Annotated in this window: 51 protein-coding genes and 2 pseudogenes (1 of these 53 running past the window's edge); 26 read left to right on the top strand and 27 right to left on the bottom strand. The window is 65.1% G+C overall.

The genetic code is table 11. The features are described 5' to 3' along the window. From MJ602_RS09285 to MJ602_RS09260, 6 genes are all read right to left on the bottom strand, one after another. Positions 1 to 874, bottom strand: partial view of a beta-keto acid cleavage family enzyme gene (locus MJ602_RS09285; RefSeq protein WP_243020549.1) — the 5' portion only. Its footprint begins 2 nt before the window's first position; the window shows 874 of its 876 coding nt (coding positions 1-874); it begins with the start codon at positions 872 to 874; the stop codon is cut by the window's left edge — 1 of its three bases falls inside, at position 1. After that, positions 871 to 2,865 (bottom strand): acetyl/propionyl/methylcrotonyl-CoA carboxylase subunit alpha, encoded by a 1,995-nt coding sequence (locus MJ602_RS09280; protein ID WP_243020548.1) that lies wholly within the window; start codon positions 2,863 to 2,865, stop codon positions 871 to 873. The genes MJ602_RS09285 and MJ602_RS09280 overlap by 4 nt, the downstream gene beginning before the upstream one ends. Positions 2,866 to 2,985: 120 nt before the next feature. Continuing rightward, positions 2,986 to 3,801 carry an enoyl-CoA hydratase/isomerase family protein gene (locus MJ602_RS09275; RefSeq protein WP_243020547.1) on the bottom strand — a complete coding sequence of 272 codons (816 nt, stop codon included), beginning with the start codon at positions 3,799 to 3,801 and terminating at the stop codon, positions 2,986 to 2,988. Positions 3,802 to 3,815: 14 nt separating this feature from the next. Then, positions 3,816 to 4,970 carry an acyl-CoA dehydrogenase family protein gene (locus tag MJ602_RS09270; protein WP_243020545.1) on the bottom strand — a complete coding sequence of 385 codons (1,155 nt, stop codon included), beginning with the start codon at positions 4,968 to 4,970 and terminating at the stop codon, positions 3,816 to 3,818. A 28-nt stretch (positions 4,971 to 4,998) separates the two neighbouring features. Continuing rightward, a complete protein-coding gene (locus MJ602_RS09265) occupies positions 4,999 to 6,621 on the bottom strand; it encodes an acyl-CoA carboxylase subunit beta (RefSeq protein WP_243020544.1) in 1,623 nt (540 codons plus the stop codon). Next, positions 6,618 to 7,526 carry an SDR family oxidoreductase gene (locus MJ602_RS09260; RefSeq protein WP_243020542.1) on the bottom strand — a complete coding sequence of 303 codons (909 nt, stop codon included), beginning with the start codon at positions 7,524 to 7,526 and terminating at the stop codon, positions 6,618 to 6,620. Before MJ602_RS09260 ends, MJ602_RS09265 begins: the two co-directional genes overlap by 4 nt. A 148-nt stretch (positions 7,527 to 7,674) precedes the next feature. Between MJ602_RS09260 and MJ602_RS09255 the strand changes: the two genes are divergently transcribed. Beyond that, complete coding sequence (locus MJ602_RS09255) at positions 7,675 to 7,971, top strand: SCP2 sterol-binding domain-containing protein (RefSeq protein ID WP_162016691.1); 297 nt, start codon at positions 7,675 to 7,677, stop codon at positions 7,969 to 7,971. A 2-nt stretch (positions 7,972 to 7,973) separates the two neighbouring features. Beyond that, a complete protein-coding gene (locus MJ602_RS09250; protein WP_162016690.1) occupies positions 7,974 to 8,459 on the top strand; it encodes a MerR family transcriptional regulator in 486 nt (161 codons plus the stop codon). 69 nt (positions 8,460 to 8,528) lie between these two features. Here the strand turns inward: MJ602_RS09250 and MJ602_RS09245 are convergent, their stop codons facing one another. Both MJ602_RS09245 and MJ602_RS09240 read right to left on the bottom strand, forming a co-directional pair. After that, complete coding sequence (locus MJ602_RS09245; protein WP_243020540.1) at positions 8,529 to 9,158, bottom strand: TetR/AcrR family transcriptional regulator; 630 nt, start codon at positions 9,156 to 9,158, stop codon at positions 8,529 to 8,531. Positions 9,159 to 9,172: 14 nt separating this feature from the next. Next, positions 9,173 to 10,021 carry an SDR family oxidoreductase gene (locus MJ602_RS09240; RefSeq protein WP_243020538.1) on the bottom strand — a complete coding sequence of 283 codons (849 nt, stop codon included), beginning with the start codon at positions 10,019 to 10,021 and terminating at the stop codon, positions 9,173 to 9,175. Between the two features lie 170 nt (positions 10,022 to 10,191). Between MJ602_RS09240 and MJ602_RS09235 the strand changes: the two genes are divergently transcribed. Genes MJ602_RS09235 through MJ602_RS09225 form a run of 3 tightly spaced genes read left to right on the top strand, consistent with a single transcriptional unit; the run spans position 10,192 to position 14,079 of the window. Continuing rightward, on the top strand, positions 10,192 to 11,643 hold the full coding sequence (locus MJ602_RS09235; protein ID WP_243020536.1) for a malonyl-CoA decarboxylase: 1,452 nt from the start codon (positions 10,192 to 10,194) through the stop codon (positions 11,641 to 11,643). A gap of 37 nt (positions 11,644 to 11,680) precedes the next feature. Continuing rightward, a complete protein-coding gene (locus tag MJ602_RS09230) occupies positions 11,681 to 12,499 on the top strand; it encodes an enoyl-CoA hydratase/isomerase family protein (protein ID WP_243020534.1) in 819 nt (272 codons plus the stop codon). A gap of 17 nt (positions 12,500 to 12,516) precedes the next feature. Further along, positions 12,517 to 14,079: a malonate--CoA ligase gene (locus tag MJ602_RS09225; protein WP_243020532.1), complete on the top strand. Its 1,563-nt coding sequence runs from the start codon at positions 12,517 to 12,519 to the stop codon at positions 14,077 to 14,079. A 98-nt stretch (positions 14,080 to 14,177) separates the two neighbouring features. Here MJ602_RS09225 and MJ602_RS09220 read toward each other — a convergent pair whose 3' ends face one another. Beyond that, positions 14,178 to 14,621 carry a universal stress protein gene (locus MJ602_RS09220; protein WP_243020530.1) on the bottom strand — a complete coding sequence of 148 codons (444 nt, stop codon included), beginning with the start codon at positions 14,619 to 14,621 and terminating at the stop codon, positions 14,178 to 14,180. A 102-nt stretch (positions 14,622 to 14,723) separates the two neighbouring features. On the opposite strand from MJ602_RS09220, the gene MJ602_RS09215 reads away from it, so the two are divergent. The 10 genes from MJ602_RS09215 (at position 14,724) to rraA (ending at position 23,306) form a co-directional block, all read left to right on the top strand. Next, a complete protein-coding gene (locus tag MJ602_RS09215) occupies positions 14,724 to 17,156 on the top strand; it encodes a heavy metal translocating P-type ATPase (RefSeq protein WP_243020528.1) in 2,433 nt (810 codons plus the stop codon). A 27-nt stretch (positions 17,157 to 17,183) separates the two neighbouring features. Beyond that, positions 17,184 to 17,321, top strand: coding sequence for a cbb3-type cytochrome oxidase assembly protein CcoS (ccoS, locus tag MJ602_RS09210; protein ID WP_162016683.1), 138 nt, complete (start codon positions 17,184 to 17,186; stop codon positions 17,319 to 17,321). 62 nt (positions 17,322 to 17,383) lie between these two features. Continuing rightward, positions 17,384 to 18,826 (top strand): cytochrome-c oxidase, cbb3-type subunit I, encoded by a 1,443-nt coding sequence (gene ccoN, locus MJ602_RS09205; RefSeq protein ID WP_162016682.1) that lies wholly within the window; start codon positions 17,384 to 17,386, stop codon positions 18,824 to 18,826. Between the two features lie 19 nt (positions 18,827 to 18,845). Continuing rightward, entirely contained in the window at positions 18,846 to 19,475 is a 630-nt protein-coding gene (gene ccoO / locus MJ602_RS09200; protein WP_162016681.1) for a cytochrome-c oxidase, cbb3-type subunit II, read from the top strand. Between the two features lie 17 nt (positions 19,476 to 19,492). Continuing rightward, on the top strand, positions 19,493 to 19,630 hold the full coding sequence (locus MJ602_RS09195; protein ID WP_162016680.1) for a cbb3-type cytochrome oxidase subunit 3: 138 nt from the start codon (positions 19,493 to 19,495) through the stop codon (positions 19,628 to 19,630). A gap of 24 nt (positions 19,631 to 19,654) precedes the next feature. After that, positions 19,655 to 20,575 carry a cytochrome-c oxidase, cbb3-type subunit III gene (ccoP, locus tag MJ602_RS09190; RefSeq protein ID WP_162016679.1) on the top strand — a complete coding sequence of 307 codons (921 nt, stop codon included), beginning with the start codon at positions 19,655 to 19,657 and terminating at the stop codon, positions 20,573 to 20,575. A gap of 120 nt (positions 20,576 to 20,695) precedes the next feature. Then, complete coding sequence (gene ccoG, locus MJ602_RS09185) at positions 20,696 to 22,132, top strand: cytochrome c oxidase accessory protein CcoG (protein WP_243020527.1); 1,437 nt, start codon at positions 20,696 to 20,698, stop codon at positions 22,130 to 22,132. Between the two features lie 38 nt (positions 22,133 to 22,170). Then, complete coding sequence (locus MJ602_RS09180) at positions 22,171 to 22,446, top strand: FixH family protein (RefSeq protein WP_243020526.1); 276 nt, start codon at positions 22,171 to 22,173, stop codon at positions 22,444 to 22,446. A 47-nt stretch (positions 22,447 to 22,493) separates the two neighbouring features. Next, positions 22,494 to 22,793 carry a hypothetical protein gene (locus MJ602_RS09175; RefSeq protein WP_162016676.1) on the top strand — a complete coding sequence of 100 codons (300 nt, stop codon included), beginning with the start codon at positions 22,494 to 22,496 and terminating at the stop codon, positions 22,791 to 22,793. Between the two features lie 12 nt (positions 22,794 to 22,805). Then, entirely contained in the window at positions 22,806 to 23,306 is a 501-nt protein-coding gene (gene rraA, locus MJ602_RS09170; RefSeq protein WP_243020524.1) for a ribonuclease E activity regulator RraA, read from the top strand. Here rraA and MJ602_RS09165 read toward each other — a convergent pair. Then, positions 23,295 to 24,257, bottom strand: a complete 963-nt coding sequence (locus tag MJ602_RS09165; RefSeq protein WP_279236050.1) for a DMT family transporter — start codon at positions 24,255 to 24,257, stop codon at positions 23,295 to 23,297. The genes rraA and MJ602_RS09165 overlap by 12 nt on opposite strands. A 323-nt stretch (positions 24,258 to 24,580) precedes the next feature. Between MJ602_RS09165 and aceA the strand changes: the two genes are divergently transcribed. Further along, complete coding sequence (gene aceA, locus MJ602_RS09160) at positions 24,581 to 25,903, top strand: isocitrate lyase (protein ID WP_162016674.1); 1,323 nt, start codon at positions 24,581 to 24,583, stop codon at positions 25,901 to 25,903. A gap of 290 nt (positions 25,904 to 26,193) precedes the next feature. Here aceA and MJ602_RS09155 read toward each other — a convergent pair whose 3' ends face one another. After that, entirely contained in the window at positions 26,194 to 27,978 is a 1,785-nt protein-coding gene (locus tag MJ602_RS09155) for a TRAP transporter large permease (protein ID WP_243020522.1), read from the bottom strand. 14 nt (positions 27,979 to 27,992) lie between these two features. Then, positions 27,993 to 28,592, bottom strand: coding sequence for a TRAP transporter small permease subunit (locus tag MJ602_RS09150; protein ID WP_162016672.1), 600 nt, complete (start codon positions 28,590 to 28,592; stop codon positions 27,993 to 27,995). 404 nt (positions 28,593 to 28,996) lie between these two features. On the opposite strand from MJ602_RS09150, the gene MJ602_RS09145 reads away from it, so the two are divergent. Then, complete coding sequence (locus tag MJ602_RS09145) at positions 28,997 to 30,688, top strand: AMP-binding protein (protein ID WP_243020520.1); 1,692 nt, start codon at positions 28,997 to 28,999, stop codon at positions 30,686 to 30,688. An 89-nt stretch (positions 30,689 to 30,777) separates the two neighbouring features. On the opposite strand, the gene MJ602_RS09140 is transcribed toward MJ602_RS09145, so the two are convergent. The 7 genes from MJ602_RS09140 to MJ602_RS09110 form a co-directional block, all read right to left on the bottom strand. Then, entirely contained in the window at positions 30,778 to 31,956 is a 1,179-nt protein-coding gene (locus tag MJ602_RS09140; RefSeq protein ID WP_162016670.1) for an ABC transporter substrate-binding protein, read from the bottom strand. Positions 31,957 to 31,987: 31 nt separating this feature from the next. Further along, complete coding sequence (locus MJ602_RS09135; protein ID WP_243020518.1) at positions 31,988 to 33,841, bottom strand: AMP-dependent synthetase/ligase; 1,854 nt, start codon at positions 33,839 to 33,841, stop codon at positions 31,988 to 31,990. Positions 33,842 to 33,845: 4 nt separating this feature from the next. Further along, on the bottom strand, positions 33,846 to 34,649 hold the full coding sequence (locus MJ602_RS09130) for an ABC transporter ATP-binding protein (RefSeq protein ID WP_243020516.1): 804 nt from the start codon (positions 34,647 to 34,649) through the stop codon (positions 33,846 to 33,848). Continuing rightward, complete coding sequence (locus tag MJ602_RS09125; protein WP_243020515.1) at positions 34,646 to 35,443, bottom strand: ABC transporter ATP-binding protein; 798 nt, start codon at positions 35,441 to 35,443, stop codon at positions 34,646 to 34,648. Before MJ602_RS09125 ends, MJ602_RS09130 begins: the two co-directional genes overlap by 4 nt. Beyond that, positions 35,440 to 36,516, bottom strand: a complete 1,077-nt coding sequence (locus tag MJ602_RS09120; RefSeq protein WP_243020514.1) for a branched-chain amino acid ABC transporter permease — start codon at positions 36,514 to 36,516, stop codon at positions 35,440 to 35,442. The genes MJ602_RS09125 and MJ602_RS09120 overlap by 4 nt, the downstream gene beginning before the upstream one ends. A gap of 12 nt (positions 36,517 to 36,528) precedes the next feature. After that, entirely contained in the window at positions 36,529 to 37,404 is an 876-nt protein-coding gene (locus MJ602_RS09115) for an ABC transporter permease subunit (RefSeq protein WP_162016665.1), read from the bottom strand. Between the two features lie 127 nt (positions 37,405 to 37,531). Next, complete coding sequence (locus MJ602_RS09110; protein ID WP_162016664.1) at positions 37,532 to 37,900, bottom strand: hypothetical protein; 369 nt, start codon at positions 37,898 to 37,900, stop codon at positions 37,532 to 37,534. Between the two features lie 47 nt (positions 37,901 to 37,947). Between MJ602_RS09110 and MJ602_RS09105 the strand changes: the two genes are divergently transcribed. Further along, positions 37,948 to 38,583 (top strand): ABC transporter ATP-binding protein, encoded by a 636-nt coding sequence (locus tag MJ602_RS09105; protein ID WP_243020513.1) that lies wholly within the window; start codon positions 37,948 to 37,950, stop codon positions 38,581 to 38,583. A 113-nt stretch (positions 38,584 to 38,696) separates the two neighbouring features. Next, the gene (locus MJ602_RS09100; RefSeq protein WP_243020511.1) at positions 38,697 to 39,608 is read left to right on the top strand and encodes a bifunctional GNAT family N-acetyltransferase/nucleoside diphosphate kinase regulator; all 912 of its coding nucleotides are present in this window, start codon (positions 38,697 to 38,699) and stop codon (positions 39,606 to 39,608) included. A 64-nt stretch (positions 39,609 to 39,672) separates the two neighbouring features. Here MJ602_RS09100 and MJ602_RS09095 read toward each other — a convergent pair whose 3' ends face one another. From MJ602_RS09095 to MJ602_RS09080, 4 genes are all read right to left on the bottom strand, one after another. Continuing rightward, the gene (locus MJ602_RS09095) at positions 39,673 to 40,935 is read right to left on the bottom strand and encodes a putative Na+/H+ antiporter (RefSeq protein ID WP_243020509.1); all 1,263 of its coding nucleotides are present in this window, start codon (positions 40,933 to 40,935) and stop codon (positions 39,673 to 39,675) included. Between the two features lie 139 nt (positions 40,936 to 41,074). Further along, the gene (locus tag MJ602_RS09090) at positions 41,075 to 41,881 is read right to left on the bottom strand and encodes a LytR/AlgR family response regulator transcription factor (RefSeq protein WP_243020508.1); all 807 of its coding nucleotides are present in this window, start codon (positions 41,879 to 41,881) and stop codon (positions 41,075 to 41,077) included. Further along, positions 41,878 to 42,930 carry a sensor histidine kinase gene (locus tag MJ602_RS09085; protein WP_243020506.1) on the bottom strand — a complete coding sequence of 351 codons (1,053 nt, stop codon included), beginning with the start codon at positions 42,928 to 42,930 and terminating at the stop codon, positions 41,878 to 41,880. Before MJ602_RS09085 ends, MJ602_RS09090 begins: the two co-directional genes overlap by 4 nt. Positions 42,931 to 42,978: 48 nt before the next feature. After that, complete coding sequence (locus MJ602_RS09080) at positions 42,979 to 43,275, bottom strand: 2TM domain-containing protein (protein WP_243020505.1); 297 nt, start codon at positions 43,273 to 43,275, stop codon at positions 42,979 to 42,981. A gap of 156 nt (positions 43,276 to 43,431) precedes the next feature. Between MJ602_RS09080 and MJ602_RS09075 the strand changes: the two genes are divergently transcribed. From MJ602_RS09075 to MJ602_RS09050, 6 genes are all read left to right on the top strand, one after another. Continuing rightward, positions 43,432 to 44,796: an efflux RND transporter periplasmic adaptor subunit gene (locus MJ602_RS09075; protein ID WP_243020503.1), complete on the top strand. Its 1,365-nt coding sequence runs from the start codon at positions 43,432 to 43,434 to the stop codon at positions 44,794 to 44,796. Positions 44,797 to 44,809: 13 nt separating this feature from the next. Beyond that, a complete protein-coding gene (locus MJ602_RS09070) occupies positions 44,810 to 45,550 on the top strand; it encodes an ABC transporter ATP-binding protein (RefSeq protein ID WP_243020502.1) in 741 nt (246 codons plus the stop codon). Next, positions 45,547 to 46,776, top strand: coding sequence for an ABC transporter permease (locus MJ602_RS09065; protein ID WP_162016655.1), 1,230 nt, complete (start codon positions 45,547 to 45,549; stop codon positions 46,774 to 46,776). Before MJ602_RS09070 ends, MJ602_RS09065 begins: the two co-directional genes overlap by 4 nt. 88 nt (positions 46,777 to 46,864) lie before the next feature. Further along, positions 46,865 to 48,163 (top strand): hemolysin family protein, encoded by a 1,299-nt coding sequence (locus MJ602_RS09060; RefSeq protein WP_162016654.1) that lies wholly within the window; start codon positions 46,865 to 46,867, stop codon positions 48,161 to 48,163. 71 nt (positions 48,164 to 48,234) lie between these two features. Continuing rightward, on the top strand, positions 48,235 to 49,059 hold the full coding sequence (locus MJ602_RS09055; RefSeq protein ID WP_243020501.1) for an undecaprenyl-diphosphate phosphatase: 825 nt from the start codon (positions 48,235 to 48,237) through the stop codon (positions 49,057 to 49,059). 193 nt (positions 49,060 to 49,252) lie between these two features. Next, complete coding sequence (locus tag MJ602_RS09050; RefSeq protein WP_243020500.1) at positions 49,253 to 50,095, top strand: MipA/OmpV family protein; 843 nt, start codon at positions 49,253 to 49,255, stop codon at positions 50,093 to 50,095. Between the two features lie 24 nt (positions 50,096 to 50,119). On the opposite strand, the gene MJ602_RS09045 is transcribed toward MJ602_RS09050, so the two are convergent. From MJ602_RS09045 to MJ602_RS09030, 4 genes and pseudogenes are all read right to left on the bottom strand, one after another. Beyond that, positions 50,120 to 51,910 carry a diguanylate cyclase gene (locus tag MJ602_RS09045; protein ID WP_243020498.1) on the bottom strand — a complete coding sequence of 597 codons (1,791 nt, stop codon included), beginning with the start codon at positions 51,908 to 51,910 and terminating at the stop codon, positions 50,120 to 50,122. A gap of 146 nt (positions 51,911 to 52,056) precedes the next feature. Continuing rightward, positions 52,057 to 52,872 carry an alpha/beta fold hydrolase gene (locus MJ602_RS09040; protein ID WP_243020497.1) on the bottom strand — a complete coding sequence of 272 codons (816 nt, stop codon included), beginning with the start codon at positions 52,870 to 52,872 and terminating at the stop codon, positions 52,057 to 52,059. 13 nt (positions 52,873 to 52,885) lie between these two features. Continuing rightward, a complete protein-coding gene (locus MJ602_RS09035) occupies positions 52,886 to 53,713 on the bottom strand; it encodes a proteasome-type protease (RefSeq protein WP_243020495.1) in 828 nt (275 codons plus the stop codon). Positions 53,714 to 53,831: 118 nt separating this feature from the next. Beyond that, positions 53,832 to 54,361 (bottom strand): annotated as a pseudogene (locus tag MJ602_RS09030) (GGDEF domain-containing protein). Between the two features lie 525 nt (positions 54,362 to 54,886). Here MJ602_RS09030 and MJ602_RS09025 point away from each other — a divergent pair. Beyond that, positions 54,887 to 55,121: pseudogene (locus MJ602_RS09025) on the top strand (transposase); the annotation flags it as partial.

Genomic DNA, 55,121 nt, shown 5'->3' with positions numbered 1-55,121 from the left:
AGGCCAAGCCCAGCATTTGCCGTGCTTCGGCGGGCGAAGCGATGTCTCGGCCCGCGTTGCGGGCGCATTGGGCCAGGGCCTCGATGAGCACGCCGTTGCCGTTGGCGCGGCTGCCATCGGGCAGGTAGAAGGTGTCTTCCAGGCCGGTGCGCAGCATGCCGCCGAGGTCGGCCGTCTTCTGGTGCACGGGCCAGATCTCCTGGCGGCCGATCAGCGTGGCCTGCCAGACGGCGCCCGGTGCCATCCACTGGGGCAGCAGTTCCAGCAGTTGCGCATCGCAGGGCATGCCCGAGGCCACGCCCATCACCAGGTTGTACTCGGGGCGGCCCATGGAGGGCTTGAGCATGCCGTTTTTGATGAACATGGTGACCGAGCGCACGATGCCCACGTCGAAGCACTCGAACTCGGGGTGCGTGCCGCATTCCTCCATCACGTCGAGGAACTGCTGCACCTTGGCCACCGGGTTGTCGAACACCATGGGCGGCCAGGCCCAGTTGCCGTCTTCCTTGATCTTGAGGTAGTTCAGGCTGCCCGCGTTGCAGGCGGCGATCTCGGGCTTGACGCGCCGGATGCAGTCCACCGGGCCGCTGATGTCCTTGCCGATCACGCCGGTGGTCAGGTTGATGATGACGCCCGGGCAGGCCTGGCGGATGGCGTCCACCACCTCCTGGGCCACGTTCGGGTCCCAACTGGGCATGTGGCCCATGCCGGGTTCCTGCGCGCGGATGTGCACGTGCATGATGCTGGCGCCTGCATCGAACGCCTGGCGCGCTTGGGCCGCCATTTGCTCGGGCGTGACGGGCACCGGGTGTTGCTGGGGGTTGGTCAGCACGCCGGTGAGGGCGCAGGTGAGGATGGCTTTTTCTTGCGTCATGCGGGGACCTCTTCGGTGATGTCGATTTCTGCGAGCACGCTGCCGGCGGCAACGCTGTCTTTGATCTGGGCGTGCAGGGCCGATACGGTGCCGCTGGCGCGGGCGTGCAGCCACATTTCCATCTTCATGGCCTCCACGCACAGCAAGGGCTGCCCGGCGGTGACCTGTTCGCCCACGGCCACGGCCACGGCGCACACCGTGCCTGCCACCGGGGAGCGCAGCTTGCGCGGGTCCAGGGCCGGATCGTTCTGTGGGAAGGGCGACAGTTCGGCGAACTGGTACACCGTGGCGCCCAGTGCCAGCGTGACCTGGCCACCCTGCATCTGGCACACGGCGCTGCGCTGCACGCCGCCCTGGCGCCAGTACAGGCGTTCGTCCTGCCAGCGCACGGCGTCGAAGGAGAAGCCCTCGGCGCCCGCCAATTGCACCTGCACCTGCGCCCCGTGGGGGCGCACGCGCACGGCGCGCTGTTCGCTGCCGCCCGCGAGCACCAGCGTGGTGCCCCAGGTGGCCACGCTGTCGGGGCGGCGGGCGCCGCCTTCGCTGGCCGCCAGCGCGGTGGCCGCCAGGGCCCAGGCCAGCGCATCGGGCTGGGGGCGCTGCAGCAGGGGTTCGCCTGCCTGCTGCCACTGGTCGATCAGCGTGGTGTGCATGCGCGCTTCGCGGAAGGCCGGGTGGTCCAGCAGGTCGCGCAGAAAGCGCGCGTTGTGGCGCAGGCCCAGCAGCGGCGCATCGTCCAGCGCCGCCATCAGGCGACGGATGGCGTCGGTCCGGTCGCGGCCATGGGCGATGAGCTTGGCCACCATGGGGTCGTAGTAGGGGGTGACTTCGCCACCCTCGCGGATGCCGGCGTCGATGCGCACCTCGCCAAACGCAGCCTGGCCCCGGGCGCGGCCCGCCAGCGCCTGCTCGGGCCGCCAGTAGCGCACCGGGCCGGTTTGCGGCGCGAAGCCGTCGTAGGGGTCTTCGGCGTAAAGCCGCACCTCGATGGCATGGCCGGACAGCATGATGTCCTCCTGCGCCAGCGGCAGCGGTTCGCCCGCCGCCACGCGCAACTGCCACTCCACCAGGTCCTGACCGGTGATGCACTCGGTCACCGGGTGCTCGACCTGCAGGCGCGTGTTCATCTCCAGGAAGTAGTGGTGGTTCTGCGCATCGACGATGAACTCGACCGTGCCCGCGCCCCGGTAGCCCACGGCCAGCGCGGCGGCCACGGCGTCGGCGCCCATTTGCGCGCGCATCTGCGCCGAGACCACGGGGGAGGGCGCTTCCTCGATGACCTTCTGGCGGCGGCGCTGCGCCGTGCAGTCGCGCTCGCCCAGGTGCACGGCGTTGCCGTGCGCGTCGGCGAAAACCTGGATCTCGATGTGGCGGCCGTTGTCGATCAGGCGCTCCAGCATCAGCGTGCCGTCGCCAAAGGCACTGGTGGCCTCGCGGCGCGCGCCCTCGATGGCGGCTTGCAACTCGCTGTCGTGCCGTACCAGGCGCATGCCGCGCCCGCCGCCGCCCGCCACGGCCTTGACCAGCAGCGGGTAGCCGAGCTTTTTCGCCTCGGCCACCAGCGTGGCGTCGGCCTGGTCCGCGCCCAGGTAGCCGGGCGCGCAGGGCACGCCGGCGGCGATCATGCGCTGCTTGGCCAGGGCCTTGTCACCCATGGCTTCGATGGCGCTGGGCGGCGGGCCGATGAAGACCACGCCCGCGTCCTCGCAGGCCTGGGCAAAGGCGGCGTTCTCGCTGAGGAAGCCGTAGCCGGGGTGCAGCGCATCGGCACCCGAGGCGCGGCAGGCGCCCAGGATGGCGTCGAATTGCAGGTAGGACTCGGCCGCCGGTGCGGGGCCGATGTGCACGGCCTCGTCGGCCAGCGCCACATGGGGGGCATCGCGGTCTGCGTCGCTGTACACGGCCACCGTGCGGTAGCCCAGGGCGCGGGCGGTGCGGATCACGCGGCAGGCGATTTCTCCGCGATTGGCGATCAGTATCTTGTTAAACATGTGTTGCCCCTTTCGCGGAGAAACCGCCTGCGTGCGCTGCGCGCACCATGCGATGTGGCTTCGCCGCTGCGCCGCTGCGCGGCTGGTCGCCCCGGTTCGCAATCAGGATCTTGGAAAAGCTCATGCGGGAACCCAGTGTGGTTTGCGTTTCTGCAGGAATGCGCCGGTGCCTTCTTGCCCCTCGGGGCCCTGGGCGGCGCGCGAGAAGAGGGCGGCGGCCTCATCGACCAGCGCGGCGGGGGCGTTCCAGCGGGCCTTGGCCATCAGCGCCTTGGTGGCGGCCAGGGCGCCAGGGGCGCAGGCCAGGATGTCGGCCAGCACGGCCTGCAGCGCGGCGTCCACGTCGGCGGTGGCCACTTGCTGGTGCACCAGGCCGATGCGCAGCGCCTGCGCCGCATCCAGCTTGCCGCCGGTCACTGCCAGGCGCTTGGCCTGCGAGTAGCCCAGGCGCTCGACGAGGAAGGGTGCGATCTGCGCGGGCACCACGCCCAGCGAGGTTTCGGGCAGGCGGAAGCTGGCTGTTTCGGTGGCGATGGCCACATCGGCCACGCAGGCCAGGCCAAAGCCGCCGCCCATCACCGTACCTTCCAGCACCGCCACCACAGCCAGCGGCGTGTCGGCAAAGGCCGCGCACATGCGGCCGAAGGCGGCATTGACTTCAGCAATGGGGTCGGTGCCTGCCGGGGCCTCCATGGCGCGCATGCGGGCCATGGCCATGTCCTTGAGGTCGCCCCCGGCGCAGAAATGCCCGCCCGCGCCGCGCAGCACCACCACGCGGGTCGGCTGGGCGCTGCCCACGCTGGCTTCGGCCTGCGCCAGGGCCTGGCGCAGCTCCTCCACCATGGCCAGCGACATGGCGTTGCGCACGTCGGGTCGGTTCAAGGTGATTTCGAGCACGGGGCCCGTAGATACTGCGCTAATAGCTATAAAAGTCATAGCATCAATCCGCTTCAGCGCTTCTTGCCGGGGAGGGTGCCTTCGAGCTTGCAGATGATGCCGAGCATGATTTCGTCGGCCCCACCACCGATGGAGATCAAGCGGCTGTCGCGGTAGGCTTGGCTGATGGGGTTGTCCGCCGTGAAGCCCATGCCACCCCAGTACTGCAGGCAACTGTCCGCCACCTCACGCGACAGGCGCCCCGCCTTGAGCTTGGCCATGGAGGCGAGCTTGGTCACGTCCTGGCCCGCCACATACGACTCCACGGCGCGGTAGGTGAGGGCGCGCAGGGCTTCGACTTCGGTGCGCAGCTCGGCCAGGCGGAAGTGCACCACCTGGTTGTTCAGGAGGGGCTGGCCGAAGGTGTGGCGCTGGCGCGTGTATTCGATGGTCTGGTCGATCAGGTTGTCCAGCGACTGGAGGCTGCTGGCCGCGCCATACAGGCGCTCTTCCTGGAACTGCAGCATCTGGAACATGAAGCCCGCGCCCTCCTGGCCGATGAGGTTGCGCTGGGGCACGCGCACGTTGTCGAAGAAGAGCTGCGCCGTGTCGCTCGAATGCATGCCGATCTTCTCGATCTTCTGGCGCGTCACGCCGGGGGCATCGAGCGGCACCATGATGAGCGACTTGTTCGAGTGCACCGGCCCCTCGCTGGTGTTGGCCAGCAGGCAGCACCAGTCGGCCTGCATGCCGTTGGTGATCCACATCTTGGAGCCGTTCAGAAGATAGTCGCCGCCATCCTTCTTGGCCGTGGTCTTGAGCGCGGCCACGTCCGAGCCGCCGGTGACTTCGCTCACGCCGATGCAGCCCACCAGGTCGCCCGCGATGGAAGGTGCGAGGAATTCACGGCGCAGCTCGTCGCTGCCAAAGCGCGCCAGCGCCGGGGTGCACATGTCCGTCTGCACGCCAATCGCCATGGGCACGCCGCCCACGTTGCACGTGCCCAGCGCCTCGGCCATGACCATGGAGTAACTGAAGTCCAGCCCCATGCCGCCGTACTCGGTGGGGTACTTGATGCCCAGCAGGCCCAGGTTGCCCATCTTCTTGAAGAGCTGGTGCGCGGGGAAGATGCCGGCCTTCTCCCATTCGCGGGTGTGGGGGTTGATCTCGTTGGCGACGAATTTGCGCACCGTGTCGCGGATCTGCTCGTGCTCGGGGGTGAATTGCATGGTGTGTGCTCCAGATTCAAGAAAGGGGTTACATGCGGGCGATGCCGAAGGTGTTGGGGTGCAGCACGCGCTGGCGTGCGTCGCGGGCCATGGCCAGGCATTGGGCGAGCACGTTGCGGGTTTCGCGCGGGTCGATGATTCCGTCGTCCCACAGGCGCGCGGTGCCGAACAGCACGTCGGATTCGGCATCCAGGCGGCGCTTGAGCTGCTCGCTCATGGCCTTGATGCCTGCCTCGGCCTGCTCGCCCAGGGGCACGCCAGCGCGCTCCAGCTTGCCTCGGCTGATCATCTCCATGACCATGGCGGCCTGGGCGCCGCCCATGACGGCGGTGCGTGCGCTGGGCCAACTGAAGATGAAATCCGGGTCGAAGCCGCGCCCGCACATGCCGTAGTTGCCTGCGCCGAACGAACCGCCCACCACGATGGTGAACTTGGGTACGCGCGCATTGGCCACGGCCTGGATCATCTTGCTGCCGTGCTTGATGGCACCGGCGCGCTCGGCCGCCGTGCCCACCATGTAGCCCGTGGTGTTCTGCAGAAAGACCAGCGGCGTGCCGCTCTGGTCGCACAGCTGGATGAACTGCGCCGCCTTGACCGAGCCCGTGGGCTGGATGGGGCCGTTGTTGGCGATGAGGCCGACCCGGTGGCCATTGATGCGCGCATGGCCGCACACCGTGTCGCTGTCGAAGGCCGCCTTGAATTCGAGGAAGTGCGAGCCATCGACGATGCGCGCGATGATCTCGCGCGCGTCGTAGGGCTCGCGCTCGTCGGCCGGGACGATGCCCAGCAGTTCTTCCGCGTCGTAGAGCGGCGCACGCACACTGCCGTCGGGCCCGCCGGCCTCGTCCCAGGGCAGGTGGTCCATCAGGTCGCGGGCGATGGCGATGGCGTGCGCGTCGTTCTCGGCCAGGTACTCGCCCAGGCCGGTCACGCGGGCGTGCAGGTCGCTGCCGCCCAGTTCGTCGTCGGTGGTGTCCTCGCCAATGGCGGCCTTCACCAGCGGCGGGCCGGCCAGGTAGATGCTGGAGCGGTCCTTGACCAATACCACATAGTCCGACAGGCCGGGCAGGTAGGCGCCACCGGCCGTGGACGACCCGTGCACCACGGCGATCTGCGGAATCCCCGCCGCCGACAGGCGCGCCTGGTTGGCGAAGCTGCGTCCGCCGTCCACAAAAATGTCGGCCTGGTACATCAGGTTGGCGCCACCCGATTCGACCAGCGCCACCAGCGGCAGCTTGTTCTGCAGCGCGATGGCTTGTGCGCGCAGGCCTTTCTTCAGACCCATGGGCGCCACGGTGCCGCCCTTGACGGCGCTGTCGCTGGCCGAAATCAGCACGCGCTTGCCTGCCACCTGGCCGATGCCCACGATGGAGCCGCCGCCGAGCACGGACTTCTTGCCGTCGTCATCGTGCATCCCCAGGCCCGCCAGGGCGCTGAGTTCCAGGAAGCTGCTGCCCCGGTCGAGCAGGCGCGCCACGCGCTCGCGCGGCAGCAACTGGCCCTTCTTCTCGAACTTGTCCTGCTTGGAGGCGGATTCCGCCACCACCTGGCCCTGCAGGGCCTGCACCTGCGCCAGCCGTTCGGCCATGCGCTCGTGGTTGCGGCGAAAACCCTCGCTGCGGGGATCGATCTGGGAGCGGATCTGCGTCATGGTTTGAGCACCTCCGGCGGCTGGGCGCGGTGGAAGCCCTCGAAAGGTTGGGAGCGTTGATGGTCCAGGCTGGGGAACACGGCACTGCCCAGTGAGGCCGCGCCATCGATCTGCACCGTGATGCCGGTGATGAAGGCCGCGCCGGGGCTGAGCAGGAAGACGATGGCCGCGCTGATCTCGGCCTCGGTCGCCAGGCGGCGCAGCGGCACATGCTGGCGCAGTTGCGGGATCAGCGCCTTGACGGCGCCGCCATAGCTGTCCATGCCCGAGGAGGCCACCCAGCCCGGCGCCACGGCGTTCACGCGCACGCCGCTGCTGGCCCATTCAAAGGCGGCGCTCATGGTCAGGTTGCTCATGCCCGCGCGCGCCGCGCCCGAGTGGCCCATGCCGGGCATGCCGTTGCGGAAGTCCGCCGTCATGTTGACGATCGCGCCGCCGTGCTCCTGCATGCTCTGCAGGAACACCTCGCGCATCATCAGAAAGCCGCCCGTGAGGTTGTTGCTCACCACGGCCTCGAAGCCGCGCTTGCTGATGGCCTGCAGCGGCGCGGGAAACTGCCCGCCCGCGTTGTTCACCAGGCCGGCGATGGGGCCCACCTTTTTCACCATGGTGGCCACGGCGGCCTTGACGGCTTCCTCGTCGCGGATGTCGAAGGCGATGGTCTCGCACAGGCCGCCGTCGTCGCGGATTTCCTGCGCCACGCGGTCGAGCTTCTCCTGGGTGCGGCCGCTGATGACGACGCGCGCGCCCAGCGACGCCAGTTCGTGGGCCACGCAGCGGCCGATGCCACTGCCGCCGCCCGTCACCCAGAGGGTGCGACCGGCAAACAGGCCTGGACGGAAGACGCTGTCATAGCGCGCGGCCTGGGAGGCTGTGTTCTGAAGTGGAGGAGTGGGCTGGTTCATGGAGGGTTGAAACTGCTTGGGTGACGAATTAGATGTCAACATGACGTTAACGTCAACCATATGTCTTATAGGTATTTTCCCTTGTCTATGCGTGATGAAATGGCTTTATGATGCACACCCTGATTTCTCAACACCTGCAAGGAACACCATGAACATCCAGGAATGCACCGAAGCCATCCGCGCCAAAGTGGGCGACAACAGCGGCCTGAACGCCGTGCTGAAGTTCGATTGCGGCGACGATGGCAAGATCGTCATCGATGGCGCATCCACCCCCAACACCGTGGACAACAACGACCGCGAAACCGACTGCACTGTGGCCATCTCGCTGGAGAACCTGAACGCACTGCTCACCGGCCAGCTGAACCCTGTCACCGGCTTCATGAGCGGCAAGTTCAAGGTCAGCGGCGACATGAGCGTCGCCATGAAGCTGCAACGGGTGGTCTGAACATGGCTGCAGGCCGCACTTCCGCGCAGGGCGACGCGCAGGCTGCAGCCACGGCGGCGGCCGCGCGCCAGCTGCTGGATGACCACAACAGCGACGACAAGCATTCGGAGCTGTTCGGGGTCACAGAGCTGTGCAACGCCTTTGACGTGACGCCGCGGACCCTGCGCTTCTACGAAGACAAAGGTCTGCTGAGCCCGCGCCGCATCAATGGCACCCGCGTGTACAGCCGCCGCGACCGTGCGCGGCTGGCGCTGATCCTGCGTGCCAAGGCCATCGGCTCCTCGCTGGCCGAGATCAAGCAGTACCTCGACATGTACGGCCAGGCTGGCGAGGGCCGCGAGCAGCAGCTGCGCTATGTGCTACAGCGCACCGACAAGGTCATTGCCGAGCTGGAGCAAAAGCGCGCACACATCGAGAGCAGCCTGGCCGAGCTGCGCATCATCAACAGCAATGTGCGCCAGAACCTGGGGCTGCCTCCGCTGGACTGATGTCGCTGGACTCGTTCTGTTGTGGCGTCGTTGGCTTTTGGGCCTCGGCGCTTTTTTCTTTTCACGGCATCAGCCGCCGACCGACGCGAGCGCACTCCAGATCGTGTGCGTAAGCATGTCCGCCAGCGCCTCGCGCTCCTTGGGCGTGCTCTGTTCGTTCAGCATCTTGCAGAAGCTGCGCTCGATGGTCCAAGCCAGCATGCGCGCGAGACCAGCTTGCGCGGCCGGGTGGGCGGCGCCTTCCTTTGCGAGCTGGTCGAGCGTGCGCTGGATCTCGCGGGTGCGCTGGTCCATGAATTCGGCGAACACCGCCTGCACCTGCGGATCGTAGGCGGACACCTCGTTCATGGCCCAGATGGCGTGCCGGTGCTGGAACAGGATCTCTACCACCTCGCGCATGAAGGCCTGGAACTCGGTGCGCCCGTAGCTGCCGGACTTCTTCAGCCGCGCCCGGGCGGCGGTCTTGAGCTGCAGTTGCACCGCCTGCATGGCGTGGCTGACGAGCTGCCCCTTGTTGCGACAGTGCAGGTAGAAGGTGGCGCGCGCCATGCCCGCTTCCCGCGCCAGCTCTTCCACGCTGATGGTCGTGAAGCTCTCGCCGCGCGCGAGCAGGCGCTCGAAAGCCTCGACCAACCGGTCCATGGCGGCGGGCGGAGAGGTGTCGGTGGTGGCGCGGTTGCGCCGTGTGATGGAGGCCATGCGAAGCCGCGTAATTACACGACGGCCTGCGGATGGTGCCCCGGCTGCACGAACAGGTCGAACGCCAGCGGCGTGCTGCCCGGCTCGCAGCGGTAGGGTCGCATGTCGCGCACCCCGGCCTCCACCAGCACGTCTTCGTCCACGCAGTGCCGGCCCGTGAAGGCGGTGCTCGGCTGGGTGAGGATGTGCCAGGCAGCGTCCGCCATGATCTCGGGTGTGCGGCTCACGGCCCGTGCCTGCGTGCCCGCGATGTGGCGCACGGCGGCGGTGTCGATGTAGGTCTTGGGCCAGAGCGTGTTGAAGGCGATGCGCTCGCGCCGGAACTCCTCTGCCATGGCCATGGCGTAGAGGCTCATCGAATACTTGGCCAGCGCGTAGGCCGGGTAGGGGGCGAACCATTCGGGCTTGAATTCGAGCGGTGGTGCCAGGTTGAGCACATGCGGGTTGGCCGCCTTCATCAGGTGCGGGATGCAGGCGCGGCTGACCAGGAAGGTGCCCCGGGCGTTGATGTTCTGCATCAGGTCCAGCCGTTTGGGCTCGGTCTGCAGCGTGCCCGTGAGGTGGATGGCCGAGGCGTTGTTGATGCAGATGTCGATGCCGCCAAAGCGCTCCACGGTGCGGGCCACGGCGGCGTCGATCTGGTCCGCGTCGCGGATGTCGCACAGCAGCGGCAAGGCCTGGCCGCCCGCGGCCTCGATCTCGCGCGCTGCGGTGTGGATGGTGCCCGGCAGCGTGGGGTGCGGTTCCGAGGTCTTGGCCGCGATGGCCACGTTGGCGCCGTCACGCGCCGCGCGCAGCGCGATCGCGAGGCCGATGCCGCGCGAGCCGCCGCTGATGAACAGGGTCTTGCCGTGGAGGGACATGATTTTCCTTTCGGGGCTGCCCCGGGTTGGAGCGTTGCTGGGCGACTGTACCGAAACAAAAACAGTTCGTCTAGACAGTGTGTCTATTTTGTTCTGGTGGCCTGTGCTCGCACACAATGGCCAATAATTTCTGCCGTGACCGGCCTCTCAACGTCTTCTCGATCAAGCCCATGACCACCGCTCCCGAATGGATCGCCCGCAGCGTTTCGCGCCTGCGCGGCTCCCGTGCCGCTGAAGGCGCCCCGACGGCTGCACAGGCCGCCAAAGTGGAGGTGGAGCGCAGCACCCACGAGCGCCTGCAGGCCACACTCAGGCGCGGCAACGAGGCGCTGTCGCCGCGCGCCCTGCGCCGCCTGCTGGCCGACCTGCAGGAAGTGGTGGCGCCGCGCGTGAGCGAGGTCGAGGGCGGTGCCCGGGCCCAGGCCGTGGCGCAGTGGTATGCGCAGGCCGAGCCCGAGGAGCGGCGCGACATGTGGCTGCTCATGAGCGAGCAGTTCGCGCCCGACGCCACGCGCTTCAAGTCGGCGCGCCTGCGCTACGAGGCGGCGGCGGGCACGGAAGAGGAGGGCCAGGCCGAGATCCACCTGCGCCGTGCGCTGGTGTCGCCGCGCACGCGGCTGCTGCAGCGCTTCGCGGTGTTTCCGCAGGGCATGCGCTTCCTGGTGGATTTGCGCGCCGAGCTGCTGCCGGCCCTGAAGCAAGACAAGCGCCTGCTGGCACTGGATGCCGAGCTGGAGCAGCTGTTCTCCACCTGGTTCGATGTGGCCTTTCTGGAGCTGCGCCGCCTGTCCTGGGATTCGCCCGCCTCGCTGCTGGAAAAGCTCATCCAGTACGAGGCCGTGCACGACATCCGCAGCTGGGCCGACCTGAAGAACCGCCTCGACAGCGACCGCCGCTGCTACGGCTTCTTCCACCCGCGCCTGCCCAATGAGCCGCTGATCTTCGTCGAGGTGGCGCTGGTGGATCGCATCTCCGACAGCATCACGCCGCTGCTCGACGAGGCCGCAGCGCCGTGCGATATCAGCAAAGCCACCACGGCCATCTTTTATTCCATCAGCAACACCCAGACGGGCCTGCGCGGCGTGAGCTTTGGCGACTCGCTCATCAAGCATGTGGTGGAGACGCTCAAGCAGGAATTCCCGCGCCTGCGCACCTTCGCCACGCTCTCGCCGATTCCGGGCCTGCGCTCCTGGCTGGGCAAGAACGCAGGCGCCATGCTCGAGCGCCTGGACGAGCGCCGCCGTGCGGAACTGGGACGGGCCGTGGGCTTCGAGCCGCCGCAGGCCTCGCACCTGCTCGCGGCGTTCGACAGGGCGCAGGCGCTGGACGAGCGCTCGCCCGTGCGCCAGATGCTGCTGCAGTGCGCCGCGCACTACCTGGCGCGCGAACTGCAGGACGGCAAGCCCGTGGATCCGGTGGCACGCTTCCACCTGGGCAATGGGGCGCGCGTGGAGCGGCTCAACTGGGCGGGCGACCCGTCGCCCAAGGGGCTCAAGCAGTCCTACGGGCTGATGGTGAACTACTTGTACGATCTCAAGCGCATCGACAAACACCGCGCCCAGCTGGCCGAAGGCCAGGTGGCGGCGTCGCGCGAGATCGAAGGCCTGTGTGCCTTCCGCTGAAAGCGCGACAGGACCGGTTCAGAAGGAATCCATACACATGACAGCAGAAGTGGTGGCGGCCCCGGCCGCCGGAGAAGCCGGCGCCGCCGGTGTGGTGGTGGTGACCTTGCGCCACACCGGGCGGCTCAATGCCATGTCGCGCGCCATGTGGCGCCAGTTGCGCTCTGTTTTCGAGAGCATCCAGCGCAATACAGAAGCGCGCTGCGTGCTGATCGAAGGCGCGGATGGCGCGTTCTGCGCGGGTGGCGACATCTCCGAATACCCGGCTTTCCGCTTCGATGCGGCGCAGTTGCGCGATTTCCATGAGAACGATGTCTGGGGCGGCCTCTCGGCCATGCTGGCCTGCGACGTGCCCATCGTCGCGCGCATCGCTGGCGCCTGCATGGGCGCGGGTGTGGAGATTGCCAGTTGCTGCGACATCCGCATTGCCGCCACGGGTGCGCGCTTTGGCGCGCCCATCGCGCGCCTGGGCTTTCCGATGGCGCCGCGCGAGGCGCAGCTGGTGGCAGGCGCCGTGGGCGAACTGACGGCACGCCAGATGCTGCTCGAAGCCGCCACCTTCAGCTCGCCCGACATGTTGGCGCGCGGGTTTCTGAGCCGCGTGGTGCCCGACGAGCTGTTGCAGGCCGACGCCCTGGGCACAGCCCAGCGCGTGGCCGCGCTGGCACCGCAGGCCGCGCGCCTGAACAAGCAGACACTTCGGGCACTAAAAATGCCTCCAGCGCTTACTGGTAAATCGTTGGCAGCTATCAAAACAATAGCATCCGATGGCATGGATCCCTATGCCTACGCCGACAGCGCCGAGCACCGCGAGGGCATCCACGCCTTTCTCGCCAAACGTCCTCCTGCCTTCTGACGGACCCGTCCTTCACCATGACCGTACTCCGCAACGACAGCCTGTTCGCCGCCCTGCGCGCGGCCTTTCCCGCCGACCTGGACGCCACGGCCATCGAGACCACGGCGCCCGATGGCACGCCGCTGTACTACACCTGGCGCGACATCGACCGCGCCAGCAGCCGCATCGCCAACCTGCTGGCCTCGCTGGGTCTGCCGGGCGGCAGCCGCGTGGCGGTGCAGGTGGAGAAGTCGGTCGAGGCCCTGCTGCTGTACCTGGCCACGCTGCGCGCGGGCTATGTCTTCTTGCCGCTCAACACGGCCTACCAGAGCGCCGAGATCGAGTACTTCATCGGTAACGCCGAGCCCGCCGTGGTGGTGTGCACGCCGGGCAATTTCGGCTGGGTGTCGAAGATCGCCTTCACGGCCGGCACGCGCCATGTGTTCACGCTGAGCGAGAACCGCGACGGCAGCCTGCTGGAGCGCGCGGCGCACCATGCCGACACGCACGAGGCGGCGCGCAAGGGTGCGGACGACCTGGCCGCCATCCTCTACACCAGCGGCACCACGGGCCGCAGCAAGGGGGCCATGCTGACGCACGGCAACCTGCTGTCCAACGCGGTGATGCTGAATGAATACTGGGGCTGGCGCCGGGACGACGTGCTGATCCACGCGCTGCCCATCTTCCATGTGCACGGGCTGTTCGTGGCCATCCACGCGGCGCTGCTGGGCGGCAGCAAGATGCTCTGGCTGGCGAAGTTCGACCCCAAGGCCGTGATTGCCGTGCTGCCGCGTGCCACCGTGTTCATGGGCGTGCCCACGCTGTATGTGCGCATGCTGGGCGAGGGCGCGCTCACGCGCGAGGCCGCACGGAACATGCGCCTGTTCATCTCGGGCTCGGCGCCGCTGCTCATCGAAACCTTCCGCGACTGGCAGGAGCGCACGGGCCACACCATTCTGGAGCGCTACGGCATGAGCGAGACCATCATGCTCACCTCCAACCCCTATGCGGCGGATGCGCGCCATGGCGGCCAGGACGAGCGCCGTGGCGGCACCGTGGGCTTCCCGCTGCCCGGCGTGGGCCTGCGCGTGGTGGGGGACGACGGCCAGGCATTGGCCGTGGGCGAGACCGGCAATATCCAGGTGCGCGGCGCCAACGTGTTCAAGGGATACTGGCGCATGCCCGAGAAGACGGCCGAGGAGTTCACCCCCGATGGCTGGTTCAAGACCGGCGATGTGGGCGTGGTGGACGAGCGCGGCTACGTGCGCATTGTCGGCCGCAGCAAGGACCTGATCATCAGCGGCGGCTACAACGTCTATCCGGCCGAGGTCGAGGGCTACATCAACGAGCTGCCCGGCGTGGCCGAGAGCGCGCTGGTGGGCGTGCCGCACCCGGATTTTGGCGAGGTGGGCGTGGCGGTGGTGATTGCCAAGCCCGGCGCGGTGCTGCAGCCCGAGGCCATCGTGACGCAGCTCAAGTCGCAGCTGGCCAACTTCAAGATTCCCAAGCAGTGCTACGTGGTGCCGGAGCTGCCGCGCAACACCATGGGCAAGGTGCAGAAGAACCTGCTGCGCGAGCAGTACAAGGGGCTGTTCGCCTGAACGTCCACAAATTCCCTAGAAAAACGGGCCTTGAAGGCCCGTTTTTCTATTGAAAATATAGCTGTCAGCGCTTGATGGATAAGCGTTGAAGCCGTTTTTTATCGCAATACCAGCACCGGAATGTGCGAATGCGTCAGCACATGCTGGGTTTCGCTGCCCAGCAGCAGGCGCTTGATGCCCTTGCGGCCGTGCGAGGCCATCACGATCAGGTCGCATTTGTGCTTCTTGGCGGCGGCGATCACGGCCTCCGCCACCAGGTCGGACTTGGCAACGACGGCCTTCACGTTGACGCCCAGGGCCTGCCCCCGGGTCTTGACTCCATCGACTTCGGCCTGGGCCGCGTCGGCCCACTGCTTTTCGATCCGGCGCACATCGCTGGGATCCACGGGCATGCCGCCTTCAAAGTAGCTGCGTGGGTAACGCGGCACCACCTTGAGTGCCACAGCGCTTGCGCCGCATTGTGCCGCCAGCGTCAGCCCGTCCTGAACCGCCTTGTCCGAGAGCTTGGAGCCGTCTGTGGCAATCAGAATGCGTTGGTACATGGTGAATCCTCTGTGCTGAAAAACTTGATTAGAGTAAAAAACACGTGTTTTAAATTGACCGTGGTCAAATATCTGGAGGCTAAGTAACTGTAAGCTTGCCCCATGTCAAAGATTCTTGCCCCGGCACTGGATATGCGTCCTGGCGACCCATACCCGGCAAAGGGCGCAGATGCGCCGGATGGCTCGGCCGATGAGGTCTTGCTGGACGATCCGCAGGAGTGGCCGTCGTTTGGTCGGGAATGTTCGGCGCAGGAGGGGCGGGATCGGTATCCCGGCGCCTGGGAGTCGAATGTGGTCATTGAAGGCATGCACTGCGCTGCATGTGCCCTGACCATTGAAGAGGCGCTGTGCCGCGTGCCCGGGGTCCAGCGCGCCGATGTCAGTGCGGCCACCCAGCGCGCCCGCGTGGTCTGGCAGCCGGACCACACACGTCCGTCGGTATGGATGCAGGCGCTGCGCCAGGCAGGGTACCGTGCCTTGCCTGCGCTGGACGCGCAGGCGCGCGACCAGCGCCAGCGCGAGCACCGCCAGGCCTTGTGGCGCTGGCTGGTGGCGGGTTTTTGCATGATGCAGGTCATGATGTATGCGTGGCCTGCCTACGTGGCAGCACCGGGCGATCTGTCCATGGAGATGGAGCGCTTGCTGCGCTGGGCCTCCTGGGTCATCAGTCTGCCGGTGGTCCTGTTTGCCTGCGGCCCGTTCTTTTCAAGCGCCCTGCGCGATATCCGGCTGAGGCGCATCAGCATGGATCTTCCGGTGGCACTGGGGATGCTCATCACCTTTGTCGTGAGCTCGATCGGCACGTTCGATCCGGAAGGTGTGTTTGGTCACGAGGTCTATTTTGATTCGCTGACCATGTTTGTCTTCTTTCTGCTCACCGGCCGCTGGTTGGAGACGCGTCTGCGCGACCGCACCGCGGGCGCACTGGAGGCGGTGCTCAATCGCTTGCCTCCCAGCGTGTTGCGCCGTACCGATGGAGGCGATTTCGAACGCGTGGCCGTGCGTCGTCTGCAAGTGGGCGACGTGGTGCGCGTACTGCCGGGCGAGGCCTTTGCAGCCGACGGGCAGGTGATCGAAGGCCGCACATTGGCCGACGAGGCACTGTTGACCGGTGAATCCACACCCGTGCAGCGTGGCCCGGGCAGCAAGGTGGTGGCGGGCAGCTTCAACCTGCAATCGCCAGTTCTGGTGCAGGTGGAGGGCTTGGGAGAAGATACCCGGTTTGCCCAGATCGTCGCCTTGATGGAAAGTGCCGCCACGCAAAAGCCCCGGTTGGCACAGTTGGCCGATCGCATTGCGCGGCCCTTTCTGGTGCTGGTGCTGCTCGCAGCGGCGTTGGCGGCGGCCTGGTGGTGGCCCACCGATCCGGCGCGCGCGCTCATGGTGGCGGTGGCCGTACTCATTGTGACCTGTCCTTGCGCTTTGTCGCTGGCTACGCCGGTGGCCATGTTGTCTGCGGCTGGAGCGTTGGCGCGCAGCGGGGTGCTGGTGCGCAACCTGCAGGCCCTTGAATCGCTCTCGCAGGTGGATACGGTGGTGTTCGACAAGACCGGCACCCTCACGCGCGACAGCATGACGGTGCAGGCCATAGAGCCAACCCAGGTGGGACAGGAAATGCAGGTGCTGGGAATGGCGGCAGCCATGGCGGCGCAGTCCCTGCATCCGGTGTCGCGCGCGCTCGTGCAGGCCGCGCAGCAGCGTGGTGTGGCGGGCCAATGGGCGGTTCGGGATCTGCAGGAACTGCCCGGCCTGGGGTTGCAGGCGCTGGTGCAGCAAGTCGATGGCACGGGCCCGGCGTGGTTGCTGCGCCTGGGGTCGGCACGCCACGCGGGCTTGACGTCGCCGGAAGGTGGGGGGCTGCTGGATGGTTCGGGCAGTGTCTGGCTGGCGCTCATCGATGATGCCGGGCAATCCCATGAATGGGCGCGGTTCGTGTTGGCTGAGGATCTGCGGCCGCACAGCAGCGCAGCCGTGGCCGGGCTGCGCCAAGCAGGAATGGGCGTGTATTTACTTTCGGGCGACCGCGCCGATGCCGTCGCCCGGTTGGCCGCCAGTGTGGGTATTACCGATTGGCGTGCAGAGTGCGCACCAGCCGACAAGCTTGCTGCAATGCGCGCATTGCAGGCCCAGGGTCACCGTGTGGCCATGGTGGGAGACGGGCTCAACGATGGGCCGGTGCTGGCGGCGGCGCACGCCTCTTTCGCCTTTGGTCGGGCAGTGCCGTTGGCACAGGCACGGGCGGATTTTGTGGTGCCTGGGGATGATCTCGGGCAGGTGGTTCGGACAATAGCCCTAGCCCAGCAAGCAGTAAAGGTTGTGCGACAAAATTTATGGTGGGCTGCTGCGTACAACGCGGCTTCCGTGCCCTTGGCAATCGCTGGCTACATGCCGGCATGGTTGGCGGGGCTGGGTATGGCGCTGAGTTCGCTTCTGGTGATCCTGAATGCAGCGCGCTTGTCAGTGATCCCTTCAGCGCCCCTGCCCCAGGCCTCGGATCACGTCTCTGCCCCCAGGGGCCAGGCGGCTTCTGCCTGAGTGCCCGCTGCAATTGGAATTGGTCTGATGGACATCCTGTATCTCTTGATTCCGCTGTCGGTGGTCTTGGTGCTGCTGATCCTGCTTGGCCTTTGGTGGGCCGTGCACAGGGGACAGTTCGAGAATGTGGAGCAGGAGGGAGAACGCATTCTTCGCGACGGTTGACTAGCGTCAATAGCACTACCGTTAACGAGGTTATTATTTCCGAGAACTCTAAGAGGTAAGCGATGGATTCACTAACAAAAGCAGATGCTGCCCACTACAACGACACGGTTGTGCGGCAGTTTTCAATCATGGCCGTGGTTTGGGGTGTTGTGGGCATGCTGGTGGGCGTGTTCATTGCAGCCCAGCTGGCATGGCCAGAACTCAATTTCAACATCCCCTGGCTCAGCTACGGGCGCTTGCGCCCCCTGCACACCAATGCGGTGATTTTTGCTTTCGGCGGCAGCGCGCTCATTGGTACGAGCTACTACGTGGTTCAGCGCACTTGCCAGGTGCGACTGTTTGGCGGTCCGCTGGTGGGCTTCACCTTCTGGGGTTGGCAGCTGGTGATTCTGGCTGCAGCCATCTCCTTGCCGCTGGGCTACACCAGCGCCAAGGAATACGCTGAACTCGAATGGCCCATCGACATCCTGATCACGCTGGTCTGGGTGGCCTACGCCATCGTCTTCTTTGGAACCATCGGCATCCGCAAGGTGCGTCACATCTATGTGGCCAACTGGTTCTACGGTGCATTCATCTTGGCGGTGGCAGTGCTGCACCTGGTCAACAGTGCTGCGGTGCCTGTCAGCTTGATGAAGAGCTATTCCGCGTATGCAGGTGTGCAGGACGCCATGGTGCAGTGGTGGTACGGCCACAACGCTGTGGGCTTCTTCCTCACGGCGGGCTTCCTGGGCATGATGTATTATTTCATCCCCAAGCAGGCCGGTCGTCCCGTGTACTCGTATCGCCTGTCGATCGTGCACTTCTGGGCCCTGATTTTCACCTACATGTGGGCTGGCCCTCACCATCTGCACTACACCGCGCTGCCTGACTGGACGCAATCGGTGGGCATGGTGTTCTCGCTCATCCTGTTGGCCCCGAGCTGGGGCGGCATGATCAACGGTGTGATGACGCTGTCGGGCGCATGGCACAAGCTGCGTGACGACCCCATCCTGCGTTTCCTGATCGTGTCGCTGTCGTTCTACGGCATGTCCACGTTCGAGGGTCCGATGATGTCCATCAAGACGGTCAATGCCCTGAGCCATTACACCGACTGGACCGTGGGCCACGTCCACTCCGGCGCGCTGGGTTGGGTGGGTCTGATCACCATGGGTTCGTTGTACTACCTGGTGCCGCGTCTGTTTGGCCGCGAAAAGATGCACTCCGTCAAGGCCATCGAGCTGCACTTCTGGCTCGCCACCATCGGCATCGTGCTCTACATCGCCGCCATGTGGATTGCCGGTGTGATGCAAGGCCTGATGTGGCGCGCTGTCAACGCCGATGGCACGCTGACCTACACCTTTGTCGAGAGCGTCAAGGCGAGCTATCCGTTCTACATGATCCGTGTCGCCGGTGGTGTGTTGTACCTCACAGGCATGATCATCATGGCCTGGAACGTCTGGATGACGGCCATTTCGGGGCGCTCGGTCAACGTGGCCATCCCCGCCGTCAAGCCTGCTCACGCCTGAGATCGCGAGGAATACATTCATGTCTCAAAACCAACAATCCTCCAGCGGTTTCACCCACGAGAAGGTCGAAACCAACAACTTCCTGATGATCGTTCTGATCGTCCTGGTGATCGCCGTGGGCGGTCTGGTTGAAATTGTTCCGTTGTTCTTCCAGAAGTCCACCACAGAGCCGGTCAAGGGGGTGGAGCCTTACGCAGCGCTGCCGCTGATGGGGCGCGACATCTACATCCGCGAGGGCTGCTACAACTGCCACTCGCAGATGATCCGTCCCTTCCGCGCGGAGACGCTGCGTTACGGTCACTACTCGGTGGCAGGTGAGTTCGTGTATGACCACCCCTTCCAATGGGGTAGCAAGCGTACCGGCCCCGACCTGCACCGTGTGGGTGGCAAGTACAGCGATGAATGGCATCGCATCCACCTGGTCAACCCACGCAACGTGGTGCCCGAGTCCAACATGCCTGGCTACCCCTGGCTGGAGAAGAACCAGATCAATCCGGCTGATGTGGCTCCGCGCATGAAGGCGCTGCGTACCGTGGGTGTTCCCTACACCGACGAGCAGATTGCCGCTGCCGCAGATGAAGTGAAGGGCAAGACCGAGATGGAAGCCCTCATTGCCTACCTGCAGGGCATGGGACGCGCACTCAAGTAAGCGTAGAAAGGGCCATCATGGACACTACCACCATGCGCGTCATCGTCACGCTGCTGTCGTTTGGCTGCTTCATCGGCATCGCTCTGTGGGCGTATGCACGCAGCAACCGGGAGCGGTTCGAAGAGGCAGCCCAACTGCCTTTCCAACAAGAATGAAACCCACCAGAACGAGAACAAACCATGAGTGATTTCACCAGTAATTTCTGGTCGGTGTTTGTGGCCGGTGTCACGGTCATCAGCATCATCGCCTGTCTGATTCTGCTCGTTATTACGGCGCGCAAGAAAGTCGCTTCTACCGCGGACAACACTACCGGCCACGTCTGGGACGAGGACCTGACCGAGATGAACAACCCCATGCCACGGTGGTGGATGTGGCTGTTCGTGATCACCATCGTTTTCGGTTTTCTTTACCTGGCCATGTATCCCGGGCTGGGCAAGTTCTCCGGACAGTTGGGTTGGTCCCAGGTAGGTGAGTACAAGCGCGAAATGGACAAAGGCAATGCCGAGATTGAGCCTGTCTATGCACGCTTTGCCTCGATGAAGCCAGAAGAAATTGCCGCTGACGCGCAAGCCATGGCCATTGGCGAGCGCCTGTTCATGAACAACTGTGCGCAGTGCCACGGCTCTGACGCGCGCGGTGGCAAGAGCTTCCCCAACCTGACTGATGGTGATTGGCTGTACGGCGGCTCTCCCGAGACGATCCGTGAAACCCTGCACCAGGGTCGCATGGGCATGATGCCTCCCATGGGTGACGCGGTGGGTTCTGCTGAAAATGTGCGCAACCTGGCCCATTACGTGATGAGCCTGTCGAACAGCCCGCATGACTCGCTGCGTGCCAATTTGGGCAAGGAACATTTTGCGGCTTGCGCTGCTTGCCATGGGCCGGACGGCAAGGGCAATCAGGCGCTGGGTGCCCCCAATCTGACCGACGATATCTGGCTGCATGGCTGGGGTGAAGCCGCGATCACCACCATGATCAACCAAGGCAAAACCAACCAAATGCCTGCGCAGGCAGGCAAACTGACCGAAGCCCAGCTTGGGGTGCTGACCGCCTACGTGTGGGGTCTGTCGAACAAGCCCGGTGCCGCAGCCAAGCGCTGAATACAGGCCCCTCGGGGCCTGTCTGCGGCGCGCGCAAAGTGTGCAGGCCTTGTGCGCGTCGGGTTAATCAGGACGTAGTCCAATCCACTGCGTCTATTTCTGCACTATGAGCACTGCACCATGAATACCCCCAGCGGGAAACCCCGCAAGGTCATCCCTATCGCTTCGGCAGATCCTCAGAACGAGATCGCGTCACTGTACGAAGCGCAAAAGAAGGTCTATCCGCGTTCGATCAGTGGCTATTTCGCGCGCTGGCGGTGGATCTTGGTGTTTTTCACCCAGATTGTTTTCTACGGCCTGCCTTGGCTTCAGTGGGGCGAGCGGCAGATCATGCTGTTCGATCTGGGTGCGCGCAGGTTCTATCTGTTTGGTCTGGTTCTGTATCCGCAGGACTTCATCTACCTGACCACGCTGCTCATCATCTCGGCGCTGGCGCTGTTCTTGTTCACTGCGGTGGCCGGGCGTCTCTGGTGTGGGTTTGCCTGTCCGCAGACGGTGTACACCGAAATCTTCATGTGGATAGAGCACAAGATCGAAGGCGATCGCAGTGCCCGTCTGCGACTTGACGGCAGCCCGTGGACCTTCGAGAAGATCTGGAAGAAGACGGTCAAGCAGTTCTTGTGGATTGCCGTCTCGGTGTGGACGGGCTTTACCTTTGTCGGCTACTTTGTGCCCATTCGCCAGCTGGGCGGCGAGCTGATGGCGCTCCAGGGTACCTGGCAGATTTTCTGGGTCCTGTTTTACGGTTTTGCCACCTACGGCAACGCAGGTTTCCTGCGTGAGCAGGTGTGCAAGTACATGTGTCCCTACGCACGCTTCCAGAGCGCGATGTTCGATCGCGACACCCTGATCGTCACCTACGACGAAGCACGGGGAGAGCCACGCGGCCCTCGGACCAAGACCGTGGACTACAAAGCCAAGGGTCTGGGCGATTGCATCGACTGCACCTTGTGCGTCCAGGTGTGCCCGGTGGGGATCGATATCCGCAATGGCTTGCAGTATGAGTGCATCGGCTGCGGCCTGTGCGTCGATGCCTGCAATACGGTGATGGACAAGATGCAGTACCCGAGGGGGTTGATCCGCTTCTCCACCCAGAACGGCGTGTCGCGCGGCTGGGGCAAGGTTGAGATTCTGAAGCGTGTGATGCGACCACGGGTGCTGATCTATTCGGGCATCTTGGTGGCACTGTCGTTGGGCATGCTGTTGAGTCTGGCCGTGCGTACGCCCTTCAAGGTCGATGTGGTGCGTGATCGCGCTGCGCTGGCGCGCATTGTGGCCGGAGGCAAGTTGGAGAACATCTACCGCCTCCAGATCATGAACGCCACGGAGGTCTCCCAGCATTACCGTCTTTCCGTCAGTGGGCTGGAGGGCGCGCAACTGGTTGCAGAGCCTGAGTATGTGATCGAGCCTGCGCAATCACGTTGGGTGGTGGTGCAGGTGCATGTTCCGTATGGCAGCCTTCCCGAGGGCTCGCACCCGGTGCGCTTCGAAGTCCTGGCCGTGGAGTCCGGTGCGAAGGTGCTTGAGAAATCCGTCTTCCTGGTTCCTCGCCAGTGAGCCCGCCATTCCCGTGACATTTCTGCCAAGGTAAAAGCATGGACCCCCAAAAAACTGAAAAACCGCCCCAAAGTGGCCCCTGGTGGAAACACGGCTACATGTGGATGGTCGTAGGCGGGCCGCTGATCGTTGTGGTGGCTGGGTTCACCACACTGTGGCTAGCGGTGCGCACGCCCGATCCGGTGATCGCCGAAGACTACTACCGCCGCGGCATTGAGATCAATGAGCGCCTGCAGGAGCCAGAAAAGAGTCTGGTGCCTGCGCTCAAAGGCCGCAATCACGCAGCCACCCCTGCCCAGGATCAACCTCGCTAGCCGCTGCGGGTGTTTTGTTCGGCAGCGCAACCAAGGAGACAAGACCGATGTGGAGCCAACGCCTGATGTGGATTGCCTGGCCCGCCTTTCTGATGGCGGGCGTTCTGGAAATGCTGGTTTTTGCCATGGTGGATCCGCACGACCTGCAGTGGCTCAATGGCGCCCATGTCGAATGGTCGCGTGAAGCCATCTACACTGCGGCCTTCTTTGTGTTCTGGATCATCACCATGGTGTCCAGCGCATTGACCACCTTGCTGGCAGCCTCGCCTTTCGAACTCAATCGATGTCCGGTGCCGACGGCGCAGCGCCCCGATGCCTGCCACAAGAATCTGCCCACGGAACATTGACCTGCCTAGAACATGAGCCACTCACCATTCAGCACCTGCGATTTCTGCGACCAGCACAAGGCCGATACCTCGGGCCAATTCCGTGTCTTGCCCCCGGTGTTTGCCAGCTACGGCGCCAGGCCTGCCTTCGCTGGGCCTGTGAGTACCGTCAAGTGTTTCGAGGACAACACCCTCGTCAAGGCCGCCGTGGACTCGCCCGGCCAGGGCCGCGTGTTGGTGGTTGATGGAGGCGGCTCGCTGCGCCGGGCGCTGGTGGGGGGCAACCTGGCCGCCGCCGCAGCGCGCAACGGCTGGGCCGGCATTGTGGTGGACGGCTGCGTGCGCGATGTGGCGGAACTCAATGCCACCGGTGTGGGCATCCGCGCCCTGGGCCTCATGCCGCTGCCCACTGAAAAGCGCAACGAAGGCCAGCGCGACGTGGTGGTGCAGATCCAGGGCGTTCGCGTCCAGCCGGGCGACTGGCTTTATGCCGACGCCGACGGCATCGTCATCAGCGCCACGTCACTGGCCTGAGCCCACGCGCCACGCCAGGCGCGAGGGCAGGGTGGCCAGCACCACGCTGGCCAGAGCGATGCCAAAGGCCAGCCACTGCATGCTGTTGAGGTGCTCGCCCAGCGCCGCCACACCCACCAGCGTGGCGCTGAGCGGCAGGAACACCGTGAACACCCCGCCTTGTGCCGCGGGCACCGCCTTGAGTCCCGTCATCCAGAGCCACACCGTCCATACGCAGGCGGCCAGGGCATAGAACAGCAGAAGCAGCCACATGCCGATCCCCACACCGGCAAAGTCAAACTGCAAGGCGTGGTAGAGCCCCAGGGGGGTGGACAGCGCAAATCCCCACAGATTGATGAGCGAGGTGATGCGGCGTGGCCCCAGGGTTCCGGTCAGCTTCTTGCCGATCACCGAATACGCCGCCTCACAGACCACGGCGCCCAGCAGGAGCAGGTACCCTAGCCACACCTTGTTTTGAGTGTTTTCCGCCTCTAGGGCAGATGCAGTATGCGCAAGGCGCTCATCTTTTGATAGTGCAAACAGGACAATGCCCGCGACCGCCAGGGCCACGGCAAACCAGGTGCGCGGTGCGATGCGTTCGCGCAGAAACGCCCAGCTCATCAACGCCACTGCGGCGGGAATACCCGCCATGATCACACCGGCGGTCACTGCGCTGGTCAGGCTCACGCCGTAGATCATGCACACCGTGAACAGAAAATTGCCCAGCAAAGACTCCAGGAACAGTAACCCCCGCGTGTGTTGCGACAAGACGGGCTCATCGGCCGGTTTGCGCAGCCAGTGCAGCATGGCCACTGCGCCAATGCCAAAGCGCATCCAGGCCAGCAAGAACACCGGAAGCACCGCGGCCAGGGGCTTGGACAAGGCCACATAGCTCCCGACCAGGGACATGCTCAGCGCCAGGCAGGCGTAGGCGGCAGGCAGGCTCGGAGCGGGGGTGGCGGGGCGGGTCATGGTGGGGTGGTCACAAACAGCGGGCATCATGCCTGAAGCATGTCTGTGGATCGGCTCAGCCACGCCGCATTTTTCATATGGCGAATATTTATTTTCGTAATGCGGAAAAACAATACTTCTCGGCATCGAATTTTTCTCAATACGAGAAATAATTTTTCACATTCAGAAACTGCGCAGATAAGCCATTGATTTGCAATGATAAAAAATATGTCTTGTATAAGACATAAGATGTTGCGCAAGTCTTATAGAAGACTTAAAGTAGAGCCATGGATCGCCAGCACTGATGGCTACCGTTTTTCAATCAACCGATGGAGTGACTCCCCATGACAAACAAGACCCTGACCCGCGAACAGCAGATCGCCGCCCTGGAAAAAGACTGGGCTGAAAACCCCCGTTGGAAGCTGGTGAAGCGTGGCTACAGCGCCGCCGACGTGGTGCGCCTGCGCGGCAGCATGCAGCCTGAGTACACGCTGGCCAAGAACGGTGCTGAGAAGCTGTGGGCCAAGGTCAACGGCGGCGCCAAGAAGGGCTACGTCAATGCTTTCGGTGCCATCACCGCTGGTCAGGCCATGCAGCAGGCCAAGGCAGGTCTGGAAGCCGTGTACCTGTCGGGCTGGCAAGTCGCCGCCGACGGCAACACCTCCGAAACCATGTACCCCGACCAGTCGCTGTACGCCTACGACTCGGTGCCCACCATGGTGCGCCGCATCAACAACACGTTCAAGCGCGCTGACGAAATCCAGTGGGGCCGTGGCATCAACCCCGGCGACGAGAATTTCGTGGACTACTTCCTGCCCATCGTGGCCGACGCAGAAGCCGGTTTCGGTGGCGTGCTCAACGCCTTTGAACTGATGAAGAACATGATCGCCGCAGGTGCTGCCGGCGTTCACTTCGAAGACCAGCTCGCAGCCGTCAAGAAGTGCGGCCACATGGGTGGCAAGGTGCTGGTGCCCACGCAGGAAGCCATCGAAAAGCTGATCGCTGCCCGTTTTGCTGCCGACGTGATGGGCGTGCCCACCATCGTTCTGGCCCGTACCGACGCTGAAGCCGCCAACCTGCTGACCAGCGACTACGACGCCAACGACAAGCCCTTCCTGACCGGCGAGCGTACGCAAGAAGGCTTCTACCGCGTGAAGAACGGCCTGGAGCAAGCCATCAGCCGTGGCGTGGCCTACGCTCCCTACGCCGACTTGGTGTGGTGCGAGACCGGCGTGCCTGACATCGGCTTCGCCCGCGAATTTGCCCAGGCCGTGCACGCTTCTTGCCCCGGCAAGCTGCTGTCGTACAACTGCTCGCCTTCCTTCAACTGGAAGAAGAACCTCAACGACTCGCAGATCGCTGCCTTCCAGGAAGAGCTGTCCGCACTGGGCTACAAGTACCAGTTCATCACGCTGGCCGGTATCCACATCAACTGGTTCAACACCTTCCAGTTCGCCCACGCCTACGCTCGCGGCGAAGGCATGAAGCACTACGTCAACATGGTGCAAGAACCCGAGTTCGCAGCACGTGAGAAGGGCTACACCTTTGTGTCGCACCAGCAAGAAGTGGGCGCAGGCTACTTCGACGACGTGACCACCGTGATCCAGGGCGGTTCTTCCAGCGTGAAGGCCCTGACCGGCTCCACCGAAGAAGAGCAGTTCCACTGATCTGAGTCCCTGGCGCCCTGCAGGGCGCCTTGGCAACAAGCCATCTGATGCCTCGGTATCAGGTGGCTTTTTTGCTTCTCCCATTTCCGCAGGTGGAGGCTGCCTCACGCCATCGGTGGTGGCAAGGCCCTGTTCTGCATCGGCAGTCTTTCAGGTCTGGGCCGCGTGACGACGAAACGCGCCTTGCATGGCTTGCCGCCGCAATAGAAAAGCCACCCCGCAGGGTGGCTTTTGATCGTGCTTTCGTTTGCAGCGTGGGCCGGGCTGTTTCCCGGCGACCACTGCGGTTCTCAGGGCTTCTTGTTGCCGTCCTTGTCGAGCGAGTCCTGCAAGGCCTTGAGCGGGTCGTCGGCAGCGCCTTCCTCGCCTTCTGCAGGCGCACCTTCTGCGTCCGATGCGGGATCTACGAAGTCCGGGGCAGGCACATCGGGCATGGCAGCTTCCATTTCCATCCGCACCTTGTCCAGGTCGTACACCTCTTGCTTGTCCAGGCCGCTGGACACAATGCCCGGGAAGGCAATGATCAAGCTGACCATGATGAGCTGAATCACCACGAATGGGACGGCGCCCCAGTAGATCTGCATGGTGGTGACGGGCGGGATCATTTTCTTGGTGATCCTGTCCTCGTACTCCTTCGCCGGAGCCACGCTGCGCAGATAGAACAACGCAAAGCCAAAGGGCGGGTGCATGAACGAGGTCTGCATGTTCACACCCAGCAGCACGCCAAACCAGATCAGGTCGATGCCCAGTTTCTGTGCCACGGGTGCCAGCAGCGGCACCACGATGAAGGACAGCTCAAAGAAGTCCAGGAAGAACGCCAGGAAGAAGATCATGATGTTCACCACGATCAGGAAGCCCAGTTGGCCACCGGGCAGGCCGGTCAGCAGGTGTTCCACCCAGATGGGGCCATCCACGCCCTGGAACGTGAGGCCGAACATGGTCGCACCCACCAGGATGAACACCACAAAGCAGGACAGTTTGGTGGTGGTGGTCACAGCCTGCTTGAGCAGGTCAAAGCTCAAACGGCGGCGCAGGAACGCAATGATGATGGCGCCCATGGCACCCATCGCGCCACCTTCGGTGGGGGTGGCCACACCCAGGAAGATGGTGCCCAGCACCAGGAAGATCAGCAGCAGCGGCGGAATCAGCACGAAGGTCACGCGCTCAGCCATGCGCGACAGCAGGCCCATGCGGGTGATCCTGTTGACGCTGGCAGCGATGAAGGCCAGGGCCACGCCGAAGCACATGGCAACGACGATGGTTTCATCGAGGGCCACCTTCTCCACGGCTTCACCGGTCCACCAGGTGTGCAGCGCGGCCATGTTCTTGCCCACATAGACGGATGCCGCAGTACACAGTGTCGTGAGCACCAGCAGCGAAGGCAGGCCGGTGTCGCCGTTGTCTTCTTTGAGCGTGCGCGCTTCGGGGGGGAGCGCAGGAGCCCACTGGGGCTTGAAGATGGCGATCAGGATGACATACAGCGCATAGAAGCCGCACAGCATCAAGCCAGGCACAAAAGCGCCCTTGTACATGTCGCCCACCGAGCGGCCCAGCTGGTCGGCCAGAATGATCAGCACCAAGGAGGGTGGAATGATCTGCGCGAGAGTGCCCGAGGCCGCAATCACGCCAGAGGCCAGGCGTCGGTCGTAGCCGTAGCGCAGCATGATGGGCAGGGAGATCAGGCCCATGGAGATGACCGATGCGGCCACCACCCCGGTAGTGGCTGCCAGCAGCGTTCCCACAAAGATCACGGCGAGCGCCAGACCACCGCGCACGGGGCCGAAGAGCTGGCCAATGGTTTCCAGCAGGTCTTCGGCCATTCCCGAGCGCTCAAGGATCAGTCCCATGAGCGTGAAGAATGGAATGGCCAAGAGCGTGTCGTTCTGCATGATGCCGAAGATGCGCAGCGGCAATGCCTGCATCAAGGCTTCGGGCAGCACATTCAGCTCGATGCCGATGAAGGCGAAGAAAAGACCGCAGGCCCCAAGGCTGAAAGCCACGGGAAAGCCCATCAGCAGGAAGACGATAAGCCCCGCGAACATGATCGGGGCGAGGTTGTGAGCAATGAATTCCATGGTGTGCGCCCCGCTCAGTTCTTGTTGCCGGCGGCTTCAGCCAGGCGGCGGATGGACTCGGCGAGTTCTTCCTCGGCCGTCTTTTCCTGTTTCTTGACGGTCGGGTCTTCGATCAGGCCTTGCAGGAACGCGATGCGCTTGATGAGTTCAGACCAGCCCTGGAGCAGCAACAAGCCAAAACCCAGCGGCAACACCAGGTACACGGGCCAGCGGATCAGGCCGCCGGCGTTGTTCGACATCTCGCCCGACGCATAGGCGCGCAGGAAGAAGGGAATGCTGTACCACAGCACCGCCACGCACATGGGCGTGAGGAAGCAGACAAAACCAAAAATGTCGATACCGATCTGCGCGCGTTTGGACAGGCGGCTGGTGACCACATCGATTTTCACGTGTTCACCGTTGAGCAAGGTGTAGCCCGCGGCAATCAGGAACGATGCCGCGAACAGATACCACTGCACCTCCAAAAATGCATTCGAACTGGTGTTGAGCGCTTTGCGCACCACGGCGTTGAGCGCGCTGATCACCGTGGACGCGAGGATCAGCCAGACGACGTATTTGCCGATCTGGGCGCTGAGCCAGTCCACTCCTCTTGAGAACCTGAGTAAAGCCTGCATGGAGTCTCCCATCATCAATGAACATTCAGAACACGGTGCCCCGCTCGACCAACAGCATGCAGGGGCACTTCTGGAATACGGGCGCCATTCTACGGAGCGTCATCAACCGAGTCTGACGGTTGCGTGACGCTCTGCAAGGCTCTTTTGGCCTGCATTTGATGCTACATATTTGCTAGCAATCAGGGTAACTACTGAGCGGGTGTCGGTCGCGAACCCAGGGTATTTTTGTGGTCACCGAGGCGCCACGGTGACACGCTGCATCGGCCGCTGCAATGAGGGTAAATCGCTAGTTCCTTTAGAGCGCAGGCCCCATGAATCTGAAAGCGGCAAATCTATACTGGCCCGCAGCGAGGTGTCACCTGTAGGACACCTCTTTTTTTGATGTCGATAGGAGTCAGCCGTCCATGAGCAACGTTCCCCCCGCCTCCCTGGCCCTTCAGCGCCTGTACCACTGGGAAACCGCGGCGCCCACACGTGTGGCCCTGACGCAGCCCATGGGCGGCGCCGCAGTTCAGGATTTCACCTGGGCGCAGGTGGGTGAACAAGTGCGCCGTATGGCGGCCTATCTGCAGGCACAGGGCTGGGAGCCTGGTTCGCGCGTGGCCATCCTGTCCAAGAACTGTGCCTGGTGGTTGATGAGTGACCTGGCCATCTGGATGGCCGGCTATGTGTCTGTTCCGCTGTATCCCACACTGGCGCACGATACGGTGCGCCAGATCCTCACGCACAGCGAGGCCAAAGCCTGCTTTATCGGCAAGCTCGACGGCTGGGAAGGCATGAAGCCCGGTGTGCCCGAGGGCATGCCGTGCATCAGCTATCCGCTTTCACCCGCCGACGCCATCAAGAACTACAAGGGCTGGGACGCCATCTGTGCCGGCACGCAACCCCTGCAAGGGCAGCCCACGCGCGGTGCCGACGAACTGGCCACCCTGATCTACACCTCCGGCACCACAGGCATGCCCAAGGGGGTGATGCACACCTTTGGCAACTTTGCCTGGGCGCTGGGCGCAGGCATTCAGCGCATTGCGATGAACGAGCAAGACCGCATGCTGTCGTACCTGCCGCTGGCGCACGTGGTGGAGCGGGTGCTGGTCGAGCATGGCTGGCTGCGCACGGGCATGCATGTGTACTTTGCCGAGTCGCTCGACACCTTCGCGGCTGACCTGCAGCGTGCCCGGCCCACGATCTTCTTCTCGGTCCCGCGCCTGTGGGTCAAGTTTCAGCAGGGCATTCACCACAAGATGCCGGAGCAAAAGCTCCAGCGCCTGCTGTCGCTGCCACTGATTGGCGGGCTGGTGCGGCGCAAGGTGCAAAAGGCCCTGGGGCTGGACCAGTGCCGCGTGGCGGCCGGTGGCGCAGCGCCCATGCCGCTGGCCCTGCTGGAGTGGTACAGCCGCCTTGGCCTGCACATCAACGAGGGCTACGGCATGACCGAGAACCTCGCTGTCTCACACCTCACCATCCCCGGCAAGAACCAACAGGGCAGTGTGGGGCCGGTGTACGATGGGGTGGAGCACCGCATCGACCCGCAGACCGGAGAGGTTCAAATGCGCAGCCCGGCCCTGATGCTGGGCTATTACAAGGAGCCCGAACTCAGCAGCGCCACGTTCACTGCCGATGGGTGGCTCAAGACGGGCGACAAGGGTCGCATTGACGCCCAAGGCTGCCTGCACATCACGGGCCGCGTCAAGGATTTGTTCAAGACCGCCAAGGGCAAGTACGTGGCGCCTGCGCCCATCGAGGACAAGCTGGGTGCGCATGAGGCCGTGGAAGCCTGCGTGGTCACCGGGGCCAATCTGGGGCAGCCGTTGGGCATTGTCATGCTGGGTGCCGAAGCCGCAGGACAGGCGGCCGATGCGGGATACCGCAGCAAGCTGGAGGCGTCGCTGCAGCAGCACCTCAAGCAGATCAACGTGGGGCTCGACCCCCATGAGCAGTTGCAGTGCATCGTCGTGGTCACCACGCCCTGGACCGTGGACAACGACCTCATCACGCCGACCTTCAAGGTCAAGCGCAACCGCATCGAGGACGTGTACGCCGCCAACTATGAGCGTTGGGAGAACTCCGGCAAGAAGGTCATCTGGCACAACGCCTGACCCCAGCCCCGCTCCCCAGTAAAAACGCCCGGCATGCCGGGCGTTTTTACTGGGGGGGCAGGCCGCCGGAATAGGGCGGCTGGGAGTGTTTACTCGGTGATGTAGTTCGACACGATGGTCCAGCGACCGTCATGCAACTGCGACAGGCGCGACAGGTTGCTGCCCAGGCGCTTTTGCGGGCCGAACTTCTGTACCGAGCTGCCGAAGATGTCGCGCGGAATCTCCATCGTGTCCATGGACTTGATGAAGCTGTCGGTGCTCAGGTTCGGGCCGGCCTTTTGAGCGGCGCGGATGAAGCTGTCGATCGCCAGGTAGCCATAGACGGAGAACACTGCCGGGTCTTCGTTGAAGGCCGTCTTGTATTTGTTGGCCCAGAAGCGGATGGGCTGCGATGCGTCGTCCAGGTAGGGGTTCTGCACCGTCATGGTGGCGTAGAGCCCGTCCATGGCCTTGCCGCCCAGCTTGTGGATCAGGTCGGTGTACGCAGCGCTGGAGCCCAGGAACACCGGGTTGTAGCCCAGTTTGCGTGCGGTGCCAATACCGCCGATGGTTTCGCGAATGATGGTGCCCAGCACCACCATGTCGCACTCGGCGGCCTTGAGCTTGGCCATCTGCGACGAGAAATCGGTGGCGCCACGCTTGAAGGTGGTCTTCTCCACCATGGTCACGCCAATGGCCTTGAGGCCGTCTTCGGCGCCGCGCTGCACCTCCAGGCCGAACTCATCGTCCTGGTACATGGAGCAGACCTTCTTGGCCCCTTTTTCCTTGACCAGCTTGGGCACGGCGGCCTTCATCTGGTCGTAATAGGTCGCTGCAAAGGCGTACTTGAGCTTGTGGAAAGGCTCGTACATTTCCCGCGCTGCCGTCACGGGGAAGAAGTTGATCACGTTCTTCTCGAACTGCACCGGCATGGCGGCCAAGTTCTGGGCCGTGCCCAGGTGGCCCACCATCATGAAAATCTTGTTCTGGTTGACCAGCTTTTGTGCGGCCAGCACGGCCTTCTTGGGGTCGTAGCCCGAGTCCTCGACCAGCAGGTTGATCTTGCGGCCATGCACGCCGCCCTGCTCGTTGACTTCGTTCACGCGCAGCATCATGCCGTTGCGCAACTGCTTGCCAAAGCCCGCCAGCGGACCGGACAGGTCCTGGATGGAGCCGAGGGTGATTTCCGTCTTGCTCACGCCCTGGCTTTCCTGGGCTTGCGCGGTGGGGGCTGCCAATGCCATGGCGCAGGCCAGCGCCGAGAGCAGCCGGGTGTTCTTGAACTTCATGCCTTGTCTCCTTTGTTGTGATGGATAAGGGTCAATACATGGCCTCGATCTGCGCCGCGTATTTCTTTTCAACCAGCTTGCGTTTGAGCTTCATGGTCGGGGTGAGTTCTTCGTCCTCCGCCGTGAGCTGGGTGTCGAGCAGGAAGAATTTCTTGATCTGCTCGACGCGGGCAAACTTCTGGTTCACCCGGTCGATCTCTTTCTGGATCAATTCTTGCACCTCAGGGGCGCGCGTCAAACTGGCGTAATTACTGAAGGGTATGTCCGCATCCTGGGCAAACTTCTCCACGTTTTCCTGGTCGATCATGATGATCACCGTGAGGTATGCGCGCTTGTCGCCAATCACCACTGCATCGGTGATGTAGGGCGAGAACTTGAGCTCGTTCTCCAGCTCGCTGGGGGTGATGTTCTTGCCCCCGGCGGTGATGATGATGTCCTTCATGCGGTCGGTGATGCGAAAGAACCCATCCTCGTCCACCACACCCACGTCGCCCGTGTGCAGCCAGCCCTCCTGGTCGATGGTTTCGGCCGTCTTCTCTGGCAGGTTCAGGTAGCCCATGAACACGTTGGGGCCGCGCACCAGGATTTCACCCGTGGCCGGGTCCAGCCGCACCTCGTTGAACGCTGCCGCTGGCCCAATGCTGCCGGGCTTGATGCGTGTGGCAGGCACGCCGGTAGAGGCGCCGCAGGTCTCGGTCATGCCCCAGACCTCCAGCATGGGCACGCCCAGCGCCAGGTACCACTTGATCAGCTCGGGCGAGATGGGCGCTGCGCCCGTTACCAGAAAGCGCGCACGGTGGATGCCGATGAGCTTGCGTGCGTTGTTCAGCGCCAGCCAACGGGCCAGCGCAAAGCGCAGCTTGAGCCCCGCGCCCACGGGTTGACCGGCCAGCACCTTGTCGGCAATGGTGGTGCCCACGCCAATGCTCCAGGCGTAGGCGGCGCGCTGCAGCGCGCTCGATTCCTTGAGCGCAATCATCACGCCGGAATAGAACTTTTCCCACACACGCGGCACGGCAGTGAACACCGTGGGCGCAATCTCGCGCACGTTCTCGGGAATGGTCTCGGGGTTCTCCACAAAGTTGAGCCGCGAGCCGGTGTAGAGCGCAAAGTACTCGCCCCCCATGCGTTCGGCAATGTGGCACAGCGGCAGAAAGCACATGCGCTCATCGTTCTCGTCCTGCGCCACCAGCGTGTTGAATCCGCGCGCCGTATAGACCAGGCCCCGGTGGCTGTGCATGGCGCCCTTGGGTTTGCCGGTGGTACCCGAGGTATAGACCAGAATGGCCAAGTCCTCGGGCTGGCAGGCGGCGCTGCTGCGCTCCACGCAGTCGGGGTGCTCTGCCAGCCATTGCCTGCCGAGCGCGCGCAGGGCGTCGAGCGAGATCACATCCGGGTCGTCCAGATCACGCAGCCCCTTCATGTCGAACACCACGATCTTTTGCAGCAGCGGGAGCTGCTCGCGCACTTCCAGCGCCTTGTCGAGCTGCTCGTCGTCCTCGGCAAACAAGATGCGGGTGGACGAGTCTTCGCACAGGTACTGCACCTGGGAGGCTGCGTCGGTGGGGTAGATGCCGTTGGACACCGCGCCACAGCTCAATACGGCCAAGTCAGCCAGTACCCATTCGACCACTGTGTTGGCCAATATGGAAGCCGTCTGGCCGCGCTGCAGGCCCAGGGCCTGCAGGCCGGCGGCGATCTCGCGCACGGCCTCGGCAGTCTGCATCCAGGTCCAGCTCTTCCAGATGCCCAGCTCCTTTTGCCGCAGCCACACCCGGTCGCCGCGCTGGCGCACCGCGTTCCAGAACAGGGCGGGGATGGTGTCACCGGGCACCACGTCGGCGCGGCCGGGCTGGATTTGGCTCAAGTCCCACAGATTGCTCATAGCTTTACCGCCAGGTTTTCTTCTTCTTCCAGCGTCGCTCGCCGCGCACGCCGGTTTCCTTCATGCCGAGGTAGAACTCCTTGATGTCCTCCTTCTCGCGCAGGCGGGCACAGGTGTCTTCCATCACGATGCGCCCGTTCTCCAGCACATAGCCGTAGTCCGAGGCATTGAGCGCCATGTTGGCGTTCTGCTCCACCAGCAGGATGGTTGTGCCGCGCTCGCGGTTGATGCGCACCACGATCTCGAAGATCTCCTTGGTCAGCTTCGGGCTCAGGCCCAGGCTGGGTTCGTCCAGCAGGATCAGGTCGGGGTTGGCCATGAGCGCGCGGCTGATGGCCAGCATCTGTTGCTGCCCGCCGGACAGCAGCCCTGCGTCCTGCTGCGCGCGCTCGCGCAGGATGGGGAAGTAGCCATAGACCATCTCCATGTCGCGCGCCACGCCGTCCCGGTCCTTGCGGGTGTAGGCGCCCATCAGCAGGTTGTCGTGCACCGACAGCAGGGGAAACACCTCACGCCCCTCGGGCACATGCGACAGGCCCTGCTGCACGATGAGCGCTGGGTCCAGGGCGGTGATGTCCTTGCCCTGGAACTCCACCGAGCCCTTGCGCGGGTCCAGAATGCCCGAGATGGTCTTGAGGATGGTGGTCTTGCCTGCTCCGTTCGAGCCCAGCACGGTGGCGATCTCTCCGCGCCGCACCTTCAGGCTCACGCCACGGATGGCCTTGATCGGGCCATAGGCGCTCTCCACGTTCAGCAGCCGCAGCATGGGGGGCTGGGCGCTGTCGTCGCGTTCGGTCAGCGTGCTCATGCGGCCCTCCGCAGCGAAGACACATCGTCCACCGTGCCCAGGTAGGCCTCCACCACCGCGGGGTTGGTTTGCACCTCGCGCGGTGTGCCCATGGCCAGCACCTCGCCTTGGTTCATGGCCAGAACGCGGTCCGATACCTTGGACACCAGCGACATGTCGTGCTCCACCATCAGCACCGTGATGCCCAGCTCCTGCTGGATGTCCTGGATCCAGAACGCCATGTCGTCGGTTTCCTCCACGTTCAGGCCGCTGGACGGCTCGTCCAGCAGCAGCAGCTTGGGTTCAGTGCACAGCGCACGTGCCAGTTCCACCACCTTGCGCACGCCGTAGGGCAGGCCAGCCACCATGGTGTCGCGGTAGTGCTGCAGGTTGAGCAGGTCGATGACCTCCTCGGCCTTCAGGCGCGAGTGCAGTTCTGCCTCGCGGGCGGTGCGGGTGAAGAACAGGTCGTGCACAAAGCCTGTGTGTCGGTGCGTGTGGCGCCCGATCAACAGGTTGTGCAGCACAGTCGCGTGCTCGAACAGTTCGATGTTCTGGAAGGTGCGCGCAATGCCCAGAGCCGCAATCGCGTGTGGAGGCTCGGCGGTGAGCTTGCGGCCCTCGAACCAGATCTCGCCCGTCGTGGGCTGGTAGATGCGGCTGATGAGGTTGAACACCGTGGTCTTGCCCGCGCCGTTGGGACCGATGAGCGTGAACACCTCGCCCTTGCGCACCTCGAAGCTCACCTGGTTGACGGCCAGCACGCCGCCAAAGCGCACGCTCAGATCGTTGGCTTTGAGAAGAACATCCGTCATTTGAGGCGATCCGATTTTTGGAAAGACTTCTGCCGCTTGAACATGCCCTTGCGGTAGAACGGGAACAACTGCAACCAGGTGCGCACCTTGAGCCAGCGGCCGTACAGGCCCATGGGCTCGAACAGCACAAAGGCAATCAGCACCAGGCCGTACACGGCCGCCTGCAGGCCCGGCGCCTGGCCGATGGCGGCAGGCAGGTAGTCCTTGATCATGGCAATTGCCTGCGGCATGGAGATCAGGAACAGTGCCCCCAGGAACACGCCATGCACCGAGCCCAGGCCGCCGATCACGATCATCAGCAGCAGGTCGATGGACTGCAGGATGTTGAACTGATCGGGCGAGATGAACTGCAGCTTGTGCGCATACAGTGCCCCCGCCACGCCCGCCAGCGCGGCAGACAGCGCAAACGACAGCGTCTTGTAGTGCGCCAGATGGATGCCCATGCTCTGCGCCGAGATCTCCGAATCGCGGATGGCCACAAAGGCCCGCCCCGTGGGCGAACGCAGCAGGTTCAGCAGGCCCAGCGTGGCCAGCACGGTGATGCACAGGCAAAGGAAGTAGAACGTCTCCCCACCCGAGAGCGACCAGCCCATGATCTGCGGTGCCTTGACGTGCAGGCCCGCGTTGCCCCCGGTCACCGACTCCCAGCGTGCCAGCACCTCCTCGACGATGAAACCAAACGCCAGCGTGGCCATGCCCAGGTAGATGCCCTTGACGCGCAGCGCGGGCAAACCCACCACCACGCCCACGGCGGCAGACAGCCCCGCCGCACAGGCCAGCGCCAGCAAGAACGGCCAGCCCGCCGCCAGCAGCACGGCCTGCGTGTAGGCCCCCACGCCCAGAAAGGCCGCATGGCCCAGCGAGAACTGGCCGGTAAAGCCCGCCAGCAGCATCAGCCCCAACCCGGCGATGGCATAGATGAGCACAAAGGTCAGCTGTGCCAGCCAGTATTCGGCCAGCAGCCAGGGCGCGGCCAGCAGCAGCAGCGACAGCAGGCCGTACCAGAACACATGGCCGGGGTGCTTGGCCAGGCGGATGTCCTGGCGGTAGTCGGTTTTGAAAATGAAACGCATGGTGTGTGGGGGTCAGACTTTCTTGCGCAGCTTCTCGCCAAACAGCCCGTTGGGCCTGACCATCAGCATGATGAGCACCACCACATAGGCGGCCACGTCTTTGATGCCGTCGGGCAGGTAAAAGCCCGCAAAGGACTCCACCAACCCGATCACCAGCCCGCCCACGATGGCGCCCGGCAGGCTGCCAAAGCCCCCTACCACGGCGGCCGGAAAGGCCTTGAGCCCGATGAACCCCATGTTGGCGTGCACAAAGGTAATGGGTGCCAGCAGCAGGCCCGCGATGGCGGCGACCGCAGCCGCCAGTGCCCACACCAGGCCATTGAGCCGCTGCACCGGAATGCCCATGTAATAGGCCGCCAACTGGTTTTGCGACGAGGCCTGCATCGCAATGCCCAGTTTGGTGAAACGGAACAGCGCATACAGCAGCACGCACAGCACGGCCGTGGCGGCTATGATGACGAACTGCTCCACGTTCACCACCAGGCTGCCCACCGCCCAGATCTCGTCCTTGTAGGGCACGGGCAGCACATAGGTCTCGGTGCCAATGCCGGGGATCATGGTGATGAGCCCGCGCGCCGTGTAGCCCACGCCAATGGTCAGCATCACGATGGAGAACGCCGGTTGGCCCAGGATGGGGCGGATCACCACCCGTTCCAGCCCCATGCCCACGACGGCCATGGCCGCAATGGCACTGGGCACGGCCAGCCAGAACGGAAAGCCCATCAGCGTCATGCAGGCCAGGCCCAGAAAGGCGCCCAGCATCATCAATTCACCCTGGGCAAAGCTCACCGTTTCGGTGCCCTTGTAGATCAGCACAAAGCCCAGCGCGATGAGGCCATAGATGCACCCCTGCGCCACGCCGCTGATCATCAACTGCAGAATCTGCACGCTACCGTCTCCTTGTGTGATGCGGTTGGTGCATGGTTTATAGCGGCGGCCTCCCGGCTTGTCGCTAAGGGTTTTCCGTTGGAACTTCTGGTGTGCTGTCTCGCACGAGACAGCGCGGCAAACAGCGTCAGACCGCGAAACGCGCCCGCAGCGCCTGGCCAAAGGCTGCCGTGCCGCACAGTGTGAGCGTCAGCGTCAGTCGCGCGGGCAGGGGGCTGGCGGGGGTCAGCACCACGCTGGCGCTGGCCGCGTCGTAGTGCAGTGCGCACGGAGCAGCGCCTTCTTCGTGCAGACTGTGCAGCGCCCAGTCCCAGTCGCCGCCTTCGTCCAGCGGCGCGGGCCTGCCGCCAAAATCGCGGTGCGCCCAGCGCAGCACCTCGGCCACCTCGGCCAGCAGAGCGCTCAGGTGGGTGGGCGTGACCGACGCCATGGCGTCCCAGGTGCCATTGCCATCGTCGTCTTCGCTGTAGTCAAAATCGAGGTAGTGCAGGGCCATGCGCGGCATTGTGCGCCCGGCCCACACACAGAACAGGAAACATGAGCATGAACAACGCAAGCGCCCTGCTGCAGGTGCAGGGCCTGACCTTCAGCCATCCGGGCAGGCCGGTGTTTTTGGACTGGAGCGCCTGCGTGGGTGCGGGCGCCACGCTGGTGTGTGGTGGCGAAAGCAGTGGCAAGACCACGCTGTTGCGCCTGCTGGCCGCAGAGCTGCCGCCCAACGCGGGCAGCCTGCGCTTGGGGCAGGTGGTCCTGGCCGATGCGCCGCAGGCCTACCGCCGCCAGGTGTTCTGGGCCGACCCGCGCTCGCCCGCCATGGACGCACTGATCGTGCGGGCCTGGCTGCAAGGCCTGCCCGCGCAATACTCCGAATGGAACGCACCGGCGCTGGCCACGCACCTGGACGGCTTTGACCTGCACCCGCACCTGGACAAGGGCTTTTACATGCTCTCCACCGGCACCCGCCGCAAGGTGCTGATGGCCGCCGCCCTGGCCTCGGGGGCGCCGCTCACACTCATCGACGAACCTGTGGCCGGACTGGACCGCGCCTCGATACGCTACCTGTGCCAGGCGCTGGCCGACACGGCGCAGGCGCCCGACCGCGCCCTGGTGGTGGCGCACTACGAGGCGCTGGACGGCGTGCCCTGGCGTGCGGTGATCGAATTGCCCGAGCTGGACTGATGGCCTCCCTTTGGCCATCCTTGCTTGTGGCTTTAAAATGCAACGTCACTCGAAAGAACCGTCATGGCCGCAGCCATGAAAGGCTTTCATTCTTGAAACCAAAGGTGGTGAAGATGAACAAGCCTTTCATTTCTCTGTGTCCAGAGATCTCCCGGGCAAACGCGTTGACTCTGATGGACTGGCTGGAGGACGAAGACGTCACCCGCTATCTGAGCGACTCGCGCCATGTCTCCCGCTTCATCGAGCAGGTCATCGGGCGCGTCCAGTTGCCCATCCTGACCCATCTGTTCAACCAGGGCGGCCGGTTCTTCATGGCCTACGACCGGCATGACGTGCCCGTCGGCTTTGTGCGCCTCGTCAAGGCGGGCACGGACTGCGAAATGGTCCTGGTCATCGGCAATCGTGACAACTGGGGCCGAAAGCTCGGGGCCAGCGCCATCCGCGAAGGCATGAAGCTTGCCTTCTTCGACATGCGGGCCGAGAGGCTGATCGCCAAAATCCACCCGGACAACGCGCGGTCGCTCAAGGCCTTCCTGCACAGCGGTTTCGTGCTGGACAGCGAAACGCCCACCATGAAGTCGCTCGCCATGAGCTCGGAGCGCTATCTCCGGCTCCTGCGCGAAAGCCCTGCGGTCCATACCTCCGACATCTACATCACCGAGTTCGACAAGGCCAGGCTCAGAAGCCTGGTCGAATTCGAACGGGGCTCGGACATCTTTGAGCTGGAACACGAGATCGAGCGTGCCATCGTCGTCGATCCATGGAATGTGGCGCAGGACGTCGTCACCATGAACTCCAAGGCCTTGCTGCAGGTGGACGACGAGGAGCTGGAAGTCGCGCTGGTGTACCCCGAGGATGCGGACGACCGCGCCGGAAAGCTATCGGTGTGCTCTGGCATCGGCACGGCGATCCTGGGCTACCGAGAGGGCGATGCCTTTGACTGGCGGATTCCGAACCGAACCTGCCACATCCGAATCGAAAAAGTGCTGTACCAGCCGGAAGCAGCGGGCGATTTCCATCTTTAGGGCCTGTTCGCACTGGCAAAAATAGTGTGAACAGGCCATAGGCTGGGGCCCAGCGCAAGCACCTTCAGAGCAGCAGAAAGGCGGTGGCCGCCACCGCCGTGGGGCCCAGCGCGCCCAGCAGCAGGCCGCCCGCGCCAATGGTTTCGTCTGCAAAGCCGCGCTTGAGCAGCGCCACACCAGCCGGGTTGGGTGCGTTGGCAATCACCGTGAGGCCGCCGCCAGCCACGGCCCCGGCCACCAGCATGTATTTGGCGGGGTCGGAGATGCCTTCGATCAGCGAGCCCAGGTAGGTCAGCGCCGCGTTGTCGGTGATGGCCGTGAGGCCCAGCGCGCCCGCGAACAGGGCCAGCGGCTCCAGGCCCGAGACGATGGGCTGCAGCCACCATTGCTGCATGCCGCCCAGCACCACCAGACCGGCCAGGAAGAAGCCCACGAGCAGCGCCTCCTTCAGGATCAGCGGGCTCTGGTGGCGCTCGTAGGCCTGGGTAAAACCCAAAAACATCAGAAACAGGCCGAGGAACACCACCGGATGGTGCGCAAACAGCACCACCCCGGCCAGCAGCAGAAGGTGCACGCACGCGACGGCGGCGGGCACCGGGGGCTGGGCCTGACGGCCCGCCTCCAGTGCGCTGGCGTGCGGCAGGTGCCTGCGCAGCACAAACGTGCAGGCGGTGGCATTGATCAGCACGGCCACGGCGGCCTTCCAGCCGAAGGTGGCGAGCATGAAGGCGCTGTCCCACTGCCAGGTGCTTGCCACCATGAGCACGGGCGGCGCGGCATACGAGGTGAGCGTGCCGCCGATGGACACGTTGACGAACAGCACGCCCAGCGCCAGGTACTTGAGCCGCTCGGGCACGCCGGTGCGGAAGATCTGCGGCGCCAGCATGAGGGCGGCGATGGTCATGGCCGCGGGCTCGGTGATGAGCGAGCCCAGCAGCGGCACGGCAGCCAGCCCCAGCCAAGCGGTGGCCATGGGGGTGGGCAGGGGCATCCAGCGTGCCGTGGTGTCCACCAGGGCCACCACAGTGCGCAGCACGGGCCGCGAGGCGGCGATGACCATCACCACAAAGACGAACAGCGGCTCGGTGTAGTTGCGCGATTCGGCGTACTGCAGCGCCTGCGCGCCGCCGCCCACCAGGGCCATGGCAACGATGAGCACCATGGCCCAGAAGCCGAACACCACCTCCACCTCGCCCAGCAGGTGGAACAGGCCCGCGTGGCGTGGAAAGCGGTGCGAGAGCCGCTCGAACTGCTTGGTGGAGAAGGTGTGGAGCAGGGCGATGCCGAACAGGGCAGCGGCAATCCAGTGCAGGGGGGTGGGTTCCATGGGTTCCAGTCGCAGGCAAGCCGCGTGGCGGCCCGACCAGCGCATGAACCTGTCGCGCCCTTGCGGCGCGTACACCCAGCCTGAATTTTACCCGCCAGGTGTTTGGCGGGTGCGTGCGGGGGCTTTGTTCAGCGTGGCCTTACATGGCCTTGAACAGGTGGGCGTAGAGGCGGCTCACGGCCAGTGTTTCGGGCCGCTGGCGCAAGGCCAGATGCAGGCGCCCGGCCTCGTCGCGCGTGACGCTGGCAATGGCACTGGCGCGCACCAGCGTGCCGCGGTGCACCTGCCAGAACTCGGACGCGTCCAGCTGGGCGGCGAGCTCTTTCAGCGGGGTGCGGATCAGGTACTCGCGCCCGGTGGTGAGCACGCGCACGTACTTGTCGGCGGCCTCGAAGTAGAGCACCTCGGCCACGGGCACCAGGTGGATTTGGTTGCCGCTGCTGGCCTGGATGACGGTGAGCGGCGCGGATGGCGGTGCAGGTGCGGCCAATCCGGGCGCGGCCAACAGGTTGCGCAACTGGGCCAGGGTTGCTTCTAAATTGATAGCTGCTGGCGCTTGTGAGGTAAGCGCTAGCTGCAGTTTTTGCACTGTTTTTTGTAGGCGCGCTGCCTGCACGGGCTTGAGCAGGTAGTCCACCGCCTGGGCCTCAAAGGCCTGCACGGCGTACTGGTCGTAGGCGGTGACGAACACCAGGGCCGGAAAAGGCCGGTCGGCGGGCCAGGCGTCGGCCAGTTCGGCGGCGGCGTCCAGCCCGCTCTGGCCGGGCATGCGGATGTCGAAGAACAGCACCTCGGGCCGCAACGCCAGCGCCTGACGCACGGCAGACAGCCCATCGCCCACGGTGGCCTGCACCTGCAGTTCGGGCCAAGCCTGGGCCAGGGCCTGCTGCAGGGCGGCGGCGAGCAGGGGCTCGTCTTCGGCAATCAGGGCGCGGGGGGCGGTCATGGGTTTGTGGATTTGTAAGGAAATTGGACTCTGGCGCACGTCCCACCTGCGGGTTGCGCTATCAATTCAATAGTTCCCTGGTCCCCGTACAAGGTGCTCAGGCGCTCACGCACCTGGGCCAGGCCAAAACTGCGGCCCGGTGCACTGGAGGTGGCGGGTGCGCCCGCCGCCAGGCCCGCGCCGGTGTCGCACACCTCCAGTACCAGCCGCTGGTTGGCGTCGGTGCATGCACGCACGGTGATGCGGCCACCTTCCACCTGGGGCTCCAGCCCGTGGCGGATGGCGTTTTCCACCAGCGGTTGCAGCAGCAGCGGGGGCACGGGAATGGCGTGCAGGGCCTCGGGCACTTCCAGTGCATAGGCCAGGCGCGGCCCCATGCGCACGGCCATCAGCTCCAGGTAGTCGCGCAGGCGGTCCATCTCGTCGGCCAATGGGTGCAGCGTGGCACGCGATGCGCTGAGTGTGGCGCGCAGGTAGGCAATCAGGTGGTCCAGCATGGCCTGGGCGCGCGCGGGGTCGCTGCCTACCAGCACGCGCAGGTTGGCCAGGGTGTTGAACAGCATGTGCGGCTCCAGCTGCGCCTCCAGCAGCTTGAGGCGCGCTTGCGTGGCCTCGTGCTGGGCTTGGGCCATGTGCCGTTGCAGGTGCTCAGCCTTGGCCCGGCTGTAGAAGAAGAACGAGATGGCGATGCCCGCGACCACGGTGATGACCAGGGTCGCAGGCCCGGCCCGGTGGTGCCACAGGGCTTGGCTCGCGCCGCTGTAGGCGTCGCCGACCAGCCCGCCGACACCAAAGCCCGCCAGGGTGCCCACGGCAATCAACGCCAGGCCACGCCAGCCGTGGGGCCAGCCGGTGCAGTCCGCCCCGGTCAGCAGCATGCGGCCCAGGTCGATGACCAGCCAGGACACCAGGCCGATGGCCAGCGAGTACACCAGTTGCACATCCCACGGGCCATGGCCCGCCAGGGTCAGGGCCAACGCGATGGCGCAGCAGAACAGCGCGGACAGCAGGCCGTGGCGCAGCAGGGGGCGGAGTTCGATGGATGTCATCTCGGGCAACGGGCGGGCTGGCGCGATTGTGCGCCAGCGCGGTGGGTGTCAGTGGCTTTGATGGCGTTGCAGCGCGGTGCGCTCGCGCTCCAGCAATTGGCCGTAGAGCGAGCCACCGGGCAGCGCCAGCCAAACGGCTGCGCCATGGATCAGCAGCCCCAGCCCCCAGCCCAGCGCCGGAAAGGCGGCCCAGCCCTGGGCGTGGCGCGCAGCCACCAAGGCCAGGAACAGGTTGACCAGCAGGTACACCGTGGCATGGATGTACCAGCCCAGCTTGGCCTTGGCGCGCTTGTGGGCCAGGCGTTCGGTGGCGTCCTGGGCGGAGGGGAGGGGGTGGTGGGACATGGTGTTTCTCCTACATGGGGGCCTTGGGGCCTGGGCGCCACTGTGCCCGCAGGCCCCAGTCGCGCCAAGCGCCGTGCGACGCAATGCCCTTGTGTGGGAGCCAAGTGCTTGCTGGACGGCGTGAGCGGCGGCGGCGGGCTTTCTAGAATCCAGCCCATGCAATCCAAAACCTATGCCGCAGCAGGCATTGCCCTGGCCCTGGCGCTGGGCGGGGCCATGTGGTGGTACACCCGCCAGGCCGCCCAGGCGCCGCAGTACCGCACCGCTGCCATCGAGCGCGGCGCGGTGGTGGCGTCGGTGCAGGCCTCGGGGCAGGTCATGCCGGTCACCCAGGTGTCGGTGGGCACGCAGGTGTCGGGCCAGATCCGCGAGCTGTTTGCCGACTTCAACTCCGAGGTCAAGGCGGGCCAGATCATTGCGCAGATCGATCCGCAGCTCATTGAATTCCAGGTGCGCCAGGCCCAGGCCGATCTGGAGGCCGCGCGCTCGCAGGTGCTGGTGGCGCAGGCCAACGTGCTGGCCAGCGAGGCCACGGTGTCGCGCGCGCAGGTGGATCTGGCCGAGGCCGGGCGCGACCTGCGGCGCAAGACCGACCTGGTGGCGCAGGGCTTCATCGCCCAGAGCGAGGCCGAGCGCGCCCAGGCCCTGGTGCGCACCAGCACCGAGGCCTTGCGCGCGGCGCAGGCGCAGGCCGCCATCACCGCCGCGCAGGTGCAGGCGGCACGCTCCAGCGTGCGCCAGCGCGAGGCGGCACTGGCGCAGGCGCAGACCAACCTTTCGCGCACACGCATCACCTCGCCGGTGGATGGCATCGTGATCAAGCGCGCGGTCGAGCGCGGGCAGACCGTGGCGGCCAGCCTGCAGGCGCCCGAGCTGTTTGTGATTGCGCAGAACCTGCGCGACATGCGCGTGGAAGTGAGCGTGGACGAAACCGATGTGGGCCGCATCCGCCCTGGGCAGGCGGCGCGCTTTACCGTCGATGCCTTCCCCGGCGAGACCTTTGACGGCCAGGTGGACCAGGTGCGCAAGGCGGCCATTGCGGCCAACAACGTGGTCACCTACGTGGCGGCGGTGCACTTTGCCAACCGCGACGGGCGCCTGCTGCCCGGCATGACGGCCAATGTGCGCGTCGTGACCGAACAGCGCGACGGCGTGCTCAAGGTGCCCAACGCCGCGCTGCGCGTGCGCCTGCCCGGCGTGGAGCCCGTGCCCACAGCCGTGCCGAACGCTACAAAAAATATAGCTACTAGCGCACAAAAAACGGGCGCTACAGGCCAAAAAGATGCAAAATTTTCCAAGCCTGCTGCGGGCGCACGTGGGCGCCTCCACGTGCTGGACGAGGACGGCCGGCCGCTCGCGTTGCAGGTGGCGCTGGGCCTGAGCGACGGCAGCCACACCGAGCTGCTGCCCACGCCCGAACAGGCGGTGCTGCTGGCCGAGGGGCGCCAGGTCATCACCGGCGTGGCCAGCCCGGCCAGCAGTGCCCCGGCGCGTAACGGGGCGCCGCGCCTTTCTTTCTGAGCAAGGCTTGCGCATGGCTCCACCCCTGATCGACGCGCAGGCGCTCACCAAGGCCTACGCCATGGGCGGGCAGACCGTGCACGCGCTGCGCGGCGTGTCGCTGCAGATCGACGCGGGCGAGTTCGTCGCCATCATGGGCGCCTCGGGCTCGGGCAAGTCCACGCTCATGCACATCCTGGGTTGCCTGGACCTGCCCGACGGCGGCAGCTACCACCTGGCGGGCGAGGCCGTGCATGCGCTGGTGCCTGACGCGTTGGCTGCCATCCGCAACCGGCGGATTGGCTTTGTGTTCCAGCAGTTCAACCTGCTGGCACGCACCAGCGCGCTGGAGAATGTGGAACTGCCCCTGATCTATGCCGGTGTCAAGCCGGCCGAGCGCCAGGCCCGCGCCCGCGCGGCGCTGGCGCGCGTCGGCCTGGCCGAGCGCGCGGCGCACACCCCCGCGGAGCTGTCGGGCGGGCAGCAGCAGCGCGTGGCCATTGCGCGCGCCCTGGTCACGCAGCCCGCGCTCATCCTGGCCGACGAGCCCACGGGCGCACTCGATTCGCAGACCTCCGAGGACACCATGGCTTTGCTGGCGCAGCTCAACGCCCAGGGCATCACCGTGGTGCTGGTCACGCACGAGCACGACGTGGCCGCCTGGGCGCGCCGCTGCATCGTGCTGCGCGACGGCGCCATCGTGCAGGACCAGGCACAGCCCGGCCATGCACAGCAGGCGGCTACCAGCGCGGCGCTGCCGCAGGGGCGCGCATGAACCTGCACACCGCGCTGCGCGCTGCCCTGCGGGCGCTCACGGCCAACCTGCTGCGCAGCGTGCTCACCATGCTGGGCATCATCATTGGTGTGGGCGCAGTCATTACCATGCTGGCCGTGGGCCGGGGCGCGACCGAGCGCGTGCAGGAACAGATCAAGGGCCTGGGCTCCAATATCGTGCTGGTGGTGCCCGGCAGCCTGAGCGCGGCCGGCGTGCGCCTGGGGGCGCAGACGCGCTCGCGCTTTACCGAAGAGGATGCCGAAGCCCTGGCCCGCGAGGTGCCCGAAGTGCAGGTGGCCGCGCCCTCGTCGCGCACCACGGCGCAGGCGGTGGCGCAAAGCGCCAACTGGAACACCACCATCTTCGGCACCACCAACGACTACCTGGAGGCTCGCGAATGGCCGCTGGCCGCGGGCCGCCTGTTCGAGGCGGCCGAGCAGCAGGGCTCGGCCAAGGTCGCCTGGCTGGGCCAGACTGCGGCGCGCGAGCTGTTTGCCGACGACGACCCGCTGGGCCAGACGGTGCGTGTACGTGGCGTGCCCTTCACCGTGGTGGGCGTGCTGGCCGCCAAGGGGCAGAACGCGGTGGGGCAGGACCAGGACGACATCGTCATCGTGCCCATGTCCACCTTCCGCAACCGCATCTGGAATGCGGGCGGCAACGTGCGTCGCATCTGGTCCATCCACGTCAAGGTGCGCGCCGGGGCCGACATGGCGCGGGCCGAGGAGTCCATGCGCACGCTGCTGCGCCAGCGCCTGCGTGTGCCCGAGGGTGGCGACGACACCTTCAGCATCCGCAACCTGTCGGAGGTGCTGCAGGCGCAGGAAGAGTCGAGCCGCGTGATGACCGCGCTGCTGGCCGCTGTCGCGGGCGTGAGCCTGCTGGTGGGCGGCATCGGCATCATGAACATCATGCTGGTGAGCGTGACCGAGCGCACGCGCGAGATCGGCCTGCGCATGGCCGTGGGCGCGCGTGGGCGCGACATCCTGGCGCAGTTCCTGATCGAATCGGTCACGCTCAGCCTGGTGGGAGGCGCCATCGGCGTGGCGCTGGGCGTGCTGGCCACCTGGGCGGTGGAGCGCGCTACCGGCTGGAGCGCCGTCATGGAGCCCTGGTCCGTGCTGCTGGCCGTGGGCTTTGCGGGCCTGGTGGGTGTGTTCTTTGGCTACTACCCGGCGCGGCGTGCGGCGCGGCTGCAGCCCATCGTCGCGCTGCGGCACGAGTGAGCATCTCGGCATGCCAACGCAGGCCTGCGGGGGCGAGTTCGTACAATCCGTTGCTTCTTGACTCTGAGGGCAAACACAAGCCCGTCGTATGGAAATAGCAATACTGTTCGCCCTCATCTGTCTCAACGGTCTCTTTGCCATGTCTGAGATCGCTTTGGTCACGGCGCGCAAGGCGCGCCTGCAGAAATTGATTGATGAGGGCGACAGCGGTGCGGCCGCTGCGGTGAAGCTGGGCGAAGACCCCACGCGTTTCCTGTCCACCATCCAGATCGGCATCACGTCGATTGGCGTACTCAACGGCATCGTGGGCGAGGCCGCCTTGGCCGGCCCCCTGGCCGCATGGTTGGGTCTTGCAGGGGTGCCGTTGCCCTATGCCGACTATGCGGCCACCGGTCTGGTGGTGGTGGTGATCACCTATTTTTCCATCGTGGTGGGCGAATTGGTGCCCAAGCGCATTGGCCAGTCGTATCCCGAGTTGTTTGCGCGGCTGGTGGCACGGCCCATCCACCTGCTGGCGGTCGCCACCAAGCCTTTTGTGATCCTGCTGTCCACCTCCACCCGCACGTTGTTGCGTTTGCTGGGGGTCAAGGAGACCAGCGGCAGCCCCGTGACCGAGGAAGAGATCCACGCCATGCTCGTCGAGGGCACGACGGCTGGTGTCATCGAGTCGCACGAGCACACCATGGTCCGGAACGTGTTCCGGCTTGATGACCGGCAGATTGGCTCCCTGATGGTGCCGCGGGGCGACGTGGTGTGCCTGGACATGGATGCCTCGTTTGAAGAGAACCTTCAACGCATCGACACATCGGACCACGCGCGCTTTCCGGTGGTGCGCGGCGGCATGGATAATATTCTGGGCGTGGTCAATGCCCGGCAGTGGCTCTCGCGCAGGCTCAAGGAACACGGGCACGGGCTGGCGGACCAGCCCCTGCAGGCGGCGCTGTACGTTCCGGAAACCATCACCGGCATGGAGTTGCTGGACAACTTTCGTCTGTCGGATGTGCACATGGCCTTCGTCATCGACGAGTACGGCGAAGTGCAGGGCATTGTCACGCTGCAGGACCTGATCGAAGCCATCACCGGCGAGTTCCAGCCCCGCGATCCGGAGACATCGTGGGCCGTGCAGCGTGAGGACGGAAGCTGGCTGCTCGATGGGCATATTCCGGTGCCCGAACTCAAGGACCGCCTGAACCTGGACAGCGTTCCGGAAGAGGAGCGCGGCCGCTACCACACCCTGAGCGGCATGCTGATGCTGCTGACGGGACGGCTGCCCAAGGAGACCGACACCGTGACCTGGGAGGGCTGGACCTTCGAGGTGGTGGACATGGACGGCAAGACCATCGACAAGATCGTGGCCACCCGGCAGATCCCGGTCAGCGAGCTGTGATCGTTGGCGGGGGCAGGGCGGCTCCCAGCGGACATAATCCGCGCTTTCGCATTGATTGAACAAGGACGCGCGTGGACATCGTATTGCTGGTCAAGGCCGCCATCATGGGTGTGGTCGAGGGCCTGACCGAGTTTCTTCCCATATCCTCCACGGGCCACCTGATCCTGGCGGGGGCCTTGCTGGGTTTTGACGATGCCAAGGCCAAGGTCTTCGACATCGCCATCCAGACCGGGGCCATCTTTGCCGTCATCCTGGTGTACTGGCAGAAGATTCGTGCCACCTTGGTGGCACTGCCCAGCCAGCGCAGTGCGCAGCGCTTTGCGCTCAATGTGCTGATCGGCTTCTTCCCAGCGGTGCTGTTGGGGCTGTTGCTGGGCAAGGCCATCAAGGCGCATTTGTTCACGCCCACCGTGGTGGCCAGCACCTTCATCCTCGGCGGCCTCATCATCCTGTGGGCCGAGCGACGCCCGCAGTCGGCCACGCGCATTGCTGAAGTGGACGACATGGGGCCGGTCGATGCGCTCAAGGTGGGCCTGGTGCAGTGCCTGGCGATGGTGCCGGGCACCAGCCGCAGCGGTGCCACCATCATTGGCGGCATGCTGCTGGGCCTGTCGCGCAAGGCAGCCACGGACTATTCGTTCTTTCTGGCCATTCCCACACTCATCGGCGCCGGGGTGTACAGCCTGTACAAGGAGCGTGAGCTGCTGCAGGTGGCCGACCTGCCCATGTTCGCCGTCGGGCTGTTCTTTTCGTTTGTGAGTGCCTGGCTGTGTGTGCGCTGGTTGCTGCGCTATATCAGCACGCACAGCTTTGTGCCCTTTGCCTGGTACCGCATAGCCTTTGGCCTGCTGGTGCTGTTGACGGCCTGGACGGGATGGATTCCCTGGAGCGCCTGATACCCCCAGGAGCCTGTCGGACTTGGGAATCGTCGGCTGCAAATGGGCTGCAGCGATCCATTTTCACCGTCTTTTTGCCCCATAGCCCCGCTATGGGGCTGCAAACCCGGCGAAAACTGTCCTCGCTGGGGCCCATTTTCGCTTTCGACGCCCCAAGTCCGACAGGCTCCTAGATCGGTTGATAATCTCTGCCATGCAACGCTCTATCACCTGTGCTCCCTGGGCCTTGGCGCTGGGCCTGGCGCTGCCTGCGCTGGCGACGGCGCAACTGCGCATGCCCGTACCCGAGGAAAGTCGCTCTGGCTACACCTGGTCGCTGGGGGCGTCGATCAGCAACGGAGCCAGCTATCCCGGCAGCACCGAGCGCAGCACGGGCATCCGGCCCGTCATCGGGCTGGAGGTGGGGCGTTTCACCCTCAGCTCGGGCGGCGGTGGTTCTTTGCTGGACTTTGACCTGGACGCACGCGACTCGGGCGTGACCGCCAAGCTCCTGCAGTGGGAAAACCTGCGCCTGAGCGCCGGTCTGCGCATGGATGGCGGCCGCAAGGGCAGTGACGAGCCGATGCTCCAGGGCCTGCCCGAGGTGGAGCGCACCTTGCGCGGGCGCCTGAGCGTCATCTATGACTTCAACAAGCATGCCTCGGTGCGTTCCACCCTGAGCCAGGACCTGCTGGGCCGCGATGGCGGGGCCACGCTCCAGACCACGGCGCGTTATGAAATCCAGGTCAGCCCCTACAGTGAAATCGTTTTTGCCCTGGGCTTCACGCTGGCCGACAGCACCTACATGCAAGGCCGCATGGGCGTGCCGCTCAGTGCCTCCGGGGTGAGCACACCTTTGCCCGCCTATGTGCCGGGGGGCGGGCTTTTCAGCCAGGACGTGGGGCTGGAGTTCAAGAGCGCGGTGTCTGACCGCTGGGTGGTGTTTGGCGGCGTGCGCTATTCGCAACTGCGTGGCAACGCCCGGCGCAGCCCGCTGGCGGTCAAGCCCGACAACTACGGCATCAGCCTGGGCCTGGCCTACCGCTGCTGCCGCTGAGGCTCCCAGAGCCTGGACAGGCTCTCAGGGCATTGCCAACTGCTCGGTGCTGCGCTGCACGCGGAACTTGCCGTTCTGTTTTCCCTGGTACATGGCGGCATCGGCCAGCTTGAGCAGGCTGGCAGCGTCGTAGGCGTCCAGCGGCGCCAGTGCGTACCCAATGGTCAGGCCCACCTGCACTTTGGTGGACGACAGGGTGAAGGGGGCATGGAATGCATCCAGCAGCTTGTTCGCCAGGTCGTGTGCCTGTGCGGGGCTTTCCAATGCGCTGGCCACTATCACAAATTCGTCGCCCCCCAGGCGTGCCACCAGGTCGGTGGCGCGCACATGGCCTTGCAGGCGGCGGGCCACGGCAACCAGCAGTTCATCGCCCACATCGTGGCCGTGCTCGTCGTTGACGGGCTTGAAGCCGTCTAGGTCCAACAGGTACACGGCCAGTTGCTGCTCGTGGCAGCACAGCCGCAGGGCGTTGGACAGGGCTTCCTGCATGCCGCGGCGGTTGGGCAGGTTGGTCAGGGGGTCGGTGTGGGCCAGCCAGTGCAGGGTGTCGCGCTCGGTGCGGGCGTTTTCGGCGGCCAGGCGCAGGGCTTTGGAGCGCAGGCCCAGCACGCGCATGAACAGCAGCATGTCCAGCGTGGCGCCGAACTGGAAGGAATGCAGCGTCCAAAAGTTGACCGGCACCCAGCCCCGGATCACGCCAATCACCGTGGCCGTGGCCACGAAGTACACCAGCCAGGCCAGCAGCAGCGTGCCGCCCACCGCATCGCCCTGGCGCATGCGCGCCACGGCACCGGGAATGCCCATGAGTGCAGGCACCAGGCCCAGCACGCTGACGATGGCCGCCAGCACGCGGGTGTCGAACAGGTCGAGCGCAAAGGCCAGGGCCAGCAGCGCCGTGCCCGCGGCGCCCCAGCGCATGGCGCGCATCAGCCGGTTGCGTGGGTTGCCCGCCGCCAGGGCCTGGCCTATGAACAAGAAAGAGCCGCAGGTGGCCATCAGGGCCGACATGCCGCTGGCGTGCTGCTCGAACCAGGGCAGGCCGCCCCACAGGTACTGCGCCCCCACGCCAAAGAAATGCAGCGAGAACAGCAGGCTGCCCGAAATCAGCAAGGTGTACTGCAGGAACAGCACCTCGCGCTGGTTGATCCACTGCGCCAGGCTGTAGATCCACAGGCACAGCGCCAGACCTGTGAGCAGGCCTTGCAGCATCTGTTCGCGCAAAGCGTGTTCGGCGTGCATGGCCGGGGGGGACAGGCGCAGCGGCAGCACCATGGCGCCCTGGGTCTGCACGCGCAGCAGTAGCTCGTAGGCCACGCCGGGTTGCAGATCCAGCCCCACCGCGTGCGAGCGGGTGGGTAGCGGGCGCTGTGCAAAGGGCACATGGCTGCCCAGCGCGGCCTGCTGCACGATGCGCCCGCCGCTGGCCAGCACCAGGTCGATGCGTTGCAGCGGCGCGTAGTCAATGTCCAGCACCCAGCGACCCGGGGCACTGGCCGCCAGCTCCAGTGGAATGCGCAGCCAGACGGGCTCGGCGCGCACGCCCAGCGTGCCCTGGGTGGGCGGCATGGGGCCAAAGGCGGGGCCACCCTGCAGCAGCTCCTGCGCGTTGTAGCGTTGTTCGGGGTCGGGCAGCATCTGCAGGGCCTGCCACAGTCCGGCGGCAGGCTGCTGGGCCTGCAATTGCAGCGGCGCGGGTTGCGCCTGCACGCTGGCACACCCCAGCCACAGTGCCAGCAACGCGGCCACGCGCCACAGCCCGCCGCGCTGGAGGTGGGCTGCAAGGGTCAGGAACCAGGGCACAAACGCGCGTGTCATGGGCAGGGCAGCGGGGGGGCAGGGGTGGCACGGCCGAAAGAGTGTGCACCCCGCAGGGGCACACGAATGTGACAAAGTGTAGGTCAAATGCCGTTGGCGCACAGGCCGCAGGGGCAGTGCGCACCGCGAGGGGCGCGGACAGACGCTCAGTCGTGCGTGATGGAGGCCAGGTTGCGCAGCGCGGCTTCGACGGCGGCAGCGGTGACCAGGGGCTTTTCCATGGGGAAGAGGTGGGTGCCGTCCAGCATCATCATCCGCCCCTGGGTCACGCGCTCGGTCAGGCCCATGCCGGCCTGGCGCATTTCCACCGAGGCACGCCCTCCGATGAAGGCGGCCGGGCAGCGCAGCGGGTGCTTGCGCAGCAGGCTGCCCAGGTGGTGCGGCATGGTGTTGTAGATGGCGCTTTCCACCGCGCGGTCGAAGGCGAGCACGCGGCGGTCATCCTCGTCGTACAGGCCGTGGGTCACGTAGTCGCGCAGCACCTGTGGATCCCAGCGGGCAAAGGCTTTTTTCTTGCGGAAATGCTCGTAGGCCTCTTCGGTGCTGTGCCAGCTGTTGCGGCGCATGCGGCTCACGCGGGCGGGTGAGATGGCGCCGATCACCTGCGTGCGCTTGGCGGCACCCACGGTGGTGGCGCGCCAACCGCCCAGCAGCGGGGAGTCCAGCATCAGCACGCCGCGCGCCAGTTCGGGGTGGCGGGCGGCGGCCATGACGCTGAGGATGCCGCCCAGCGAATGGCCCACCAGGTACACCGGGCCGCCCGATGTGCGCACCCGCTCGGCGGCAAACTCGGCCAGTTGCTCCACCAGGTGCGGCCAGTTGTCGGTGACGGGAAAGCGCGGGTCGTGGCCGAAGCGGTCCACCGCGCTGACCTCAAAGCCGCGCGTGCGCAGGTGCTCAAACAGGGCGCTGTAGGTGCCCGAAGGAAAGCTGTTGCCGTGGGAAAAGACGATGCGGTTCATTCTGAGAGAGGTTCTAGACCAGCTTGTCCTGCGGGGTCGATATCTTCTTGAGCGGCTTGCACTGCGCGTGTGGCATCACGATCGGCACCTCGGTCGCGCCGCCGCTCCAGTTGGGGCTTTCGATGCTGTCGAACACCTGGCGCAGCTTTTCCCCCCAGCGCTCGCGCAGCATGGTGAAGTAGGGGTTGTCGGTGCCGATGCACACGATCTTGTCTGAGGTGAAACGGTCCACCTCGTACAGCACCAGATCCAGCGGCAGGCCCACCGAGAGGTTGGACTTGAGCGTGCTGTCCATGGATACCAGCGCGCACTTGGCGGCTTCGTCCAGCGGGGTGTCGGGGGTGATCACGCGGTCGAGCACGGGCTTGCCGTATTTGGATTCGCCGACCTGGAAGTAGGGCGTCTCGGACGTGGCCTCGATGAAATTGCCCGCCGAATACACCTGGAACAGACGCATGCCCTCGCCCCGGATCTGGCCGCCAAAGATCAGCGACACATTGAAATCCAGCCCCGAGCGCTTGAGCGATGCGCCATCGCGCTCGTGCACATGGCGCACCGCTGCACCCAAGACGCGGGCGGCGTCGAACATGCTGCGCGCGTTCCAGATGGTGGTGGGCTCGCCGTCGTGCTCGTCCTTGATCTGCGTGGTTTGCAGAATCTCGCGCACCGACTGCGAAATGCTCAGGTTGCCCGCCGACAGCAGCACCATGAAGCGATCGTCCGGCTTCTCGTACACCATCATCTTGCGGAACGAGCTGATCTGGTCCAGCCCGGCATTGGTGCGCGAATCGGACAGGAACACCAGCCCAGCGTGGAGTTTGATGGCGACGCAGTACGTCATGGCAATAAAGCGGCAGAGGGAAAACCCGCAAGTGTAGTGCGGCCCCACCCCGTGCTGTGCCGCAGCGCGTGCGTGCGTCAGCAGGCTGCCCCTGGGGCAGAACACAGGGGGCGGCCGCTCACCCTGCGGCCAGGGGGTTGGGCACGGCCTGCGGCGGTTTGAACAGGGTGACGCGGTTGCGCCCGGCCGCCTTGGCCTCGTACATGGCCGGGTCGGCCTGGTGCTGGATGTCCTGCATGTTTTGCTCGGCCATGCCCCCAAGGGCCACGCCAATGCTGGCACTGATGGACAGGCGCAGGCCCTGGGCCTCGGGCTGGGCCGCCTCGATGACGCGGCGCAGCGCCTCGGCCAGCACCAGGGCGCCCTGGGCATCGGTATCGGGCAGCAGCACGCAAACTCCTCGCCCCCAATGCGCCCGGCCAGATCCGACTGGCGCACGCTCTGTGCAATCAGGTGCCCCACACACTGCAACACCACATCGCCCGTGGCATGGCCGTGCTGGTCGTTGATGGCCTTGAAGTGGTCCAGATCGATGAACAGCACTGCAAACGGTGAGCGCTTGCGCCGCGTGGCAAGCAAGAACTGATCGCAGCGCTCGTAGTAGGCACGGGCATTGAGCAGCCCGGTCAGCACGTCGGTGGACGCCATAGCACGCAGGCGCTCCTTGGACTCCTGCAGCCGGTGGTAGAACGACATGGAGCGCGCCCGGTACCCATGGAACAAGAAGGCCAGCAAGCCCATGGCCATGACCGCATCGACCAGCTCGGTGCCCGAGTAGGGCGCCACAAAGAGCGGATTGCCCGCCAGCAACAGCAGCATGGAGCCCAGGGTGACCATGGCGCCCGCGCGCTGTCCCAGCAGGATATAGACGCAAGGGATGTTGATGAACAGCCACAGAATGCGCAGCGCATCGTTGGGCACCAGCACCAGGGCCGACACGCACACCGCAAAGCACACGGCCTCCAGCACCCAGGCTGCCGTTTGCAGGCGCTCCTTGTGGCCACGCAGCCAGTGCCACAACGCCAGCGAGACAGCCATGTTGAGCGAGGGCGCCACAAAGCGCGAGGGCGAAGGCGCTTGCTCCACCCACAACAGCGCCCCCAGAAAAGTGAGGTTGCCCCTGAAAAGTGGAGTTCCTAACCCTTGTTGAAAATACCGACAAGGAGTTGAGAAATGAGTGACAAGCAGGTGCGTGCGCAGTACACGCGAGAGTTCAAGCTGGAGGCGGTTGGGTAGGTGCGCGCTGGCCAGGCGATTGCGGTGGTGGCCAAGGTGCTGGGCGTTCCCAAGGCCAGTCTGGGCAACTGGGGGAGGCTGTCAGCCAAGGGGGAACTGGGCGGCGCGGGCAGCTCGCCGCCTTCCATGGCGTGGAGGCCGCGCGCATCGTGCTGGCGGGCAGTGCCAGTGA

This window comes from Simplicispira sedimenti, assembly GCF_022760965.1.
GTDB lineage: Bacteria > Pseudomonadota > Gammaproteobacteria > Burkholderiales > Burkholderiaceae_C > Simplicispira > Simplicispira sedimenti.
Note: the sequence above shows the minus strand (reverse complement) of the source record. Positions and strands in the feature narration are given on the sequence as shown.

What these genes read in the sequence shown, in the direction of transcription:
- MJ602_RS09280 (WP_243020548.1), bottom strand. Translation starts at nt 2,865, where the DNA reads ATGTTTAACAAGATACTGATCGCCAATCGCGGAGAAATCGCCTGCCGC.
- MJ602_RS09275 (WP_243020547.1), bottom strand. Translation starts at nt 3,801, where the DNA reads ATGACTTTTATAGCTATTAGCGCAGTATCTACGGGCCCCGTGCTCGAA.
- MJ602_RS09270 (WP_243020545.1), bottom strand. Translation starts at nt 4,970, where the DNA reads ATGCAATTCACCCCCGAGCACGAGCAGATCCGCGACACGGTGCGCAAA.
- MJ602_RS09265 (WP_243020544.1), bottom strand. Translation starts at nt 6,621, where the DNA reads ATGACGCAGATCCGCTCCCAGATCGATCCCCGCAGCGAGGGTTTTCGC.
- MJ602_RS09260 (WP_243020542.1), bottom strand. Translation starts at nt 7,526, where the DNA reads ATGAACCAGCCCACTCCTCCACTTCAGAACACAGCCTCCCAGGCCGCG.
- MJ602_RS09255 (WP_162016691.1), top strand. Translation starts at nt 7,675, where the DNA reads ATGAACATCCAGGAATGCACCGAAGCCATCCGCGCCAAAGTGGGCGAC.
- MJ602_RS09250 (WP_162016690.1), top strand. Translation starts at nt 7,974, where the DNA reads ATGGCTGCAGGCCGCACTTCCGCGCAGGGCGACGCGCAGGCTGCAGCC.
- MJ602_RS09245 (WP_243020540.1), bottom strand. Translation starts at nt 9,158, where the DNA reads ATGGCCTCCATCACACGGCGCAACCGCGCCACCACCGACACCTCTCCG.
- MJ602_RS09240 (WP_243020538.1), bottom strand. Translation starts at nt 10,021, where the DNA reads ATGTCCCTCCACGGCAAGACCCTGTTCATCAGCGGCGGCTCGCGCGGC.
- MJ602_RS09235 (WP_243020536.1), top strand. Translation starts at nt 10,192, where the DNA reads ATGACCACCGCTCCCGAATGGATCGCCCGCAGCGTTTCGCGCCTGCGC.
- MJ602_RS09230 (WP_243020534.1), top strand. Translation starts at nt 11,681, where the DNA reads ATGACAGCAGAAGTGGTGGCGGCCCCGGCCGCCGGAGAAGCCGGCGCC.
- MJ602_RS09225 (WP_243020532.1), top strand. Translation starts at nt 12,517, where the DNA reads ATGACCGTACTCCGCAACGACAGCCTGTTCGCCGCCCTGCGCGCGGCC.
- MJ602_RS09220 (WP_243020530.1), bottom strand. Translation starts at nt 14,621, where the DNA reads ATGTACCAACGCATTCTGATTGCCACAGACGGCTCCAAGCTCTCGGAC.
- MJ602_RS09215 (WP_243020528.1), top strand. Translation starts at nt 14,724, where the DNA reads ATGTCAAAGATTCTTGCCCCGGCACTGGATATGCGTCCTGGCGACCCA.
- ccoS (WP_162016683.1), top strand. Translation starts at nt 17,184, where the DNA reads ATGGACATCCTGTATCTCTTGATTCCGCTGTCGGTGGTCTTGGTGCTG.
- ccoN (WP_162016682.1), top strand. Translation starts at nt 17,384, where the DNA reads ATGGATTCACTAACAAAAGCAGATGCTGCCCACTACAACGACACGGTT.
- ccoO (WP_162016681.1), top strand. Translation starts at nt 18,846, where the DNA reads ATGTCTCAAAACCAACAATCCTCCAGCGGTTTCACCCACGAGAAGGTC.
- MJ602_RS09195 (WP_162016680.1), top strand. Translation starts at nt 19,493, where the DNA reads ATGGACACTACCACCATGCGCGTCATCGTCACGCTGCTGTCGTTTGGC.
- ccoP (WP_162016679.1), top strand. Translation starts at nt 19,655, where the DNA reads ATGAGTGATTTCACCAGTAATTTCTGGTCGGTGTTTGTGGCCGGTGTC.
- ccoG (WP_243020527.1), top strand. Translation starts at nt 20,696, where the DNA reads ATGAATACCCCCAGCGGGAAACCCCGCAAGGTCATCCCTATCGCTTCG.
- MJ602_RS09180 (WP_243020526.1), top strand. Translation starts at nt 22,171, where the DNA reads ATGGACCCCCAAAAAACTGAAAAACCGCCCCAAAGTGGCCCCTGGTGG.
- MJ602_RS09175 (WP_162016676.1), top strand. Translation starts at nt 22,494, where the DNA reads ATGTGGAGCCAACGCCTGATGTGGATTGCCTGGCCCGCCTTTCTGATG.
- rraA (WP_243020524.1), top strand. Translation starts at nt 22,806, where the DNA reads ATGAGCCACTCACCATTCAGCACCTGCGATTTCTGCGACCAGCACAAG.
- MJ602_RS09165 (WP_279236050.1), bottom strand. Translation starts at nt 24,257, where the DNA reads ATGACCCGCCCCGCCACCCCCGCTCCGAGCCTGCCTGCCGCCTACGCC.
- aceA (WP_162016674.1), top strand. Translation starts at nt 24,581, where the DNA reads ATGACAAACAAGACCCTGACCCGCGAACAGCAGATCGCCGCCCTGGAA.
- MJ602_RS09155 (WP_243020522.1), bottom strand. Translation starts at nt 27,978, where the DNA reads ATGGAATTCATTGCTCACAACCTCGCCCCGATCATGTTCGCGGGGCTT.
- MJ602_RS09150 (WP_162016672.1), bottom strand. Translation starts at nt 28,592, where the DNA reads ATGCAGGCTTTACTCAGGTTCTCAAGAGGAGTGGACTGGCTCAGCGCC.
- MJ602_RS09145 (WP_243020520.1), top strand. Translation starts at nt 28,997, where the DNA reads ATGAGCAACGTTCCCCCCGCCTCCCTGGCCCTTCAGCGCCTGTACCAC.
- MJ602_RS09140 (WP_162016670.1), bottom strand. Translation starts at nt 31,956, where the DNA reads ATGAAGTTCAAGAACACCCGGCTGCTCTCGGCGCTGGCCTGCGCCATG.
- MJ602_RS09135 (WP_243020518.1), bottom strand. Translation starts at nt 33,841, where the DNA reads ATGAGCAATCTGTGGGACTTGAGCCAAATCCAGCCCGGCCGCGCCGAC.
- MJ602_RS09130 (WP_243020516.1), bottom strand. Translation starts at nt 34,649, where the DNA reads ATGAGCACGCTGACCGAACGCGACGACAGCGCCCAGCCCCCCATGCTG.
- MJ602_RS09125 (WP_243020515.1), bottom strand. Translation starts at nt 35,443, where the DNA reads ATGACGGATGTTCTTCTCAAAGCCAACGATCTGAGCGTGCGCTTTGGC.
- MJ602_RS09120 (WP_243020514.1), bottom strand. Translation starts at nt 36,516, where the DNA reads ATGCGTTTCATTTTCAAAACCGACTACCGCCAGGACATCCGCCTGGCC.
- MJ602_RS09110 (WP_162016664.1), bottom strand. Translation starts at nt 37,900, where the DNA reads ATGGCCCTGCACTACCTCGATTTTGACTACAGCGAAGACGACGATGGC.
- MJ602_RS09105 (WP_243020513.1), top strand. Translation starts at nt 37,948, where the DNA reads ATGAACAACGCAAGCGCCCTGCTGCAGGTGCAGGGCCTGACCTTCAGC.
- MJ602_RS09100 (WP_243020511.1), top strand. Translation starts at nt 38,697, where the DNA reads ATGAACAAGCCTTTCATTTCTCTGTGTCCAGAGATCTCCCGGGCAAAC.
- MJ602_RS09095 (WP_243020509.1), bottom strand. Translation starts at nt 40,935, where the DNA reads ATGGAACCCACCCCCCTGCACTGGATTGCCGCTGCCCTGTTCGGCATC.
- MJ602_RS09090 (WP_243020508.1), bottom strand. Translation starts at nt 41,881, where the DNA reads ATGACCGCCCCCCGCGCCCTGATTGCCGAAGACGAGCCCCTGCTCGCC.
- MJ602_RS09085 (WP_243020506.1), bottom strand. Translation starts at nt 42,930, where the DNA reads ATGACATCCATCGAACTCCGCCCCCTGCTGCGCCACGGCCTGCTGTCC.
- MJ602_RS09080 (WP_243020505.1), bottom strand. Translation starts at nt 43,275, where the DNA reads ATGTCCCACCACCCCCTCCCCTCCGCCCAGGACGCCACCGAACGCCTG.
- MJ602_RS09075 (WP_243020503.1), top strand. Translation starts at nt 43,432, where the DNA reads ATGCAATCCAAAACCTATGCCGCAGCAGGCATTGCCCTGGCCCTGGCG.
- MJ602_RS09070 (WP_243020502.1), top strand. Translation starts at nt 44,810, where the DNA reads ATGGCTCCACCCCTGATCGACGCGCAGGCGCTCACCAAGGCCTACGCC.
- MJ602_RS09065 (WP_162016655.1), top strand. Translation starts at nt 45,547, where the DNA reads ATGAACCTGCACACCGCGCTGCGCGCTGCCCTGCGGGCGCTCACGGCC.
- MJ602_RS09060 (WP_162016654.1), top strand. Translation starts at nt 46,865, where the DNA reads ATGGAAATAGCAATACTGTTCGCCCTCATCTGTCTCAACGGTCTCTTT.
- MJ602_RS09050 (WP_243020500.1), top strand. Translation starts at nt 49,253, where the DNA reads ATGCAACGCTCTATCACCTGTGCTCCCTGGGCCTTGGCGCTGGGCCTG.
- MJ602_RS09045 (WP_243020498.1), bottom strand. Translation starts at nt 51,910, where the DNA reads ATGACACGCGCGTTTGTGCCCTGGTTCCTGACCCTTGCAGCCCACCTC.
- MJ602_RS09040 (WP_243020497.1), bottom strand. Translation starts at nt 52,872, where the DNA reads ATGAACCGCATCGTCTTTTCCCACGGCAACAGCTTTCCTTCGGGCACC.
- MJ602_RS09035 (WP_243020495.1), bottom strand. Translation starts at nt 53,713, where the DNA reads ATGACGTACTGCGTCGCCATCAAACTCCACGCTGGGCTGGTGTTCCTG.